Genomic DNA, 57,671 nt, shown 5'->3' with positions numbered 1-57,671 from the left:
TTCAAAAAAGCCCTGGCAAGAGCAATTCGCTGCTTTTCGCCCCCGGATAAACCGCGCCCGCCTTCGCCGACCATTGTGTCATATCCTTCCGGCAGTGAATGGATCAGTTCTGAAATTCCGGCCTTTTCCGCCGCTGCAGCAATCTCTTCCTGGTTTGCTTCTCTATTGGTGCCAATGGCGATGTTTTCTTTGATTGTACCGGCAAACAGATAAGGAGATTGGGAAATATAGCTGAGCTGCGAGAACCAGGAGTCTTCACTAAGGTCGCTCCGACTTCTTCCGTCAACCAGAATTTCACCCTCCATTACCGGCAATAACCCGGCAATAATATGCATCATTGTCGTTTTACCCGAACCACTCTTTCCGATGATGGCAACTTGACTGTAAGGCTCCAGTTCCAGGTCAATATTGTTCAATCCGAATTCGCTGTTATAAGAAAAACTGATCCTTTGGAGCCTGATATGCGGAACCTGTCCTTCTTTCAAATCAAGATCTCCCCACACTACGGGCTTCCGGTCTTTCGAAAGCTCATCATTCAGGAGCTGCGAGGCTGATACGCTGCCGCGCGCCGTGTGGAAGGCACTGCCGAAATCTTTCAGCATCGTAAAGAAATCCGGTACCAGGATCATGATAAAGAAGGCACTGAAGAAACTGATATTATCAAAAACAACAAGCCGCAATCCGACTTCCAGAGCGATGATCCCGATGCTCAACATCGAAATATACTCAAGTGTCAATGAAGACAGAAAGGCCGACTTCAAGACGTCAACAGTGGAATCCCGAAAATTTTTGCTGCTCTTTTCAATTTTTTCTTTCTGCTCATTGCCTCGTCCATATAAACGTAATGTCGTCAGCCCTTGCAGAATATCCAGGAAAGTTCCGGAAAACCTGTTGAGCTGCTCCATTTTTTCGTCAGCTTTTTGTTTTGTCCGCTTGCCGACGATGGCCATGAAAACAGGGATGAATGGTGCTGTTACCAGGATAATCAAACCCGTCGTCCAGTTTTGGGAAAAAACCACCACCAGCAGCATCAGCGGAATAATATAACTTTGAATCAATTGAGGGATGTATTTACTGAAAAAGCCGTCAGTCTCATCCACGGCATCCATCAGCAAACTGACTTTCCGGCCGGAATGGCTTTCGGCAGAAGACAGTAAAGGGTCTTCGGCAAAAGAACGGATCAGTTTCATTCGCAGCTGTTGTTTAACAGCAGCAGCCATTTCGACACCTGTTCGTCCGATAACGTAACTGGAGAGAGACCGAATGATGATGGAGAATAACAATGCATAGAGAAACGGCAGTATTTCTGCAAAACTTCGATCCTTCATAAAGACCCCATCCACTGTAAGAACGAAAAATACAGCCTGGCCGATTGTCGCCGCCCCTTTCAGGACAGACATCGCAATCAGCAGGCCAACTTCTTTTTTCTGTTCAAATGCAAGCCGTTTCAAGTCCTTCATACAGTTCTCCCTCTCCATTCATATAACCCTATTATAAAGGATATTGCTCCATATTCCGTTCCGAGGGTCTGAGCGCTGCAGAAAATCAGCGATATTGTTACAGCCTTGTTCACAAAAAGAAAGGGATTATTTCCCGGGAAATAATCCCTTTCTGCAATCGAGTAGGAGGAAGTGATTAACTCCCGACCTCTCACACCACCGTACGTACCGTTCGGTATACGGCGGTTCAATTAAGATGCATAACGCAAAGTTTCATAACGTGCTACCAGACTTTTGAGCCCTTGGGAACTCCAGTAGGAGTTGCCGAGGGCTCTATGCAATACCGGACTCTTTGAAATCCGCCAGTAGCTCTTCCGTGAATTGCCCCATTCGTACGCCTTTCCTTTCGGAATGCCTAGTCCAGTGAGCTTTCGCACTTTTGTGCTCGGCTTTTTCCAATCCTTCCACATGCACATGCGGAGTCTTCTTCGAATCCACGATTCAAGGTTCTTGAATATGCTGGGGGTATCTGCCAACGCAAAATAACCGCACCAGCCCGTCAAGTATTGGTTCAGCTTCTCGATTCGAACTTCCATGGAGTACGGTTTCTTTCGTGAGGTAATCTCTCGGACTCTGTCTTTCATCCGGTTGATACTCGCTTTGGCAATCCGCACCTTGGGTTCTTTATGGAACGTGAAACTGAAACCGAGGAACTTCCGTTTCCACGGTCGGTCTACTGCGGATTTATTCACATTCACTTTCAACTTCAGCTTTCCTTCAATAAAAGAGGTCACCGACTTCATGACCCGATTTCCTGCTTTGGGTGTTTTCACATAAATATTGCAGTCATCGGCGTAGCGGATAAACTTGTGACCACGTTTCTCGAGTTCCTTGTCCAATTCATCCAGAACAATATTCGAGAGAAGTGGGCTGAGGGGACCTCCTTGCGGAGTGCCTTCTTCACTGTTCATCACGACCCCATTTATCATGATGCCGGTTTTCAGATACTTATGAATGAGCTGAAGCAGACGCTTATCCTCGATTCGTTTCGTGAGTTGCCCCATGAGCTTGTCATGGTTCACCCGGTCGAAGAATTTCTCTAAGTCGATATCGACCACCCAACGATTGCCTTCCATCATAAACTCTTTCGCTTTCTTGACCGCCCCATGGGCACTCCGTTTTGGACGGAATCCATAACTGTGGTCGGAAAACGTCGGGTCATAGATAGACGACAACACTTGGGCAATCGCCTGTTGAATGAACCGATCAATCACGGTAGGGATGCCGAGCAGACGCATGCCGCCGTCAGGTTTCGGGATTTCGACCCTGCGGACCGGCTGCGGCTGGTAGGTTCCCGACAGAAGTTCCATTTTCATGGTGTCCCAGTGTTCGATGACGTGCGCTCGCAGGTTTTGTACGGGCATTTCATCGACACCATGGCTTCCTTTATTACGAACCACACGGTTCAGGGCGCGTATTAAATTTTCCCGTGATAGAATCTGTTCCATTAACATTCGTTATGCCTCTTTCCGTGAACAACGGTTCTTCTTTATCCAGTTCTGCTCCACCCTCTTGATGTCCCCAGTGGAATTCACCACGTCCTCCAAACAAGTAAGCCCTAACGGGTTGTCTGTGTTCAGCGCAGAAACTGCCTGCCAAGATGTTGTTCTCTCTTAATTGTTCAGCCCTTCCCACTCGTCTCGAGACGAGATGGTACTATGGCTTCTGCTGACTTCTGATTGTTCAGCTACCCATCACTGGGTAGGTTACCAAGGGTACTTGGCGTGCCAATCAGACCTCCCCGGGTAAGAACGCAATCTTTCCCTCCACCTATCTGCTTCATTTACTGCATGCGACCTTCGGCAGAAAGGGCTTTGCCTTGTGTTGCAGACTCACCCAATCGCACATAGCCTTCTATGAAGTTCGTGTTCCTCAGACCGGAGGTTTGCCGCCCGCTTCCTTCAGATTCCACGTCGCCGTGGACACCCTTGCGCTTGGCTGACTGTTACTTCTGCCTTCACAGTTCGGGACTTGCACCCTATAGATTACGCCCATGCCGGGCACACAACGAAAACCCGCATACTTTTTAAAGTTTGCGGGTTTCAGGTTCTATTGGGATAAGGGTCCATTCCATTTTCCAAAGTGGTGAGGGCTTTTTGCAGCAATGTGATATCTTCTTGAATCTGCACGCGCAAAGAGAGGTCCGGACATTTCCGATACTCATCGCGTAATTTGTACAGTTCGCAAACGAAAACGACTTTTTCCTCTTCTTCCACCATTTTAGCCACCTCACAGCATAATAGTTTAAAAGACTCGCATCGTAATACCTATTTCTATGAGTTGGATTATACTCCGAATAGTCAGAAAATGCTATTATTTTTTATTTCATATCAAAAGCCACAATACAGAGTAAGCCAACATCCCTATCGCGAAAGAGAGAAAACTGCTTTCCCGTTCTTCGGGAAGTTCTTCTTTCATGACATTCAGGATTACGCCTCCGGCTAATAACGCTACAAGGAAAGAGACGACTACTTCTCTTACTTCCGTCAAAATCCCAACCAGCCAGCCAATAATAATTGCCGTAGTCAAAAGCCATCGCCCGTATTTGTCATAATCCTTTTCATGAGTGCTGCGCAAAGATTTATCAATAGTAATAAAATGCAGCCCCATCGCAACAAAATAAAAGAACATTCCCCACCTGTTTTCAAACTGATCATGGACCAGTAAATATCCGATCAGGGAATTGTATAAAATAAATGTCCCAATATGCAACCAGAAAACGCCTGCCCCAGCCTGGGGTTTCCTGCCTCTCTTTTTCTTTGATTTTTTGACCATCACTTCCAAACCATAAAAGATGGCAAGTCCCATCATCGCCATCAAATAGATGTGGCTTTCAATAAACCCCCATGCACTCTCACCCAGTTCCCCTTCCAGGTCCTGTTGAAAATGGCCCAACTCAGGCAGAAGATGCAAAAATACATATGCTACCGATATGCCACCGACGCCAGATAAAAACCGACTGCGTGGTACCACATCAAGAAACTTCATATTTTTTGAAAAAAGATGAATAAGTACAAAACCTATAATATAAAGCAGCGTGTTCCAAAACATCTGAATCACTCCGTCCGTAATTTAAATAGCAAATCTTTTATATGGATTCACTGCAAATTTCCCTTAATATTTTTTGATTGCATCTTTAAACATACAGAAAAAGCAGATGAGAAGTCTATTGTCTCATCTGCTTTTATCTGTCATATTATTGCTGGCCCTTACCATCTTTAATCCACTGGGCCACTTCTACTGTATGTTTCGCCTGATAGATGACTGCATCCTGCACATCTTCCACCATATTACCATCCTGATCGACTGACACACTTGTGCCGTATGGATTCCCGCCGGCTTTAAAGAGAACTGGATCTGCGTAGCCAGGAGCCGCAATGATCGCTCCCCAATGGAACATGGAGGTATAGAGCCCAAGAATGGTCGCTTCCTGTCCGCCATGAGGATTTTGTGCGGAGGTCATTCCGCTCACAACTTTGTTTGCCAGTTTCCCTTGTGCCCACAAGCCGCCTGTTGTATCCAGGAATTGCTGGACTTGTGAAGAAACGTGGCCGAAACGAGTCGGTACACTGAATATGATTGCATCCGCCCACTCCAGCATATCAACCTCTGCTGTCGGCACATCAGTGGTTGCATTCAAATGCTCACGCCAGGCAGGATTCGAATCAATTGCTGCGTCCGGTGCGTTTTCCTGCACTTTTGCAAGTTTCACTTCCGCTCCCGTTTCCTTAGCCGCTTCTTCAGCCCATCTGGCCAACTGATAGTTGGTACCCGTCGAGCTGTAATAAATAATCGCTAATTTTACATTTGCCATTTTGCACATCTCTCCTTTTTTATAATGTTTCCAGGGCAGTTACAGTACAACCAAATATCCTGTATTCAAGATAATTGTTACTTTCCCCCTTTCCCCTGAAACCGGAGGGATTAAACAATTTCTGCTGTTCTGGATAGCGGGCGGCACCCTTAAAACTATTGACTAATCGAAAGAAAAAGCGCCGCAATAGGCGCAGCGCCATGACTCATTTATACTGGTTTCAGTTCCTTAAAAATAAATGCTGAATACCTTCAGTTTTTTTCTGTCAGCTCTATGGATTGCTCACGCAGTTTGAATTTTTGGATTTTACCTGAAGCTGTCATCGGGTACTCTTTGGTGAACTCGAAATACCTCGGAATTTTATGCCGTGAAATTTTGCCGGTGCAATAATTGCGGAGCTGTTCCGAATCCAGCTGTTCCCCTTCTTTCAGGATGATCCAGGCCATCAGTTCTTCTCCGTATTTCGGATCCGGCACGCCAACGACCTGCACATCCTGGATGGCCGCATGACTGTAAAGGAATTCTTCGATTTCCCGCGGATAAATATTTTCCCCGCCCCGTATGACCATGTCTTTGATGCGGCCGGTGATCGCGATATAACCGTCTTCATCTTCCATTGCAATATCGCCCGTATGCAGCCAGCCTTCCGAATCGATTGCATTGTTCGTTGCTTCCTCGTTTTGGTAATAGCCTTTCATAATATGATAGCCCCGTGTGCAGAGTTCTCCCGGAACTCCAATCGGCACCGTTTCACCAGTGGTCGGATCGATAATCTTCACTTCTACTTCCGCATGAGGTTTACCAACAGTCGAAACCCGTTTCTCAATATCGTCGTCCGCCCGTGTTTGGGTGATGACTGGCGAAGATTCCGTTTGGCCATAGGCAATGGTGATTTCTGAGGCCCCCATATCGCTGATCACTTTTTTCATCACTTCAATCGGGCAAGGTGACCCCGCCATGATGCCGGTCCGCAGCGTTGAGGTATTGAATGATGCAAAGTCGGGATGATTCAATTCCGCGATGAACATTGTCGGAACTCCATGAAGACCCGTGCATTTTTCATCCTGCACCATCTGCAGCACTTTTTTCGGCTCGAATTGTTCAGCAATGACCATCGTCGTTGAATGCGTAACTGCCGCCATCGTTCCCAGCACACAGCCAAAGCAATGGAAGAACGGAACCGGAATGCACAAACGATCACGTTCCGTCAGGTTCATCGTATCACCGACCAGTTTACCGTTATTGACGACATTCAGGTGTGTTAGCATAACGCCTTTCGGAAACCCTGTCGTACCGGATGTGTATTGGATGTTAATGACCTCTTCCGGATCCATCGACTCAAAACGCTCCTCCAGCTGCTCGTCAGATACTTCATCAGCGAACGTTTCAAATTCGCTCCATGTAAAGATGCCGGGATAATTGTTTTCGCTCATGACGATTACGCGTTTGAAATGTGGAAGTTTGTCGCTCCGGATATCTCCTTTATTCGAATTCTTGAGCTCGGGACAAACCGCATTAATAATATCGATATAATTATTTCCTTTGAATTCTTCACCGAGGACCAATGTGGTCGAATCTGATTGCTTCAATAAATATTCCAGTTCAGTCGATTGATAGCTCGTATTAACGGTGACCAGCACGCCCCCCATTTTGCCGGTGGCGAATTGGCTCAACAGCCATTCCCGTTTATTATCCGACCAGATGGCGATATGTTCGCCTTTTTCAATGCCGATGCCAATAAAAGCTTTGGCCAGTCTGTCCGTTTCTTCGTCAAATTCTTTATAGGTTTTGCGGATTCCGTGTTCCGGATAAACGTATGCTTCTGTTTCCGGATGGAGAGATGCTTGTTCCCGGACGGTTTGTCCGACAGTTTGATGTAAAATCGCCATTTCCCTACCTCCAATGTGTAAACGTTTTCACTAATTATGTGTTGAACTACTATTCTATAGTAGCCGATATTCCGCAAAACAGCTTGCTTGCCTGGGGGCTCGCGCTGAACTAACTCGGGCTCTTCGCCCGAGTGGATTTCAGCACTTCGCTTGGTCCCCTGGGCGTCTTCGCTGTTTTGCTCCATATCTCTAAAGAGTTTCCTTAGCGCCGGCGCGCCTCAGGACTGGGCGAAGCAATAAGACGAGTGGTCTTCTCGGCTTATTGCGGGAGCCAAGGTGTGCCATACGAAGATGGAACCTCCTTTGCGACGAGCTTGCGCAGGAGCATAATCTCTGCCCTTGTCCACAGCGCCGAAGCGGTTTATAATGTGAAATTCTTTAGTTCAACTTATTCCCTTACTATATTATCATAAAATTCTAAATAATTTAATATGTGCTGTGACATTTCCGGAAACAGTTACTGTCTCATTTGCCGGGTTCCGTGATAAACTTGTCTTATCTTGAATCAGGAAAGGAACTACCATGGAATTACACGAAATGCATATGAAACTAGCGGAACAGCTCGATGAGCAAAAGCTTGTTTCTGCAACTATCAGCCAGCCGCGGCAGAAGTCGGGCGATTTGAAACGCGTCAAACTGAAACCTGTCGAAATCAAAAACAATTATTATATCCAATTCGAGTACCAGCATGAACATGTGCTGAAACATAAAAATTTAACTTCAGAAGAAGCGGGTGCGGAACTTGAGAATTTATTCACGGAGTTTCGCCAGGGGCTTTTTCAATTCATGGAAGAAAAAGTTCAGATCCAGCTTTCCAAGAAATTCAAAGTGAGCTGGAAAACCGAAGAGACCGGTAAAAAGCAAGTTGAATTATCGCATAACCGGAAAAAACAATATTTGCTGGAAGACGGCATCCCTTATCCTTTTCTTGTGCGTCTCGGGGTGCAGAATCTGGATGGCAGCGTAAAAAAACAAAAATACGATAAATTCCGCCAGATCAACCGGTTTATCGAATTTATCGATGACGCGCTGGTCCACCTTCCAAAAGACCGGACTGTGCGCATACTCGATTTCGGTTCGGGGAAATCCTATCTGACGTTTGCACTGTATCATTATTTGCGCGTGGAAAAAGGGCTTGATCTTCGGGTGACAGGACTTGATCTGAAGAAAGAAGTCATTGAGGAATGCCAGATGATTGCGGATGATCTGGGCTATGCTCAACTGGAGTTTCTTGTTGGGGATATCAATGATTATAACGAGGAATCGGCAGTCGATATGGTGGTTACCCTGCATGCCTGCGATGTTGCGACCGATATGGCATTGTCCCGCGCAGTCAAATGGAACGCTAAAGTCATATTGAGCGTCCCTTGCTGCCAAAGTGAGCTGAATCACCAGATCGAATCACCTGCACTTGGCATTATGCTGCAGCACGGCCTGATCAAAGAACGTTTCAGTGCGCTGGCGACGGATTCCATCCGCGCTGAATTGCTGTCGCTTATCGGATACGAGACACAATTGATGGAATTTATCGATATGGAACATACACCGAAGAATATTTTGATCCGCGCCTATAAAACCGGACGGAAGCCGGAAGCCGGACAATTGGAACGCTATCGCCAGTTTACGGGTATGCTGTCCGCCAAGCCGTTTCTTGAAAACGAATTAAAGGAGTTACTATGAAAAAAATTCATATTGTAAATGGCATCATCCTGGCATTCTCTGTCATCCTGGTGCGTTATATTGATGTACACGTCTATGATATGCATATCGTTATCAATTTGCTCGTTTTAGTTGGATTGATTGTCGGCGGGATGAAATTTATCGAGCGTTTTCCGGCACTCGATGACAGCGTCAGCAAAAAAACCGGCAGGATCATCAACACAATTGTTGTGCTGACTATTTTTATCGCGTTTTTCGTACTCGAATTATAATCTAAAAGAAGCATAAAAACCGATATTGCGCAAAACAGCTTGCTTGCCTGGGGGCTTGCGCTGAGCTAACTCGGTCTCGTTTCACTTCGCCCGAGTGGATCTTGCACTTCGTCGGCATCCGCCTGCTCCCCTGGGCGTCTGCGCTGTTTTGCTCCATATCTCAGATCCAACTCCAGAAGGAGTAAAGGTTGAATTTCAGAAAGTAAAAGTTAGTCATTTTCTTTCTAAACTGGTTTGAATGAAGCGGCAGGCGGCGACTCCATCGGGAGCAGTGAAGGAGCATAGCGACTGAGCGAAGCTAGTCCTGAGACCCCGCAAGAGCGAAGCGATGAGGAGGCTCAGGCAGCTCCCCGAGGAAAGCGTCCGCCTAGAGCGAAATTATTGGAGAAGTTGCCGGTTTCTCGACAACCTGAGAAGCAGCCCCCATTTTTCTGGAGGCTGCTTCTTTTTCTCTTTATGGAGAGTTTTCGTTCGGTTTTTTATTTGCCTGTTCCTGAATTACTTCTCTTATATATTTTTCAACCGGTTCCAGTGTGAATTCAAGGCCGCTGCTTTCCAGATTGTTCTCCAAATAATCCAATTGATGATCTTCCACAGCTTCAGATTGCAGGTTCAAAGCGCTATTTACGTAAAGCATCCCCTTATTGGTAGCCATCGGGCTGTCTATGCCGTCTTCCTTAAGACGGGCTTCCGCTTTTTCGACGCCAAAAACCAGCCCCTCTTCTTCCAATTCCTTGACTGCCTTCCGGTAACGTTCTTCACCTATACCGTCGGAAAGCCGTTGCTCCAGCCCTTTGATATCCTCCAGAGTGGCTCCCTTGAAATATTGTGCATAATACGCGATGAGTATCTGCTCTTTATCCTGCAACTCTTTCATTTTTATTCCTCCCCGCTAAAAACTGTATACCTAATCCTTTCCCTCTTTTATACTGCGTTAGACATTGAACTGGAAATTTCTATTGCATTTAGTTTTGCACCAGTGTACCATTTAATTAATACAGTACTACGAGGAGATGGAATGATGAGTCAGTTTCGCGGATTACTAATGAAAGATTGGACGATTATTAAAGGCTATGTATTATTGGTATTGCTGCTGGATATTATTATTCCGCTCGGTTCAGCGATGCTGTTCCCATTTGAATCATTTCTCGGCCTTCTTGTTTATTCCGGGACAGTTATGCTCTTACATACACTGGTGCCGATCGTTTTGCTTTCCATCCTTTTTACGAAAGAGATGGACCATCCGGATATATTTTTCCATTCCAGTGCTTCGATACATAAAATCAACGCCAGCAAATTCGGCATAGTGTTTTTGGCGACTGCCCTTTCGCTGTTGTGGACAAGCCTACTTACATTTGTATCCATGCTTTTTGCGCCGGATTTGATTGAAATGGAAAACCTGCTTCCTTTCGGCGCCGCTTTCGTTGCGGTAATCCTGTTTTTCTCTGTGTTGGTCGCCATCGTTTACTATTTTTACTTGACCCTGTTTTACACAATGAAGCCGAAAATTGGCAGTTTCGCTTATATCGTCACATTCGGGTTATTTATTTTCGGGCTGGAAATGTGGGACCGGGTCATGGCGACAAAGCTGTATATTGCAGCTACTGATTTTTGGGTCATCCGATTGGATAAATCCGAATTCTTAACGAATATTGCCCACGGTTTGATGCTTTCGTTCGAAAATCGGGCGACACTTCAAGTCGGGCAGCTGCTGGTCACTGCGCTATTATTGGTTTTCTTGTATCTGCTGACAGCTTATTGGTTCGAGAAGAAAGTGAGGGCTTAATATGGGGCTCGATTTTGACAAGGACAAGCCGATTTATCAGCAGCTGGTTGATCTCCTGTCGGGAGACATTATTCGGGGCCGCAGAAAGCCGGGGGATAAATTGCCTTCTGTCCGGGAATACGCCATCGAAGTCGGAGTCAACGCCAATACGGTGCAACGCGTTTACAAGGAGATGGAAACGATGGAATTAACAGAAACCCGGCGCGGCCAGGGTTCATTCATAACTGAAAATGAAGAACGCCTGAATAGGCTCCGCGACAGCAAAAAAGCGGATTTGGTGAAATCGTTTATCGCCAATGTGGAAGCTTATGGATTTTCGAAGGACGAAATCGTCGAACTGGTCAGGAGGGAAATCCAATGATTGAATTGAACCATGTAAAAAAATCATACGGCTCCACAAAAGCGTTGCAAGGAGTTAGTTTAACTCTTGAAACGGGAAAAATAATAGGGATTGCCGGTGAAAACGGCAGCGGCAAATCGACTTTGCTGAAATCCATAGCCGGCGTCGGCAAAATCGACAGCGGCTCCATCCGGATTGACGGCACGGCCGTTTCCAGGAAACACGCTGAAGAAATCGCTTATCTTCCGGATGCTGATATGTTTTATTCTTATTTCACCGTCGAGCAATTATTCAGCTATTACCGCAGCCAGTTTGCCGATTTCAATGAATTGAAAGCAAAAGAAGTTTTGGACTTCCTCGAAGTTTCACCTTCTTCCAAGATGAAAAATCTTTCCAAAGGGATGCGGGGACGCGCAAAAATGGCCGCAACTTTAGGGCGTGAAAGCCGTTATTACTTAATGGACGAACCTTTCTCCGGACTGGATCCGATGGTACGAGCCGATTTGGTCAAAGGGCTGATCCGCTTCACGGACCTGGAACGCCAGACTTTAATCCTGTCGACACATGAAATCCGCGAAGTCGAAACTTTACTCGATGAACTGGTCCTATTGAAAAACGGCAAGGTATTGGCACACAGGCATTTGGATGAAATTCGCGATGAAACGGGAATGGATATGGTGGAATGGATGACAAAAGAGACGAAAGCGGGTGCAAGAGGATGAATGAGCGGGCATTGGTACAGATTAAAAATTTGTCAAAGACGATCGGCAACAAGAGAATCATCAAAAACTTGAACCTCGATTTGTATAAAGGACAGATTACCGGTTTTCTCGGACCAAATGGAGCCGGCAAGACCACGACAATCCGGATGATGGTCGGATTGATGAAGCCGACTGAAGGCGATGTGTTGATCGATGGACAATCGGTAACGCATCACTTTGAAGAAAGCATCGAGAAAGTCGGTGTGATTGTCGAGAACCCGGAAATGTACAAATACATGTCGGGCTATAAAAATTTATTGCACTTTTCAAGGATGCATAAAGGCATTTCGAAAAAACGGATTGATGAAGTGGTGCAGCAGGTCGGTATGAAAAATCGCATCAACGAAAAAGTAGGGTCCTATTCCCTGGGGATGCGTCAGCGGCTGGGCCTGGCACAAGCTCTTCTGCACAATCCGAAATTCCTGATTCTCGACGAACCGACCAATGGACTCGATCCGGCAGGTATCCGGGAATTCCGTCTCTACCTGCAAAAAATTGCCCGCGAAAACGACGTCGCTGTTTTTGTTTCCAGCCATCTGTTATCGGAAATTGAATTATTATGCGACCGGATTGCTGTTATTCAAAACGGTGAATTGATTGATATCAAAAATGTCAAAGAGCTTCAGCAATCCCGATTTTATTTCAAAGTCGAACCTGTAGCCGCAGCGGAAGAAATATTATCCGGCATCGGCTTTCCGGTTTCCAGGCACGACGGCGGCCTGTTGGTGGAAACAGAGTCACAACATGTCCCCGGCGCAGTAAAACTGCTGGTGAACGCGGACGTTTCTGTTTTCGCGGTACAGCCTTTCCAAGCGACTTTGGAAGATCAATTCCTTGAAATGACCGGAGGTGGAGAAATTGCTCAAGCTCACACAGAATGAATGGATGAAATTATGGAGCCGTAAATCTTCCTGGATTATGATCATTTTACTTGCAATTATCCTTTTGGCATCGGCTGCCATTACCAAATGGGTCAATGAATCGATGGAAGTAAATAATACGGAAACATGGGAGCAAGTTGAAACCAATGAACTGGCCTATAATCAGAGTATGCTGCAGGATCCTGATTTGAGCGAAGAGCAACGGAGGTATTTTGAAGGTGAAGTGGCCATTTCCGAGCACCGCCTCGAAAACGACTTGCCTCCTTATGAATACGACAGCATGCAACAAGGTGTCATTGACTCATATGTCATGATGTCCCTTGTCACGTTGTTCACTGTCATCGTTGCCGGCGGCATTGTGGCTGCCGAGTTTTCACAGGGCACCATCAAAATGCTGCTGACGCGTCCGGTCAAACGCTGGAAGATCCTGACTTCAAAATATATTGCCACGATGGTGTATGCCGTGTTGCTGGCAATCGTATTATTCATCGTTACTGCACTCGCAGGGTTGATTTTTTACGGCATCGGCGATGGCACCTTCCTTACATGGAACGGCTCTGAAGTAATTGAAGGATCATTCTGGCTGGAAGGTCTTAAGATGGTCGCGCTCAGCTTCGCCAGTGTCTGGATCATCGGCACTTTCGCGTTTATGCTCGGAACGGTTTTCCGCTCCAGCTCACTTGCGATCGGCTTGTCGATCTTCCTGATGTTCACGGGCATTCAGGCGGTCTTCCTGCTGGCAGATTATGAAATCGTTAAATACTACCTGTTTACGCATACAGATTTGACGCAGTACTATACCGGTTTTATGCCGGTTGAAGATATCACGATGACCATGTCCGTGATCGTGCTGCTTGTCTATTTCATCATCTTCATGGCGATCAGTTATCTCACGTTCAGCAAACGCGATATCACTGCGTAATAAAATCGATTATGAAAAACCCGCAAGAGCCTGTCCGGCTTTTGCGGGTTTTTGCGTTTTCGTGACGAGTTGGGCGTATTTGGATCGAAGTTGGGCGTATTCCGAAGAAAGTTGGGCGTATTCCTGCCGAAGTTGGGCATATTTCATTCAAAGTTGGGCATAAATAAAAACAGCCCGGAAATTCCGGGCTGTTTCGTTATTAATAGGACAATCCCACACGGCTTCGTATATATGCGCTGTCTTCCAGCTGGCGATAGGCAAATTCAGCAGTATCGCCCACGCTGATTTCCTTGCCGCCTTCAGGAAGAAAATTTTTTTCAACGCGGTAGCCGCCCCTTGCTTCGCCGTCCGGCAAATAAGTCGGGCAGACGACGGTCCATTCCAGACCCGATTCCTCCAGCATGCGATAAGTTTTTTCGTGCTGTTCCGCCGCAAATGTCATTTTCCGGTTCGAATCGCCGCCCTGGTAACGGAGCTTTCCCTCTTCGAGCCGGCTGTTAAGAATACCGGCAGTTCCGATGGTAATAACCCTTTTGATATCATGAGCTTCCATCGACTCGATAATGAACGGCATAGCGTCGGTCAGCGTCGTCGTCTTATCTGTTCCTAGTGCACTGATTACCGCGTCCGCTCCCGCAATGCTGCGTTCCACATCTTTTTTGTGCCGGACATTGCCGAACACTGTTTCCAGATTTGGGTGTTTATCCAGCTTGGGCGAACGCTGCAATGCCCTCACCTGATGGCCGTCTGCCAAGGCGCGCTTCAGGATTTCGCTGCCCACTCTGCCGGTTGCTCCAAAAATCGCCAATTTCATCGTTTCGTCCTCCCTGAAACAATTATTTGAATTTATATCCCCTGGCTGCCAATACATCTTTGAGATCCGGACGATGCGGCTTTTTCAGGAAATTCGTCATCTGCTGTGTCCAGGTAGCTGTTTTTTGGTTGGATCCACGGCTTCCGTAATACTCCTGAATCGTCTTGTCGTATGCCGGTAGAATACTCTTGTATTTTTCTTCATCATATTTATTTTCGTGAAGGATCGCTTCCACCGGGAGGCGCGGCTTCACCTCATTGCGTTCATTCGGAACACCGACCGTCAAACCGTAGACCGGAAACACACCTTCAGGCAAGCCAGCCAATTCAGCGATCTCTTCCATATTATTGCGGACTCCGCCGATATAGCAAATTCCATAGCCTTTCGACTCTGCGGCAAGAGCAAGATTCTGAGCCAGCAGCCCTACATCCGTGACCGCTACCAGCAAATTCTCTGCCTGGTCGAATACGATCGATTCGCCGTTCATTTCTACCGCGTGTTTTAACCGGTTATAATCCGCACACATCAGGAAGACCGCACCGGCACCTTCCATCTGCTTCGCGTTTTTCGACAATTCGCCAAGTTTCCGGCGTTTCTCAGGATCTGTTACCCAGACAATCGAATACGCTTGAACAAAATGCGATGTTGCCGCATATTGTGCTGCACCGACCAACTCTTCCACTTCTTCTCGCGTCAATTGCTGTTCTTTATAATCACGCACCGAGGCGTGGGATTTCATCAACTCAATTACCATATGTATTCCTCCTAAGACTTGTTTCTTCTATCGTACCAAATTCCGTCTGAGGATACTGTTGCGGCGATTTTTGATAAACTATATAAGTTGAAATTAATAATTGAAGTAGCCGATATTCCGCAAAACAGCTTCGCTTGCCTGGGGGCTCGCGCTGAGCTAACTCGGTCTCGTTTCACTTCGCCCGAGTGGATCTCAGCACTTCGCTTGGTCCCCTGGGCGTCTTCGCTGTTTTGCTCCATATCTCTAGAAAGTTCCCTCAGCTTAGGAGCGATTTAGTGGCTCCTTTGAGCTTGCGCAAGAGCATTGTTCTTTGCACTTCCAAAGCGTTAAGCGGCATACGTAAACTGATTCTTAATTTAACTTAAATAAAACCCATAGAGGTGATGAATAGTGAAACAGGCAAAAACCGCTTTTATAATAATTTTTCTGCTGGTACTCGGCGGTTTTTTGTTTTTTTGGGTACAGCGTGAAATTGAATTTCGTGAAGAGTTGGAAGACCGCCCATTGCCGGATTCATTACACCCGATTGTAGAAGAAATGAGCCAGCAACTGGTTGAGGAAGCTGCAGAAATCGACATAGACATTATCATTACAGACGGATTCCGCTCTGTTGAGGAACAGGACCGCTTGCATCATCAAGGCCGCAGTTCCGATGGCAATATCGTCACTTATGCCGAAGGCGGCGAATCCTATCATAATTATGGACTTGCCATCGATTTCGCGTTGCAGCTTGATGACGGCTCGATCGTCTGGGACATTGAACGCGATGATAATGGCAACGGCCGTTCCGACTGGTTTGAAGTTGCTGAAATTGGCAAAAGACTCGGTTTTGAATGGGGCGGTGACTGGAACCGTTTCAAGGATTATCCCCATCTCCAAATGACATTCGGATTATCGATTCGCGAGCTGAGAAAAGGCTGGCGACCGGAAGATAAACTGGACTAGAAACTGTAACCATTCACCCCTCTGAACCGTCTTCTTCTGTAAAGGGGTGTATGCGCGATGAAAAATATTACGCTATTGGCTTCATTCCTGCCTCTGCTCTTTCTTACCGCTTGCGGAACAGCTGATGACGCCGGAAATGGAGATTCTTCTTCTATTGAAAAATTTACAGTCCAAAACACTGAGGCCGAAGCAAGGGATGGTGATTTCATCTACCGACTCGTTTCGGAGCAGGAAGAATATGCAAGTGGCGGTCCGGTAGAAATTTACGCTGAACTTGAGTATGTTGGTGAACAGGACAGCATCGATATTTACCACGCCGGTTCCACATTCTTTTTTCCTATGGAAGAAAAAACACACGGCTATCAAGTGGATTACCCGATGATCGAGCCTTTGCTTACGACAACACTCACGAAAGGTGAGCCTCTCCGCGAATTCTATTCCGGCAGCGGCGGCTATAGTGACCAGGATGACTCGGATTATATCGGATTTACCAAAAGTATAATAAATAATGAATTCCCAGAGGGCTATTACGTCGTCAATGGCTATGCTGATTTTTACACAGAAACCGCTGATGGTGAACAAACAGATTATGAAATCCATGCCGAAGTCGATTTCAAAGTGGTCGACGAGTAGAGAAAAGCACGCTCCCATGGGGAACGTGCTTTTCTTCTGTTTCTATTACATTTCCTGGCGCAAAGCCTGGATAACATCGATTTGAGTCGCTTTGCGTGCCGGACGCCATCCTGACACCATCGCCACTCCGATACTGATTGCTGATGCAATGACTACCAACTGCCAGGGAATCGTTGAAATGACAATCGATATTTCGCCCATATCCTCTTCGCCCAATGAACTCAAAATGATGATTGGAATCAGCCAGTTCGCCAAAACGCTGATGCCGTAGGCAATAGCGACCGCCAGGACTGTCCCGATTATTCCAATTGCAGCACTTTCCATCAGGAACAATTTGCGGATCAGCTTGGGTTTCGCTCCGATTGCCTTCATGACACCAATCTCACGCGTCCGTTCGGTAACCGCCATCGTCATCGTATTGAAAATTCCGATGGAAGCAATCAGCACTGCAATGGTACCGACAAAAATCAGTCCTGCTTTCAAGGCGTTAAAGAAGACACTCATGGCACCCAACTCTTCCGTTACGGAATAGACGTAATAGCCATCTTCTTTCAAAGCGTTGGTAATACCTCCGACATCCTGTAAGTCATCCGCATATACCAGGATATTCTTGTGCCCTTGCTCCAGGCCCAACTCTTCATTGAATACGGGTGCCCAGGAAGAGTCGGCATAGACGCTGGTATCTGTCATCCAATCTTTCGCCGGTTCTTTTGCAATGCCGGTCACCACAAATTCCCACGAAGAAGCTTCTGCCGCATCTCCACCTTCGTTCGTATAAGGCGTCAGTTTCAATTCAATCGTTTGTCCGATCAGATTTCCCGCAAACCCCTGGACCTCTTCGCCATCGGCCTCTTTTTTCATCTCTTCTTCTGTCAGCAAACGTTCTGCCAAATGAAAACCGACTATTACTTCAGTGGGCTTTGTCGGCATCTGCCCATCCGATAAAGCAAAACCAGCCTTTTTCTCTTCCTGCATACTGGACAGAATCGCCCGTGAATAAGTATTCCGCTCTCCGATAATTATTTGCGTATCAGCATCCGGCTGATTGCGCTCTACTACTGCGGCTACGTGATCCATTTTCCTGATCGCCTCAAGTTCCTCTTCGGGGATATCTGCAGAAGATAACTCCGTTTCGCCATCTGTTTTCCCGGCAACTTCAATTTCTGTCACCAGATTATTATCCAGCACATCGTCCGTTATCGTTTGGTGCAGTCCAAAACCGATTGAAGCCAGGACGATGAGAAATGCGCAGCCCATCGTAGCTGCCAGAATGGTGGTGGCGACGCGCAGCTTATTGCGTTTCATATGCTGTTTGATAAAATCGATCTGGTCCTTAAACTGCATAGCGCTGTCCCCCTTTCACCAATTCACCGTCGTGCAAGCGATATTGCCGGTCTGCCACAGCAGCCACTTCTTCGTCATGCGTGATGATGACGAACGTTAAGCCCAACTTTTTGTTCAATGATTGAATCAGCAAGAGGATCTCTTTTTCCGTCTCTGAATCCAGGCTTCCTGTCGGTTCATCCGCCAGAATGATGGGCGCATCCGTTATGAGTGCTCTTGCAATACTGACCCGCTGCTGCTGGCCGCCGGAAAGTTCGTTCGGATAATGGCCCGAGACTTGATGAAGACCCACTTTCTCTAGCAGCTCTCCCACTTTTATTTTGCGTTCCTTTTCATCCATCCCTTTGATTTTCAACGGCAGTTCAACATTTTCAAAAGCGCTTAACCCTGGCATCAACTGGAAATTCTGAAAGATGAAGCCGAAGTTTTCCAGCCGGAAATCCGCCTGATCCGCTTCTTTTAATATTGATGTTTCCTTGCCATTGACCATTACGGATCCTGTTTCCGGCAACATGAATCCCGCCAGTATATGGAGCAATGTCGATTTCCCTGAACCACTTTTACCCAGAATCGCCACAATCTCACCCTTGCCAACTTCCAGAGTGACCCCCTTCAAAACCGGTACCTCCCGCTGATCTCCTTTTTTGCCTATTTTAAAATGATGGTGCAACCCTCTGATTTTTATCATACTGTCTTCCCCTTTCACTAATATCATAAGTGTATATGGAAAATCTTAATAAATATGGAGAAGGTTTCTGAAGATTTTCTTAAGATGTTGTGTGAAAGACCTTGTGCTTGGGTATTCTTACAATAGGATGCTATTTCAAGCGATTTTCACATCACAGCGTTCCGGCAATTTCTAATCGCATGGCATATGCGGATTCTGCAGGACCGGAAAGGAGGTCATCCGTGGAGCAAATTGCGATTATTATCCCAGCATATAAACCGGATAAAAAATGCCTTGATACTGTCGAAAAAATCATTGCCGCCGGCTTCCGGCAAATTATAGTCGTCGACGATGGCAACAGCGAGGAATTTGCATCTACTTTCACATCCCTTGAATCACATAAAGAAGTGACGCTACTAAACCATTCTGTCAATCGGGGAAAAGGGCGAGCGTTGAAAACCGCATTCGAATACATACTTAAGAATAGGCCTTCCTGTGAAGCAGTTATTACAGCTGATGCGGATGGCCAGCATTTGGTCACCGATATCCTGAAGGTGTCCGAGCAAATGTTCAAAACACCAGAAAAAGTGGTGCTTGGGACGAGGGATTTCAGCCAAAAGAATATCCCTTTCCGGAGCCGTTTCGGCAACCGCTTCACCCGATTGCTGTTTCTCCTTTCAACCGGAACTGTGCTGACAGACACCCAAACTGGATTAAGGGGCATACCCGTCAGGTACCTGCCACAATTGCTGAAAGTCATCGGTGAACGCTTTGAATTTGAGATGAATGTCCTCGCTGCCTTAAGAGAAAACAATATCGAAGTGACGGAAGTAAGCATCGAAACCGTCTATATCGATGACAATAAATCATCGCACTTCAATCCTCTCAGGGATTCATACCATATTTATAAAGTTTTCATTTTTTATGGTTTATCGGGGGTAGCATCCTTTGCGCTCGACATCGGATTGTATTGGCTGTTCATACAGCTGCTCCGGGATCCGGCGCCTGATCTCTTCATTATTTTCGCTACGGTTGCCGCCCGTATACTGTCTTCATTATTCAATTTTTATATCAACCGCAACAAAGTCTTTAAACAAGGGTCCAACAAATCACTGGTCCGATATTTTATACTGGCCGCTTTCATTATGCTGGCTTCTGCCGGCTCGGTCCATTTTCTTTATGCTGAATGGCTGGGACGCGGAGAAGTGATTTTAAAGGTCATAGTCGATACAATCCTCTTTATACTCGGTTTTGTCGTCCAACGAGCCTGGGTTTTTCGCAAAGAATGAACCGAAACTTCACCAACAGCCGGAACAGAAATGAATTTTCTGTTCCGGCTTTCTGTTTCCTTATCCATAATTCGCCATTTCCTTTTCTCGAATCAACCTATATTTTTCATAAATTTAGTCTATACTTGAAGTACGAACTCATGTAAAGGTGTGAAAGTAATGTTATCAGTCGATCAGTTCTCCTCTTATATCTCAGAAAATGCACATTCCATTTCGAAAGAAGTAGTCGAGTACGTAGTAAGCCGCAGCAAGACAGAAATATCAGAAGAGGAAAAGGAAGCGGCTTTGTCCATGTACGTTAAACTTCTGGGCTTCTTCAGCGAATCGCTGAAAAATGAAAACGAAGACTTTATGCCTGAGCATTTAATCGAGTGGAGTAAAAACAACGCTCAAATGCAAGTGAACAGTGAGGGCAAAATTTCTGACATCATTGTGCGCTACCCCTTAACCCGTGATATTTTTACGGATATCCTGATTCGCATCAGTCTGGAAATCGAGCTGTCCTCAGCGGATACCGGACATATTATAAAAGGAATCAACCGTATTTTGGACGTCAGCCTAAACGAAACCGTACGTGCTTTCGAACAACTTTCTGACCAGTCAAAAGCAGAATTGCAAAAGGAACTGGTTTCCCTTTCAGCACCCATCGTCCCCATACGCGATGAAGTCGTCGTGCTTCCTTTGATCGGTTATATTGATGAAGAAAGAACGAAATTCATCATGGAAACAGCAGTACCCAAGATCGCTGCCATGAATGTGGATTATGTGATTATGGATTTCTCCGGGGTGCTGACCATTAACACCCATGTCGCAGTATCACTTCACCAAATCGGTAATATGCTTCGGATCATGGGCATCCAGGTCGCCTCCAGCGGGATGCGCCCTGAACTGGTGCAAGTGGCAATCAACAGCAATATCACAATGTCTTCCGCCTTCACCTTCAGCACCGTGAAACAGGCATTGGAAACCATCGGAAAATAAGTTCGATCCAGGCTTCTCCATACCGGAGGAGCTTTTTTAATTTTCTTCTGTTATTTGAGAATTTTTAATTGAGCCTTATTCAGAAGGCGGATACGATATTAATTAAAATCCTCAACAAAAAAGAACCAGGCCCCCATCATGGGTGGCCTGGTTCTTTTCATATCATTAAATGTGGACTGTTACGTCTGCACCTTCGCGAAGTTCTGCAATTAATCCCTGTACAGCTTCACTTTCCTTTTGCTGTGCAAGCTGAGCTTCAAGTTCCGGTTTCACTTCTTCATAAGCGGGCATTTCCCCGCCGCCAGCTTCTTCCTGCTGTGCTTTCATTTGATCATAGAATTCCTGCATTTCTTCTTCTGAAACTTCAGTATTCCCTGCTTCTTCAGCAATCAACTTATCCACTTTCACCTGTGACTCTACTTGGCCCATCACTTCTTCTTCTGACAATCCCTGTTCTTCAAGAGCCGTCAAAAATTCCTCTGATGATGTGAGGCCATTTTGTTCTGCCAGAGCTGTCAGCGTTTCATTGATTTCTTCTTCAGATGCTTCAATGTTACGGTTCTCTGTTTCCTGTACCAATAACTCCTGGCTTACAAGACTTTCTGCAATCTGCCCTTTCAATTGAGTCTGGTCAACTTCCTGGCCGGACATTTGAGCTTGCATCGCCATTTGCTGGAATTGCGCCGTGTAAGCAGATTCGAATTCCTCTTTATCGATTTCTTCTCCGTTCACTTCAGCTACAAGATCCGGTACGCCTTCCAAATCGGGCTCCGGCATTTCCGGTTGTTCCGCTGTTTCACCGTTTTCTTCAGTTGCTTGTTCCTCTGTCGGTGTTCCTTCTTCGTTTGCATTTTCATCTGTATCACTGCATGCCGCGGTTACCATTACTGAGGCACCGATTAATAGGCTTAATAACATCTTCTTAGGCAAAATTTATTCCCCTTTCAATCATAATGGACGTAATTGTATCACATTCAGAGAGTAAGTAAAATGAAAATACTTATGTCCAATAGGATGAAAAAAGAAATCTAATTTATGCTTTCCCTTCAATCTCCATGTGCCCAGGCGATGCGTGGATCGATTTTTCGCGACATCCGGATCATGAAAGGTTCGAAGCCAAGACGGGGCCAAAAATAAGAAGCAATCTGATTGGGCGTATGCCAATCCGCATACACATAATCGAAGCCCTCTTTTTTCATTTCTGTGAAACAATGATGGGCAAGCACCCGCCCAATGCCTTTGCCGCGCATATCCGGATTGGTGGAAGCGGCGGTAAGTTCAGCACAGTTCAGCGGTGTCGACAGACTCAACTCATCTTCTTTTCTGAAATAAACATGAAATCCGGCGATGCGTTCACCAAGTTCCGCAATCCAGAGAAAAGCCTCTTTGTCCTGAGAAAGATTCATATAACTCCGTTTGATGTTTTCCATCGTTTCTTTCGTAATTGGGTGCCAGGAAGGAGAAGCCGCCTGGTGGATACTGTTCCATAAAGCCACTTTCCTCAGCAGCGGCGCATCTGTTTGGTCGCCTTTCCGAATCTTCAACTTACCCGGCTCAACGCTGTCGGCGGTCTCAAAATCTTTCAAATTCAGGACTGCGTATTTCTGCTCGTAGCTGAAGCCCTGCTCCAGCCATTGTTCCACGAGAGATTGCTCACTGCAAGGCACCATCAGGACATGACTGAAATATCCGTGCTTGACCCATTCCGCACCTGCATCTGCATAGAGCAGACGGAGCAGAGTCGGGTGCTCGTTGTCACTGATGGCGACGGACTCGTAATTCATCAGGATATAACGTCCCCGATCCGCATCTTCCTTGAATTCATAGAGGAGATAGCCGATGACATCGATTCCTCTGACTGCAGCGATTCCGCTGACAAAAGGCTTTTTTAGCTGTTGTCTGATTACCTGTTCAGCTTCATCAATTTCTTCGAATACCGCTGGCAAAAACGGAAATGCTTTTCTCTCTTTTTCATGCCTTTTTGCCAATAAAGCAGACATTTGGCGAATATGGATTTCCTCAACACCGACAAATTGAATCATCGCTATCACTCCTCTTATTGAAGTTTCACTTCGAGTATCCGGTATTGCCCAGCCTCAATGACTTCTCCAAAAACAACAGGAATCGGCTCAACAAAAATCGGGCCGTCAATAATTACCGTATGAAATTCCCCTTCTTCTCCGCAAGCATCCACACCAAGCTCCTCCAACTCTTCGATCAGTTCGAGAGTGAACTCCCTGCCAAGAAATTCCGGCGGCATGCGGGCGGTATCGACGACCGTGATAACAGCTTTGAATCCTTCCGCAATAAGTTCTTTCAACAGCTTGCGGCGGGGCTCTCCCCACAACGGATGGCTGACGCCCATGCCGGCTTCATCGCTGACTTTATGCACCCACGCACGATGATCTTCCAGGTCAATGTCTCCGTAGACGCCCATATCAATGCCACTCTCTTTGAATTCCTTCAATTGGCTGATGAACTCTTTTTCATAGCCGCTCCAATCCGCTTTGCCGATTTCCAGCGGAAGTCCCAGACGTTCAGCCTGCGCTTCCAAAATTTCCATAGGAAGCCCGTGCGACCTTGATTTCGAGCCGTCTTCTTCGAACATTGTAAATAAGGAAATGGGAACATTCCCTTCCAACACAGCCCGGTAATATGCCAGAGCAGAGTCCTTGCCGCCGCTCCATGACATCATAAATGTTTTTTGCATATTGCACCTCTTTCGCTAATTGTTTCCTGTTTAAAGACTTCGACAACTAACGGATAAAACCTTTCCATTATTTAGCACCCAATGAAAAAACGGCCGGAATAAATTCCGGCCGCTCGATTTTCATTTATTTTCCGACCATATTTTCAGGTTTTACCCATTCGTCGAATTGATCAGCAGTCAGATGTCCGCTTTTTACAGCAGATTCTTTCAAAGTTGACCCATCTGTATGCGCCTGCTTCGCGATTGCCGCCGCTTTTTCGTAACCGATATGCGGATTCAATGAAGTCACGAGCATCAGTGAGTTGTTCACATGGTTCTGGATGACATCCAGATTCGCTTCAATGCCGACTGCACAATGATCGTTGAAGCTGACCAGGCTATCTGCCAATAAGCGAACCGATTGCAGGAAGTTATAGGCAATAACAGGCTTGAACACATTCAGTTCAAAATTCCCCTGGCTGGCAGAGAAACCGATTGTTGCATCATTCCCCATAACCTGTGCCGCAACCATTGTCAGCGCTTCGCTTTGTGTCGGATTGACTTTCCCTGGCATGATCGAGCTTCCCGGTTCGTTTGCCGGAATAGTGATTTCCCCGATGCCGCTGCGCGGCCCGCTTGCAAGCCAGCGTACATCGTTGGCGATTTTCATCGCGTCCGCCGCTAAAGCTTTAATCGCACCGTGAGCATAAACCATTTCATCATGGCTCGTCAGTGCATGGAATTTATTTTCAGCTGAAGTGAATTCTGAACCGACAGCTTCAGCGATGAAATCCGCTACATAGCCGCCGAATTTCGGATCCGCGTTAATGCCGGTGCCGACTGCTGTTCCGCCGATGGCCAATTCGCGCATATAATTAACACTTTCACTGATCATGCGTTCACTTTTCTCGAGCATATGTTTCCATCCGCTGATTTCCTGGCCGAGTGTCAATGGAGTTGCATCCTGCAGGTGTGTACGGCCAATTTTAATAATGTCATCGAATTTCTCCGATTTCTCAGCTAAAGTGGCTTTCAATTTCTGAACAGCCGGAATCAATGTTTCCGTCACTGCCAAAACGCCTGCCACGTGCATAGCCGTCGGATACGTATCGTTCGAACTTTGAGACATATTGACGTCATCATTCGGGTGCAATTTTTCATCCGAATTCTGTTCAGCCAAAATTTCATTGCCGCGTCGAGCCAACACTTCGTTCATGTTCATATTCGACTGCGTTCCGCTTCCCGTCTGCCAGACAACCAAGGGGAAATGATCGTTCCATTTTCCTTCAATTACTTCGTTGGAAGCAGCTTCGATGGCTCTCATTTTCGCTTCCGATAATTTTCCAAGCTTATGGTTTGCTTTGGCTGTCGCTTTTTTCAATTGGGCAAACGCCATTACCACTTCATGCGGCATGCGCTCCGTACCGATTGCAAAGTTCTGGACACTGCGCTGTGTCTGAGCTCCCCACATTTTGTCAGCTTCAACCTGAATTTCACCAATGGTGTCTTTCTCCGTACGATATTGCATTCCATTCACTCCAATTCTTATGTCTATGAAACCTTCTCTTCTATTAAACACAAAAAAACGCAAAAAAGCGACTAATCCAAAGGATTAATCGCTTTAGGCTTGTTGACTTTTTCAACCATTACGCTCTAGGGGGACGCTTTCCTCGGGAGCGGCCTGAGCCTCCTCAGTCGCTCTGAAAAACCGATGCTCCTGCAGCGCTTTACGCTTCGTCGCAAAGGTTCGACCGAATGCTGTTCGGTCAAACCTTCCCTGCGGGGTCTCAGTCTCACTTCGCTCAGTCGCTTTGCTCCTTCACTGCTCCCGAAGGAGTCGCCCCCTGCCGCTTCATTCAGACTCTGCTAAATACCTAGATACTGGCTTTGAAAGTAAATTTTCCAAACTCATCATTTTTAGAAGACTCTTTAAAGATATGGAGCAAAACAGCGAAGAGTTGGCCGAAGCCTGCGAGGGCAACTCTTTGCGACGAAGCAGCGAAGCGATGCAGGAGCACGGGTTTTGGCAAGCGAAGCTGTATTGCGGAATATCGGTTAATACCAATATCATCTTTTAAAACAAGTTAAAAATTGCTATTTTTGTTGCAAAAAGAATTCCTCGATGATCGCTTCATCCGAATGGGGGATGTGCTCCCCTTTTACAATTTGGGCGCCGTTGATGCAGCCGCTGGACAACAGGATGATATCATCCGGCCCGCTCGCTTTTAACGCCTCAATCACAGCTTCCCTTCTTGAAGGAACTTTAACAACTTCCTGTTTATACGGAACCGTAAAGCCTTTGACTACCGCGTCCACCACATCACTGGGATCATTAAAACCGGGGTGGTCCACTGTCACAATAATCGTATCCGCTTTTCCTTCTGACGCTTTCGCCATCTTCGGCATCTTTGAAAAGTCACGGATCCCAATGCCCGCAATCAAGGCAATGAGGCGCCGATGCGGCAATTTCTTTACTTCCTTTAAAACCAGGTCGATTGCGACAGGGGTATGAGCATAATCAAGGATAATCTTACGGCCTTGTGGCCCTGAAAGCACTTGAAAACGGCCTTCCACTTGCGGCATGTCAGGCAGAGCAAGCAAAATTTCGTCGAGGGACTTCCCTGCCAATAAAGCCGCCGCAATCGCCGCCGTTAAATTCCCCGCGTTGTATTCACCAAATAAAGGAACTTCAACACGCCGGCTTTCTTCCTTATAAATAAGATTAAACGCCAATCCATTCGTCGTCGTCTCACAATTCCCCCAAATCAGGTCGGCACCGGAGTTCAAATCAGCACTATACGTCAGGTACGGATAATCTGCGATTTCAAGAATGTCTTTCGACATCCCGGCATCATCCAAATTGACAACAGCCGCTTTAGCCTGGCGAAACAATTCCAATTTCGACTGCAGATAATGTGTGAAGGTTTTATGGTATTCCATATGCTCCTCGGAAATATTTGTATGGATCGCAACATCAAATACAATGCCTTCCACTCTTTTCTGATCCAGGGCAATAGAAGAAACTTCCATTGCAGCAGCCCGGTCTCCCTGAACTGCCAGCTGCGAAAAGATATTATGTATATCTGAAGAAATAGGTGTAGTCGGTGTACTTTTTTTATAGGAAAGCTTGCCTTTCGAAGACCAGATGCCGGTTGTACCCAAGAAACCGCATGGGAAATCCAGCAGATTAAACAGATTGTAAACGTAAGTGGCAGTGGTCGTTTTGCCATTTGTGCCGGTGACCCCCACATTGATAAGCTGCTCCTGGGGATTTCCATAAAAATGGATCGACGCATATGCCATAGCAGCTTTCGAATTTTCCACCAACACAATTGTCAGCTCGGGAAACAATTCATGATAGTGCTCCAGGATAGTTTTGTTTGTTCCAATGATTGCACAGGCGCCATTTTCTATCGCTTCATCAATATATAAATGTCCATCAGTATTTTCTCCGGTCACACAAAAGAAAGCGGAGCCTTCCTGGGCCTCCACTGAGTTATAGACAATTGAGGTTATTTCCTGAGTTTCGGGTCCGCTTAAGGAAAGCAGTGCAAATTGGGGAATTTCTTTAAATTGAATTTTCATAGGATGCTCCTTACATAACCATTTTTCCATTGCAGTATAAATTTACCATTTCAGAGAAATTCTTATTACTATTCTATCATTCCTTAAGCCGCAATAAAATAATGTAAGAGTCTCAAAACGGTTATACAAATAATTTCATACTATTCTCCTATGCTTTTCCCTTTGTAAGTCGTTATGAAACCAAAAAAAAGGCTCAAAAAAGCAAAAGCTTATGAGACTGTTCTAGGAGTTGAACTAATAATCTATAGAATTTAATATTCTGCAAAACAGCTTGCTTGCCAAACCTTTGCTCTTGTCCCTGTCGTGCATCGCATACGCTAGCTTCGGGCCATGAAAAACCGTTGCCTCGCTTCGCTGCTTCGTCGCAAAAACTTGATTGCAGATAAGAAATCATCTGCCTAGAGCAAATTGATTAGAGAAGTTGCCGGTTTCTCGACACCCTGAAAAAACCCATTCTATTGAAGGATGGGTTTTACGAATTGGATTTCATGGAAGCCGTTTTTCATCTGAAAGTTTATGCCTACGTAGCCGGCATCGAATAATTGGTGCTGCCTGTTGAAGTCATCCAGTTTGGCGGCCGTAAAGTCGGCATAGCCGAGTGAAGGATTTTCCAGGTCTTTGACACACACATAGCGTTCCTTGCTGCCATATTTCTCAGTAAGGGTGGCGATGTACATATCCTGCGTGAATTTATCCTTCAGGCTCGGTATGTTCATGGGGGCAACTGTGCAGCAGACATAGCGGAAATTTCCGGACAGTTTTGGAAGTTCCTTCATGATGACATCGGCCAGCTTTTGCTGCAGCCTGTTCCCCCTATATGCAGGAAGCACGGCTGAAATCTCCTGATAAATCACTTTCGGCAATTCTACTTCGGGAAGGCCGATATCATAACCGAGATGCTCTTCATCAATTTCCGGAATCAGCAATGCACGGAAGCCGATCAATTCTTCCCCTGCATATGCCCCGACCATCAGGCCCCGCTCGTTGAGGATGAAAAGAAATTCTTCAGTCGACAAAGGCTGCAATGTCGTTTTTTCGCGCATGGCTGCGATCACCGTTTCCTGGACTTGTTCAATTGCCGGCAAATCTTCGAGATAAAGCCGTTTCATGCGCAGAGTCAGTTTTTTCCGAAGTAACTGATTGGTTATCGTGCCCTCATATAGAGCTTTCATCTCTACCTCCCCCAAGCTTTCGGATTTGTACTTTTATAGTACCATTTATTTTATGATAAAAGAGTAAGTTTTTTAAATTTTACCGCAAATTAGATAATTATTTGATCTGGTGAAAATCATTTAAAAAATTGTTAATCTGCTTTTTTGATTGCAGAATTATGGCCTTGCGGTCTGGACCGGAAGCTTCGAAATCAGCAGCGCGTTTACGCATCGCTTTTTTGCGCGAAGCATAGGTTGTCATAATGAATTTCAAAAACTCTTTATCCATTTTCTCCGAACAGCCTTCCGCCATATCAGGGCGTGTTTTACCCTGATTATCTATCCAACGCTTTAGAACCCGGTATATGCAGACCCTTAAAGGCAGCTCAAGGTAAATGAAAGTATCTGCTTGTGCCAACCGGATTTCCATTGAACTGGCGTAGTTTCCTTCTATGATCCACTGGTCGGCTTCGACAAGCTGGCGCTGAATCTTTTTAAATTCTTCCTTGTCCCTTTCAATCCAACCAGATTTCCAATAAAACGCATCAAGATGATGCACCGATAAATCGAGCTCGTTTCCGAGTTTCCTGGCAAATGTGGATTTCCCCACCCCTGCTGAGACGCCTGCCACAATAATCTTTTTCATCTTTTCACCCCTACGTTCACTATCGTTCTATCAGTATAATTAAAGAAAGTATTTTACGCCAGAGGGTCAATTTTCATTAAAAGCTTGCATTATGAATATGAGCGTGTTATTCTAAGGAAGAATTATTTTTGTTCGGATAACTTTTTACAAAGTGTCAGATGTTCATCTGCAAGATTTGAGCAAGGATAGTAATACAATGTATGCGAAAGCATACGAGGAGGAAACACACATGGAACAAGGTAAAGTAAAATGGTTTAACTCAGAAAAAGGATTTGGCTTCATCGAACGCGAAGGCGGCGACGATGTATTCGTACATTTCTCTGCAATCCAAAGCGAAGGCTTTAAATCACTTGACGAAGGTCAAGAAGTAACGTTTGACATCGAGCAAGGCCAACGCGGTCTTCAAGCTACTAACGTACAAAAAGCTTAATTCAAATAAAACTTATTAACGAATTCTTCTTCGGAAGAATTCGTTTTTTTTTGTTTTCTTTTTTAAAAAGGATTCTATATTTTATTTTCCGATGATTTTAATGCCTGAAATATTACACTTCCAGAAAACTTTATCTTCCGAAACTGAAGAAAGAGGGAATCTGCAATTATGCGGATTCCCTCTTCCCTTTTTTATTTGAAAGATCTTCGTACTTAATTCAGCATGAAATAAAGCTGGAAAACCAGGAAGATCAATGCCGCTACGGCAATTGTTCCAAAGATGATGAATAAAGCCAGTTTTTTTCCGCTCATAAGCTTCTGCTCCTTTGCGATTTTCAGTTAAGTTTTTCCTGTTCAATCAATTTGATGACATCAAGCGCCCCTGCGCTTTCATTTGATAACACTGTCAGCGTGCTGCCATTCGACGGATAATAGCCGGAATGGAAGCTGACTCCCGGATCGTAGCCCATTACATGGTATTTCCGGATCTCGGCTCCTGATTTTTCAATCCACACGCCATAACCGTAATAATTTTCCCCGTCAGCGGTATGAGTCGCCAGCAAATTGCGGGTCGATTCTTCGGACAACAAGCTATGGTTCATCAGATGTGTCCAGAAAGCCGACATATCCGCTGCAGTTACATAAGCGCCTCCATCCGCGCCGCCTTTTACCGGAATCGCATATTGGTTCGTGCGCCACGTCAAGTCCTCTTCAATATAGCCGTTGGCCGTTTCTGCCGGCAGGCGATCTAATTGGAAATAGCCCGATCTTTCCATACCCGATCGACGGAAAATCCGCTCTTCGACTACATCAGTAAATGACTGGCCGGTCAATTTTTCAACAACCAGGCCGAGCGCAATAAATCCTGCATTATTGTACTGGAATTTTTCACCCGGTTCAAACATCATTGGTTTATCTTTAAAAAGAGGAAGAAAATCTCTCGTGCTCTTCATTTGGTACATCGGGTGTTTCTGCCAAAGTTCCTCGAAATCGTCCATGACCGATTCATCGAAATAATCCGGAATGCCGGAAGTATGCGTTAATAATTGATGGATCGTGACAGGGAATTCCGGGAAATCGTCGGGCAACAGTTCGGAAAGAAGGTCTTCAAATGCCAATTTCCCTTCTTCAACCAATTGCGCAATCGCTACAGCCGTAAAGATTTTGCAGCCTGAAGCAATGCCAAAACGAGTGTCCACGGCATTCGGACGAGCATTGGCACGGTCCGCCATTCCTTTGGCTATCGCCCAGACTTCATCTGTTTTCAGCATGGCAGCTCCGGAGAATTCCATTTCTTCCAAACGGTCCGAAAGGGGGTTTTCAGGAACCTCGGTGCCAAAGTTCCCTTCTTCATCGATATCGATTTGCCGTCCATCTGTCAGTTCGATTGACAATGGATGAACTTCGCTCTTCTTTTTAGAGAAATACCAGGTTCTCTTTGGTGCCACAAGAATGATGAATGCCGCCCCTTGTCCGAGGAAGTTCAAAGAATCAGGTTCTATTCCTTTATTGCCGCGAACCGGAATCTCCATATCTTCAATCCCTTTGCCGACTTCCGCTACATGCGGAGTGGTGATGCTGACTTCGCTGATGTTCAGCAATGAATCGACAGTGAAATCCCCCATTTTATCTACATTCCTGCGTCCCAGGAATTCCACGATATTACCGGCAGGATCCTGGAAATAAAATGCATCGGCATCGAAGTTCGCATAGTAGATTTCATCCATGCCTTCCTGGCGGTTCAACTCGACGCGTGATTTTGCCCATCCTTTCGCAAGAGTGAACTGGTTGCCGGGAATATTGAAGGCGAAATGGTAAAAAGCCGGCCGCTCGGACTTTCGGAAAATGAGTTGAGACTCTCCGATTGCCAGCATAAAACTCGAATCATCTTCTTCAACAATGCGAAAACCCAATTGGTATTCGTAAAAGCCTTTCACTTCGTTCAGCTTGTTTGTATATAAAGTCACTTTCTTGAACATGTCATCACTCCCTGCTTCAAGCATACCGAAATTCGGATGATTTTTCCTCATTCTGACATGAATAATACCGAAATTTCAGTTTATCGGCGATTTTTTTCAGTTTATCAGCGATTTCGCGGGGTTTATCAGCGATTTTTCCCGGTTTATCAGCGATTGTCCCTTTTTCTTTCATTTACATAAAAAACTCTTCCCCAAAAGGAAGAGTTCTTTCTATCATTGTTTCGGTTCTTTAAATCCCTGGTCCATCAGGTAATCTTCGGCATCGCTGAAGGTTCCGAAGCTTTCCTCGAGATTTTTTCCGGCATAGACATTCCAGAACGGCTCGTCATACACCAAGTCCACTTTCTCGTTCTCCCGGTTCGTCCATGTTTTATCGTATGGCGGTTCCGGTTCCAGCGACAGGTAATCCAAAGAGTCGGCAAGGATGCTGCGCAATTCCTTTTCGGAAAAGTCACGAATATTGACGAAACCTTTTTTGTCCGCTTCGTAATGCGGCAAGTTGCCGACATAGACAAAGCCATTGCCCGTCGGATGCAAATGATAGACCACTATTTTTTTGTCATAAAGGCTTTCTTCGTAATGAAAATTAACACGTTTCATTGACACGTCTTTGCGTGTCAGTTCCGGAAATGATTCAATGATTTCCAGTTTTTGCTCAAAAGTAAGCATAATGCATAAACCCCGTTTCGTTTTTTCATTCTCCAGTTATTATAACATGCCATTCGTATTTTCATTAAAATCTGAAAAGGAGACAAAAAAGCCGCAGGCACACCATGCCAATACAGCGGTGCCCTGCAGCTTTTGAGGTCATATTATTTTTTTCTGCTGTTGCGGTTGCCAAATGGCCACCAGACGCCGCGGTCGAATGAAACCGAAATTGCCGGAATCAGCAGAGGCAGTACAACTAAGCCGTAAAGCAACAGACCTGTCACAACAATGGTCGCTATTTGCACTAGGCTTAATACCCCGGATGGCATCATGGCGCCGAATGTACCAGCCAGGATAATCGCTGCCGTAATGATGACCGTCCCCATTTTCGCCATCGAGGTATACATCGCATCCCGCACCGTAATGCCGTTGAATGATTCTTCACGGAAACGGTCGAGCAGGAAAATCGAATAATCGACGCCAAGGGCAACGAGCATCACAAAGCCGAAGAATGGCACCGCCCAGCTGATGCCGTCAAAGCCAAGTCCATTGACGAATATTAACTCTGCAATAGCGATCGAAGTGTAATACGTCAACAGGAGCGAACCGATCATATATAACGGCATGATCAACGAACGGAACAGGATCGCCAGAACGATAAACAGGCTGACAAGCATGATTACGACGGTGTTCGTAAAGTCGCTTGAAGATACATCCTGCAAATCGCTGTTGATGCTGGCGATTCCACCAAAAGCAATTTCCGCATCTTCAAGTGGAGTTGCGGTTGTGGTTCGTTCGACTGTTTCCTTGATTTCCGCCACCGTATCGATGGCTTCAGGTGAATATGGATCTTCGGCGAGGATGACTTCCATCATCACACCTGTTTCATCAGCAAAAGTATAGCGGTCAAAGACCTGTTGAAATTCTTCATCGTCCAGCGTCCCTTCGGGAATGAACAACCCGGTTGCACGCACGGATTCGCTGTCGCTCATCTCCTGCATCATACCCGCCGCTTCTGCCAGACCGGTTTCAATTTCAGCCAGTCCATCATTTGCGGAGGCGATTCCTTCAGCGAGTTGACCGATACCGGCACCAAGCTCTCCAGTCTGGCCGGCCGCCCCTTGGAGGCCCTGCTCAATTTCTGTAAGACCGCCGCTGATTTGCGTCAATGCCCCGACCGTCTGCTGGATATTGCCGGTTTGCTGCAGACCTTGAGTGACCTGCGCAAGCTGATCGTTCAGCTGGCCAAGACCAGCAGCTGCATCACCAAGTCCGCCCGCTCCTCCGGACTGTTCGCCAATATCGGACAGATTCGCTTCAATTTCCGTAAGACCGGCCTGAACTTCACCAAGACCATTGCGGGCTTCAGTTATTCCATCTGCCAATAAACCCAATTGCTCATCAACATACAATTCCTCAATGACTTCTCCTGTCGGCCGTGTAATGGCACGAACAGAATCGACACCGTCAATTTTTTCAAGTTCACGGCTGACCAATTCGTAATATGGTATCGTTTCTTCATTTGTCAAAGATTCTTCTGACTTGAAAATAACCTGGACCGGCAAAGATTCGCCTTGGCCAAAACCATCTTCAATCGCGCGAAGGCCTTTTACCGATTCATATTCGCCGCCGATTTCATCGACTGTGTTGAAAGATAAATCATTATCATACGTAAACAGCAGCGGCACGGTAATGAGCGCTACAACGATCATCGACAACAATGGACGGTTGATCGATAACTTACTCATCCAGATCCAGATTTTGCTGTCGGAATGCGAAGCGGATTTCTTTGATGGCCAGAATAATTTCTCTTTCAATACAGCCATAAAGAACGGCACAACGGTAAACAGGACGACCAGCAGGACGAAAATCCCTACTGCTACAGCAACCGCCGATTTAAAAATCGGGAATTCCGCGAAACCGATGGCTGAAAAACCGATAAATACAGCCAGGCCACTGATCAGCAGTGTGCGGCCCGCCGTTTTATACGTGTTGACGATCGCTTCCTCCACACCGTGCCCGGAAGAGAGCTCTTCCTTGTAACGGCTGAGAAGCAGAATACAATAATCGGTTCCAATACCGAAAAGAATCGCCACCAGGAATATTTGTGTATAGTTTGAAACAGGGAATCCAAACCAATCGATGAAGAATGCCACGATTGATTGGCTGAGCAAATAGGAAATGCCCACAGCCACAAGCGGTATGAATGGTGTCACAATTGAACGGAACACAGCCAGCAGCAAGCCGAAAATCAGCACGACTGTGATGATTTCTGTACGCTTCAGGCCTTCCTGGGCACTGATATTCACGTCATTACTGATAATCGCTTCGCCTGTAATATAGGCTGTTAAATCGGAAGGAATGACGGTTTCACGGATTTCATCCGCCACCTGGTTCACTTCTTCAATCGAACCGTCCAGCGTAATTGGAATCAGAACCGTTTCACCGTCTTCTGAAACCAACTGCTCTTCCAGTTCTTCACTTTCCACCGGATTGAGTACAGATGTCACCGGATCCCCGATGGCTTCCACATCTGTCGCGATTTGATCAAGTGTGCTGCGCGTTGCATCATCCAATTCCGACTCCAGCGGAATGACTATGGAAATGGTTTGTGCAGAGGTTCCTGCATCCGCCAGAATATCCGCTGCCATTTGCGACGAAGCATCTTCAGCAAGCTGGAATGATCCCGCCTCTTCTGCCTGTTCGGTCAAGTTAGGTGCAAGCAGGAAAAGAACTGCTGTCAGTATGATTAAGCCGATTACAATCGGCCATTTGAGTTTTAATACTGTCTTCACAATTTACACTCCATCCATTTTTAGAATCTCTTTCAATTTGCGGAAAATGATGAGGAACTGCTCGATTTCCTGGTCTTCGATCTGTTCGGACAGCAGTTTTTCGAAGTAGTCCGTCAGCGCCTTGTCGGATTGCTGCAGCACTTCCCTGCCGGCATCTGTAATCTCCAGCACTTTAGTCCGCTTGTCTTCTGTTTCGGCTATGCGAATCAGTTCTTTTTGCAGCAATTTTTTTATACGGCTCGAAATTGCTGATTTATGTACGGACTGTAAAACCGCCAGGCGACTGGAAGTGATACGCTCTTCTTTGCTGATCAGCTTCAGCATCTGCATCTGTTCCGGTGAATATTCCTTCCATAACGGATGGTCGACAGATTTAATGACTTTTTCTGTCCCGTAGACCATCACGTCTGTGAAAAGGTCCACCGCCTCTTTTATTCGTTGATCCAAAATAGTCTACCCCCTAAACTACTAATTAGTTTAGGGGGTAGACTATTATTCGTCAAGGATTTAGGGGCACAAAAATAACCCCCATGAACATTTCATTCATGGAGGTTATATCAAACGTCTCGCGTAGCTGTTTTCCCTATTTCCTGACGCCTTGCATAAATATTTTTCGCAACCGACTTCAACACCGCATAAACCGGAATCGCAAGAATGATTCCCCATAAGCCGGCGATATTACCCGCTGCCAGTATTAATGTGATGACTGTCAGTGGGTGAACATCCAGTGCACTGCCCATGACGTTCGGCGTAATCAGGTTTCCTTCGATCTGCTGGGCTACCAGCATGATGACCAGTACCCAGATCGCATTGACCGGATCAGTCACCAACGCGATGATGAATGCCGGAATAACTGCGATATACGGCCCCAAGAACGGGATGACATTCGTCACCATGCCGATCAGCGCCAATAATAGGGCATATTCCAGTCCGATGATCAGATATCCGACCAGCAGCATGAGTCCTACCAGGAAGCTGACAAATAATTGTCCCTGGATATAAGCTCTCAATGTTCTATCAATGTCCTGCAACGTTTTGATAATCCATGATTTACGCTCTCCTGAAAAGAATCCGGAGACGAACGGCACAAATTTTCTGTGGTCAATCAATAGGTAAATTAAGAAGAACGGCACAAGAATCAGCGACACGATTCCTGAAATCAATCCGGTAATGAACGACATCAATACTGAGCCGATGTTGCTCGCCCAATCCCCGATGCTGCTTGTCATGCCATTAATCTGTTCCTGGACGCTATCAGGCAACCTGCTCCGCTGATCCAATACGTATTGGGCGTATTCTTCTACATCTTCAACGATGCCCGGTGCATTATCCACCAGTGAATTGACCTCATCCGTAATAACGGGTCCGATCATTGCATAAAGAATCCAAAATACCAGAACAATCATCAAGATGATGCTTATGATTGATGCCCATTTGGGAAGTCCCCGCTTTTCAAGCAAATAAAGAATTGGGCGTGTCAGATAAAACAGCACTCCTCCAAGGAGCAATGGTACGAAGATTGTTCCCGCAATGATGAACAACGGATCGAATATCCCTTGTACTTCAATAAATAAACGAATAATGACTAAAGCCAGGATAATTCCGACTCCTGCCTGGAACCACAGTTTGTTTGTCAAAGATTTCACTCCTTTTATTTTATGGGTATACCCAGTTTACCATTAAATTATGTTATTATTATTCTTTGTGAAAGCGAACTTTATTAATTCTGTTGCGTCTGTAAACATGGCCGTACATAAACACGAAGAAGGAGTTATTTCAATGGAACAATTATGGCTTACCATAAAATTTTTGCTGCTCGGTTTATTTCAAGGGCTGACGGAACCGATCCCAATTTCTTCAAGCGGACATTTACTGATTGCCCAATATTTTCTCGATGTTGAAATCGAAGGCAGCGTCTCCACCTTTGCGCTGCTTGTCAATACAGCTTCACTGATTGCGGTTCTTATCATTTACCGACATGATATTCAGCGTTTAATCGTTAACGGACTGCGATTCTTCAAAGTCAAAGACGAAGAAACCACCCGCGACTTCATGTTCATCGTCTATTTGGTGGTAGCGACCATTCCTGCAGCCATTATTGGCTTGCTTTTCCAGGACACCATTGACGATTACCTGTCGACTGTGGTGACGGTCGGCATCACACTCGTCATTACCGGTGTGGCACTGTGGCTGATCCGTGATATCCACGGCAAACGGAAAGATGGCGGGATGACGATGAAAGACGCCATCATTATTGGTGTATCCCAATCTGTCGCGTTGATACCCGGAATCAGCCGAAGCGGCGCGACCATCGTCGCTGCCATGGCAAGGGGCATCAATCAGGAAACGGCTTTGCGCTTTTCTTTCCTGCTGTTCATCCCAATCAGCCTCGGCGGTGCTGTCCTGAGCATTTCCGACATTTTAAACGATGACAATCTTTCTACTTTGGCTGTGCCGTATATCATGGCATTTGCCGGTTCGCTGGTCGCTTCTTATTTCTCCCTTAAATGGTTCATGAATATCATGGCTAAAGGGCAACTGAAATATTTCGCGATTTACTGCTTCGTTGTCGGACCGCTTGTTGTTCTTGCATGGTTTTTGCTTAATTAATGAAAAATACGGTAAGCTTGCTGATCCCTTGAAAGGGGTCAGTTTTTTTATGTTTTCAGCACTCTTATCTTACGGACGCAAATCCGAATGGTTTCAATTCCGCAAAAATTTTACCGCAAATAAAAAAGCCCGGAAAATTCCGGGCGCTGTCGCTTTTCTCTGTCCAGACTCCAGCGGCCCAGCTCTTCGGGTCATAAGTCAAACCACAGTGCTCCTGCATCGCTTCGCTGCTTCGTCGCAAAAGATTGGCCCAAAAAAGGTCGGGCCAATCTCTCGCTGTCGCTTTTCTATTGTCCAGACTCCAGCGGCCCAGCTCTTCGGGTCATAAGCCAAACCACAGTGCTCCTGCATCGCTTCGCTGCTTCGTCGCAAAAGATTGGCCCAAAAAAGGTCGGGCCAATCTCTCGCTGTCGCTTTTCTCTGTCCAGACTCCAGCGGCCCAGCTCTTCGGGTCATAAGCCAGCTCAGCTGCCGTGGCAAAAGACGCCACTCTGCTGATCCGTCTTATGCCTTTCAGAGCTTAACGGGCGCTGTCGCTTTTCGGTGTCACCTATTAAAGAAATTGGCTGTATAAAATGGCTGGTTTTCGTTATTGTATGCTGCACCGACTCCCAGATAGCCGAAATCAGGCTTGACGATATTTTCTCTGTGGCCCATTGAATTCATCAGTCCTTCATGGGCAAAAATGCTGCTGTACTGGCCATAAGCCAGATTTTCACCGGCAACGAAAAAGTCGATTCCATCATTTGACATACGGTCAAACGGAGACTCCCCGTCTATATTGGTATGGTTGAAATATTCATTTTCCGCCATGTCTTCACTGTGTTTTCGGGCTGTCAGCATTGCCTCCTGATCCCATTTCAACAACGGCAATTCCCGCTGGATACGCGCAGAATTGGTCAACTCGAACAACAGGTATTCATATCCTTCACGGATTTCATCGTTCGGAGCAGCGTAAATTTCCTGGCGTTCCTTCTCAAGATCTTCATGGATGACCTGAAGAGCGGTCACTGTGCTTTCTTCGTGTATATCATAAAAGACCGTCACATACAAATGGTCCACTTTGAACAGATCATATTCTTCCCTCGTATCAAGAATGTATTGCACATTCCCTTTTTGCAGACTTTTCAGTGGAACACCCAGCAGATTTCGCACCTCTTCTTTATTTGACTGCATCGTGATGCCTTCCGTAGAAGAGATTATATCCTGATTGGTAAACATACCATCGACATTTCCATCCTTATTATAGGAAAGTAAAACGTAATTCTGGTAATTCGTGTGATAACTGTGCCAGTCGCTTCCGTATTCATTTCTCATCAGCCGAAGCGGCAATCCCACTTTTGCCTGCGCCTCTTCTTTGGACATGCCAAGTGTTACGTTATGGATCGCAAACAGGGAGTCCGTCTCTGACAGCTCGGGTTTTTCAACAGCTTCCGGCATTTGACTGGTACTCGTCAACACTAACGCCTGCAGTTGGCTCGCGAGGCGGGATGTAAATTCCTTCGCATCATCCAGGGCAATCGTCACGTTTGCATCCGCAGCCAGATTTTCAATGGCGTCGTCCACACTATCCAGAAAACTCAAATCCACATATTCACCGACCGGCTCTTCCCAAATCGGCCGCGCGAAAAATAACAGCATTAAAATTATCAGCAACATGAATATTTTCCGCACGAGCCATCACCTCTTCTGTTCAGTTTAATCTTTGGATTCCCTTCTATAAAGTAAAATGAACCTCGAATAGAGACAATTTTTAAAGTCGTTGTTAAAACGATAGATTTTCCCTCTTTTATTTCCAAATAACAGGGTACTATTATCGTGTGCTTTCATTGACTAAAAAACCCTCTGCCCGTAAAAGGCAAAGGGTTTATTCTATTCTATTGCTTCGATTTCCAATTCCTTTACGGGCAAAAATAGCTCGCCACTGTCCGCGTATCGAACATTTACCGCATCTCCCACTTCCAAATAGATGGACAGCGGACTGCTGTCAGAGGACACAATGTAATTTGTCCCATCTTCGAGCAGGAAAGACACAATTGTATAGTCCCCGGTTTTTTCTTTGAAAACGCGCTCAACGACTCCTGAAGTTTCAGCTTCCGGTGCTTCCGAGCTGCCATCGACGATACTGCCGCCTCTTTGCAGCGCGGTCTGATAAAGGCGCAGTGCATCATTCGGCGTTTCCGCAAAAACCGAAATTTCCGGATTGGCCGCTGACACGATAAAGTAATTCTGCAGGAATCCGTTGGAATCCAGCACAGGCGTCAGCCAGCTTGCTTCGCCGTAAAAATTGTACAGGACCGGCATTTCACCGGACCATTGTTTTTCAATAAATTGCTTTTCGATAATCTGCAAGTTGCCTTGTGAATCCATATACGAATCTTCGAGACTTCCTGTAAAGAAGGTGGAAGAGCCCGTCCGTGCATTAGTCAGCGAGTAGCCGAGCATGGAGTCGACACCTTCTTTTGGACTCGTGAAATCTGTAAAATAATACATGTCCCCCTGCGCATCAAAAATCGGGCTGACATTTGCTTCCGTTCCTTCATCCGAAGGAAGTTTCACATCTTTCTTACTGAATTTGCTATTCAGGAACCCATTCGCATAATTTCCGAAATAACTGTTCTCAAGACTGACAGATTCCGGAGAAACCGCGCCGTCGATGAAAGCCGGTACTTCGTCGAGCGAGTAATTAACACTTTCTCCCGTTACCGGATCAACCACGGCGATGCCTGTAACATCAAAACCATTTCTCGCCGAAATGAAATCTCCGAATGAGCGGATGTAATACGGTTTTCCTTCTTCATCAACTTCAAGCTGCGGTGCCCCGTAAAAGACAGCCTGTGGATTTTCATTCCGCATTTGGCGTTCGATGTTCTTGCCGAAATAAGAAGAAGGTGTGTAGACCATTTCTGCTTTAATAAACTTCGGATTGGCTGACGCATCTGTGGCACTCATTGTAAAATAGCCCGGTGTGGAATCGGCATTCCACCATTTGAAGAATCCGGAGAATTCCACCGGTGCAATATAGACATAATCGTCGTTCACTTTTTGGATCTGTAGGTTACCCAGTTCATAATAGCTCGTGTCCGGCACTTGCCCAAACGCTTTTTTCATTTTATTGCGGGCAAATTGCGGAGGCACACTTGCCGGCGTTTTTGCTTCATCGAATGCTTCGAGCTCGACTTCCTGTTTCATTTCCACTGATTCGAATTTTTCCGTGGCATTGAACAAAGGTGCAGCCAGGATATAGGCTGACGCAACAAGCGCCCCTAGGAGCAACACGGTTTTCGCTTTCTGCTCCATCCCTTTGGAGAACATAGTTCCGAGAACAGTCGCCACTAATACAAATGGCCAAAGCGACGAAATATTGCGATCCATATTAAAAACATAATAATATATTCCAATAGCAACAAACGCCAGTACGAAGACAATGGCAAATACAGCTGCCAAAGCGGAAAACGTTCCCCCGCCCTCTTCATTTCCGTTGGACTTTCCTGCGGTAAGAGGAGTAATGATCAAAGCCATCACCAAGGCGCCAATTGCGCCAAACAATAAAATACTGCTCATAGTAAAACCTCATGTCTTCTTCAAAATTTTTCTTATATAGAGTTATACGATTTCAACCTTCAAAAGTTTCAAAAAAAATAGACAGCCTCTCTCTGAGGGCTGTCGGGCTGTCGATTGGATTGCTTAGTCGGTTATAGCCGTTTTCTTTGGCGAGCTGAACAGCAGAGTGAACACCAGTCCAACTGTGAATGTAATAAGGCTTGTCACTAAAGTGAATGTGTCAGAAGCAAAACCTGGGAATACGACAAACAGTGAACCAAGAATCAATCCGATGATTGCCGCATACGTCACATAAGTGAAGTTTTCAAGCAGATAGCGGATTGCTTTGCTGCTGATGATAAATCCGACCATAACGCCGGCGCCGATCGTCAGGATAATGGGAATATTCAAAGTCGACAAAGCATTGATTGCCGTAGTATATACACCCAGCAGCAAAAGAATGAATGACCCACTGATTCCCGGAAGCAGCATTGCCATAGAGGCGAGCCAGCCGGAGAAAAAGAGGACAAAGAATACGGATAAACTCAATTCCTCAGTCGGTATAATATCTTCAGTCGTTCCGATAAAAGCGGTTGAAGCCAAGGCAATTCCGATGAGAACCAAGATTGCGAAATGGCGTTTCGTGAAATTCTGTTTCACTTCAGCCTGTTTCATAATATACGGAATGACACCCAAAATCAGCCCCATGAAAAAGAATTGTGTCGCTTCGTAATGGTTGTCGAGCAAAAATTCAATTACGCGGCTGAATAAAAGCAGAGTAACGCCAACCCCCATCACCAGAGGAATCAAAAAGCCCAGATGTTTTTTCCATTCCCGGCTGAAAAATCCGCTGATGGCTTCCAGCAAGCGATCATAAATCCCCAGGATAAACGCGATAGTCCCTCCGCTGACGCCAGGTATCAGATCACTGATTCCCATCAGAATGCCGCGGTATATATTTTTCCATTCCATTTTGCCAATCTCCTCTTTTTAAAAAATCACAGTTATAAGTATAGCATGCCACAGGCAAATTTCCCGTAGAAATCTATTGATTCCAAAGCGCTAATCTCTTAAAATCCCATTAGCTTCCCCGATGATTTCCCGAATCATTCGGGCTGCCGGCATCTTCTTGTTCACGAGCCGCAGCGACTGCCCTGCCCACAGCGACATGAGTTCACTATTGCCCTGTTTGGCGGCTGCATTTCTTATATCCCTTGTCACTGTATTATGAGACGGAAAAGGCAAAGCTTTGGTTCCCGCCTCTTCAAATTCTTTTATAAAGCGATTTTTGATGGCACGAGCAGGACGTCCGGAAAAACTTTTGGTGACAATTGTGTGTTCTTCCGTCGAATCCAAGATCTTTTGCTGATAAGCGGGATGCGTTCCCGCTTCTTCCGCAAGCAAAAACCGCGTACCTATCTGAACAGCGGCTGCGCCAAGTGTGAGAGCCGCCGCAAGTCCGCGTCCATCTGTAATGCCACCCGCTGCAATGACCGGAATCCTGACAGCATCCACGATTTGCGGAACCAGTGACATTGTTCCGATCTGGGCACCATCCGGATGATCCTTCAGGGAAAAGGTACCTCGATGACCGCCCGCTTCACTTCCTTGCGCAACAACAGCGTCCACACCTGATTGCTCAGCCATTGCCGCTTCCTCAACCGTCGTCGCCATCGCGATCGTTTTTATTCCTGCTGACTTTGCGGCTTTCATCTGTTCTTCATCCAATAAACCAAAAGCTGTGCTGATGACAGGAACGCCCATTTCCAGACAAATTTCAAATTGCTGCCGGCTCCAATCCGCTGAATTTGAAATAACAGGTTTCTCGATATCCAGTTCTTTTCGGAAAGCGGCCAGTCCCTGTTGCACTTCTTCAATCCGTGAAAAATCATCTTTATCTTTGGAAGTGAAAATATTGACTGCAAATGGTTTTCGGGTAGTCGCTTTTATATCATCAATTGCCTTGCGCATTGCTTCCGGCTCCAGATAAGCCGCTCCTAACGTACCCAATCCACCTGCGTTACTGACCGCTGCAGCCAATTCCGAAGTTGCCGGTCCACCAGCCATTCCCGCCTGGATTATAGGAAATTCGATTCCGAATATATGACAAACCTCTGTCTGTAATGAAAGCACTCTGAATCCCTCCCTATGCATATTTCCTTTGACTTCAGTATCACTCAGACGGCAGCGCACTTCAACAAGGAACCTTTCTGCTTGTTCTACGTTTCATATAGTAAGCAAATTGTAGAAAGCGGGGTTTCACATGAAGGGATTCCTTTCATTTTTGGGCATCACTTTAATAACTGCTGCATGTGGGGCAATCCTGTTATCCTTCTATGGAAATCCACTTGAAGATTTAAAAAGCCAGGAACGCCAACTGGCTTATCAGGAAATGCGCGCAAATCACTCTGTCCAGGCAGAGGGGCACATGGCTTCCAACTTATCCGAAGAAAACGGTGACATTGTATATCAGATGGAAAATGGGCACAGCTGTCCCCGGCTTTCCATTGATGAATAGAAAAACCCGGCTCATTTCAAATGAGCCGGGTTTTATCCGTCTTTATTAAACCGCCAACCGGATTGTAATACCTGATGGATCAGTCGTTTCCCAGTAGCTCTCGTCCTCTGTCACTTGGGCACCAAGGGTACGAAGGCGCTCAGTAACCTGGCTGCGTTTCGCTTCATCCTCGAAAATCAATGTATAGAAATCAAGGCCAGCCTCATTTTTCGGTAGCGCCGGAATGCCGATGCCGTTCCAGATATTCAGTCCGATGTGATGATGGTATTTCTGGTCAGCAAGAAATAATGCCTGGCCGCCCATTGAAGTCATAACTTCAAACCCGAGTCCTTCGGTATAGAAATTTTGCGCTTCCGGCAAATTCGATACATGAAGATGGACATGGCCCATTACAGTCCCTGCGGGCATTCCGCTCCAGGCCTCATTTGCCAGACCTGTTTCTCTCAGTATGCCTTCTGCATCAAGCGGATCAACGGCCATCGCCACTTCTCCGTTGCTCCAGCTCCATTCTTCCGGATCGCGGTCACGGTAAATTTCGATACCGTTGCCTTCCGGATCGGATAAATAGAGCGCTTCACTTACCAAGTGATCCGATGAACCGACACGGATACCCTGCTGGTGGAGATGCAGTAAAATTTTCCCCAGTTCTTTGCGGTCCGGCAATAAAATCGCAAAATGATATAAGCCCGTATAACGGGCGCGTTTCGGCTGCAATCCTTCAGTGGCAGTGAGTCTTACCAGACTTTTGCCATCCGTTCCTAATCGAACTTCAGTATCTGCTTCAGAAATCACCTGGAATCCGAGCGTTTCCTGATAGAATTTTTTCATTTCTTTCAAGTTCAACACTTTCAATCCGACTTCGTCTGTATAGGTTACAGGCTTTTGATGGAAGTTCATAAAACAGTCCTCATTCCATTGAGTTAGTTACTTTATGTAACAAATTGTAATTTAGTTACTATAAGGTGTCAAGTAACTTAATTCTTTTATTACAGAGGGGAGCTGTGCTATTATATTTGTAAAGGAGTGAGCATATATGGACACATCCGTCATCTGCCCGCGTTTTGAAATTGCTATTTCTATCCTCAGCCAACGCTGGACGGGATTAATCATTTATCAGCTCTTGTCAGGTCCGCAGCGCTTCAGCAATTTGACCGAAGTGATCGGCATCAGTGGACGTCTCCTGTCTGAGCGTCTGAAAAACCTCGAATCTCAAGGTTTGGTATCACGCACCGTCTACCCGGAAACTCCTGTCCGCATTGAATACGAACTGACCCAAAAAGGCCGGTCACTGAAACCTGTTATGGATGAAATCCAAAGCTGGTCCCAGGTTTGGATCGAAGCGCCTGTTGAATCAAAATAAAGCGGTCCATCTGATATTCAGGTGGCCGCTTTTGCTTTGTTTTATTTTCCTCAGTTCCGTATAAAAAAACCATTTACGCTAAAAAGCGCAAATGGCAGAATCAATATTCGTTCTGTTTTTCCATAATGTATTGCAAGCCGGAATAGGCTGAGCTGAAGGTCGGAGTACCGCTTTCAAGCTGAACAATCGACATCGCCAATTTGGGACTGATTCCAACCAGAATACAGGAGGTGCCAATAAGGTTCAGGCTATCTGTCATCATCTGAATCTGATAACGAATCTGATTCTCGAATTCTGTAATACCACTTAAATCGACCAATACATATTCAATGCTTTTATTTGCGCATTCAGTCAGGACAGTGGCGACCAGCTGATCGGATCGCGTCTTATCAAACTGCCCGATCAGGGGAAGCGCAATCGTCCTGTCCCAAACGTGCAGCATCGGTATCGATAATTCCTTAATCATCTTTTTGGCGCGTTCCTGCTCTTCAGCCTGAGTGGTGACATCCATCAGCATGATAATATAACCGTCAATACGGCTTTCTTCATTCAGGATGGGCGTGACCACTATATCCGTAACAAATTCACCGCGGATATTGATGCGCGCACGATGAACATCTTTCAACTCATTCATCATCTTTCTTTGATGCTCAGGCACTTTATGAAAAATGTCCATATTTTTTCCGATGAATTCTTCACAATCATCAATTCCATATAAAGGCGCAACTTCCGTCAGCAAACGGCATGCTTCGGAGTTCATCCAGGTAATGTTATAGGACGTATCAGCAATCATGATAGTTTCTCCTATATGATCAAGCGCGTTGAGTAATGAGATCGTAGTTGGTATAGAACCAATAGCAGCCATGTTTCTTTTTGCTCCTTCAATTTCAAATTATTAAACTTGCTTCATTATGACACATTAAAGAGCTCAGCGATAATTATTCCGTCACCAGTGAATTCCCTCCGCCAGCAATAAAAAAAGCAAGCCCGCAAAGACTTGCTTCCTCTTAGCTGTTAATTTTGGTCTCTGTATTTTTCGTTGGAGTTTTCTTCATACTCCAAATCGCGATTCGGCATAGGGTCCATTTCTTTATCGTTTGGCGCATTGCGTCGGGGCTCGACTTCAGGAATCAATTCTTCACCTTCGTGATTTTCTTTATCCTTTTTCATGCCTTCCCCTCCTCTAAGGGTTTATTACTCCATAAAATACCCGCTCCGCCAAATTCTAATCCTTCACTCGACGGAAACAAAACCGGTTTCCTCTATTAATTTCTGGCCTTCTTCAGACAAAATCCAGTCAATGAAAGGCTGGACATTCGGATTTTCAGACCCTGCGGTTACGGCATAAAATTCCGCAGCCAGAGGGTATTCGCCGAAACGGATCGTTTCAATCGCCGGTTCGACTCCGTCAATTGCCAATAGTTTGATCTCATCATTCCGGATCATTTCCACTGAGAAAAAACGGAATGTATAGCCGATGGCATTTTTATAATTTCTGTAGCTTGCCACTTCACTGATGATGCCGCCCATCCCGGAAGCCATTTCTTCGATTTCAGGCTCTTCAATCGGCGTATCTTCCATAAACTTGATGAATTGTGTCTGGCTGCCGCTGTCCACTGGCCGCTGGAATGCGCGAATTGAATTATTGCTGCCACCGACATCTTTCCAGTTTGTAACTTCCCCCGAATAGATGCTTCTTATTTCGTCACTGCTCAAGCCGTCCACCGGATTTCGGGAGTTGACGAAAAAGACGAAAGCTTCCCGGCCGATCGGCGTCATTTGGAGTTCAATCCCTTTGGCTTCAGCCATTTTCTGATGGCCGATTGACGGGCCGGCCACAAAGATGATGTCGGTCTCCCCTTCCAGGAGCCGGTCATAAGCTTCCCGTGTTGTCGTCGACACGACTTTGCTGAAGCCGGGATCGTATACAGGGTAACTTCCTTTCGGGTAAACCGCTTCGGTGAAAGCAGCATACAGCGGATAGAGCGCTGTAGCGCCGTCCAGCTTAGGCAAATCCCTTTCTATTTTAAAACTCGCCGGTGCATCCAGTCGCGCGAGCTTGTCACTGCCCGTAAATGCTTCATATTCATAAAGTTCCACTTCCCCGTCGACCTGCGCGAAGCTTTGCTTGTAATAGTGCGGGATGGAAAATGAAGCACCGATCATTAAACAAAGCACAATAACACCAGCGGCAATCCTTTTTCCCTTAGGCTTCTTGTATAAATCGATGGCCGAAAATAAATACAGCAGCCACACTGCAAAAATCACAGAAGCAATCGGGCCGATTAAATGAAAATCTCCATTCAGCAGAACAATAAACAGAAACGGTGCTCCAAATACAAAAAATAACACTAAATAAAAAATATTCAGCATCACTCTGCCAGCCCTATCCATATTTCCCATCCCCCATGTTCCGTCTCTAATTTTCGAGCAGTGACCTGATCAGTTCCGCTTCTTCGGGATCAGCCAAATCCAATGTTTCGAGATTCCCAATCGGCTGCCAGACAATTTCCCGGATCCAGGGATCTTCCTCCCACGCTGTGAGCTGTCCTCCGACAATTTCCACCAGGAAATAGTGTAATTCCACTGATACATCCGCATTGTCGAAGCTGTCTTCCTTCACTCCCAAGCTCCTGAGAATTCGCACTTCCAAACCTGTCACCTCAGAAAATTCTCGAATGCAGCTTTGTTCAAGTGTTTCATCCTCTTCCGGCGGCCCTGATGGTACCCCCCATTTCTTCTCTTCACCAGGCGGTCCCTGCAAAACCAACAGGACTTCGTTCGCGTCGTTGATGCAGATGCCTGCTGCGCCTTTCCAATTTTCCATTTCCATCAAATCACTCCCAACTTATTTTTTCTATGGAAATTATTCATTGCCGTTACAGATTTACGGTTTTTCTAATTAAATTACATGTTCATCTTTTTTCAAGATACCATATATTACCGCATTTCGGGGATTGCCCCCAAAATATTTCTACAGAAAAAAACCGCCGACAATTTCTCGGCGGCCGGGTATTATTTTGCTTCTTTGGAATACTCATTGTTAAGTGTAATATGATGAGTTGCTTCCGGCATACCAAGGTCACCGGTAAAACCGTTCGCCCGGTAAAAGGCGTCTGCTGAAGATGAATCGGTCCGAACGACCAGTTCACTGAAATGGCCTTTGCCGTAATTCACAATCTCTTTCAATAATTTTGTGCCGATCCCTTGCCTGCGGACATGCTCAGAAATGTAAAATCTGCGGAGACGGCCGACACCGCTTTTGTCGGAGTAAGGATCTCTGTTCAATCCTCCGATTGCCACCAATTCCCCAGTATGATCCCATACACCATACAACACTTCCCCAGCTTTATTGAATGTATTTGTACCATCTTCATACTGGTTCACCAGCCGTCTCAAAAAACGGTATCCCTCCGCTTCGCTTTCATCCACTAATTTCGAAACATCAACTTTGTTCAAGTCTTCAATCACTTGTATGTTCATCGGCATGCTGTGTCCTCCTCCGGTCCATATTTTTTCTCGTTTTTAGCATCCATTGCTTTGTATCACGGTTCTATTTCAGTGTATAGAAGTCAGCAGCCGATTTCCACAGATTTTCGGAATTTTCTCATAAATATAAACTATACTTTGTTCACCTTTCGAAATTTCCACATAAAAAAAGGCCGAGGGGATGGTCACCTCGGCTTTGTAGCTAGTTTATTCTATTCAAGAATTTTGATTGTTACGTTTTTGCGGCCCCATTGCAAAGCTGCATCTCTTGATGGGATGAACACATCAATTTTGTTGCCTTTGATAGCTCCGCCAGTGTCTCCAGCGATTGCTGTTCCGTAGCCTTCAACCCATACTTTAGAGCCAAGTGGAATTACTGTAGGGTCTACAGCGATAACTTTTTGGTTCGGGTTAGAACGCAAGTCGATGCCTGTTCTAGTGACACCTGAACAGCCGGTGCAATAAGCTGTATAAGCCGTTGCTGATACCGTCATTTCTTTACCGGATTGTGATGATGGAGCCGGTGCAGAAGATTGTGCCGGTGCCGTTGACTGAGCCGGTGCTGGTGCTGAAGCTGGTGTTGTAGATTGTGCCGGTGCTTTTGGAACTGAAATTGCTGTTCCTCCGCTGACTACCAATTTGTCACCAGGATAGATCAAGTGGCCTGTGATTCCGTTCCAGCTCATAAGCTGGTCAAGAGAGATTCCGCTGTTTGATGCGATGCGGTATAAAGTGTCACCGCTTTTAACTGTATATGTTGACTTCTCGGCTGCTGCTTCTTCTTTTTTCGCTTCTCCTACGCTAAGTTCCTGTTTCGGGAAGATAAGATCTGATGAAAGGTCATTCCAACCTTTCAAATCACTTACTGACACATTTTTTGCTTGTGAGATTCCCCACAAAGTATCACCTGATTTGACTGTATACGATGAATCGGCGCTTGCAGTTGCCGCCGCGCCTACACTAAGAGCTGCGATTGCCGTTAGTGTAACGATTTGCTTTTTCATAAAATGAAATTCCTCCTTTTCACTAACACAAGTCAAACTATAACACCGCAACATTTCAGGACAATGACAAAACGACAGATTAAATTTAACAATTACGTTACGTAAAAGTGCATTATATTACAGATTGTAATATAACTATTTATTATGAATTCAAAGGAATTTCAATCATGCTAAACCCTGATATATCAACATCTGTGTTTATCAAAACTGAAAATAGGCTAAAACAAGATATAGCACAAAGTGAAAATACATATTTTCTTCGCCCGATCATTCTGTAATAATAAAAACTATCAATTGAAGGAAGAAGTTTTATACGACCGGCAAGACTCACTTCTGCTTCATTATTCAAGCTTTCAAAAAGGATGAGTCATTTTGAAGAATGTTACATCCGTGTTCTGGATTTCACTTGGAGCCTGTTTGGGGCTGGTCATGTGGGGAGTTCTGGCGCCGGTGGATTTCCAGGAGCTGACTGGCGGGCTCACTGCCTGGATTTCAAAAGTTTTCGGCTGGTATTACCTGACTACCGTTTTTATTATTCTGGCATTTTCCATTTATCTTATCTTTTCTCGCTTTTCTACCATTAACTTGGGGAAAGCCCAGGATAAACCGGAATTTTCCCTGCTTTCCTGGTTCGCCATGCTGTTCAGCGCCGGGATGGGAATGGGCTTGGTTTTCTGGACGACAGCCGAACCGATTTCCCACGCTTTCATCAGCGCTCCACGGGCGGAAACAGGAACAAACCAGGCCATCACAGAAGCTATGCAGTTTTCGTTTTTCCACTGGGGGCTGCATGCCTGGGCAGTTTATGGAATCGTGGCTCTCGCATTGGCTTATTCCAAATTTCACAACGATGCACCGGGTTTAATCAGTGCAACATTGGTGCCGTTGTTTTGGAAAGAAAGAATGGCCGGGCCAATCGGCAAACTGATTGATGTCCTGGCCGTCTTCGCAACAATTGTAGGGGTGGCTTCAACTTTAGGTTTTGGATCCGCCCAGATTAATGAAGGAATGCACTTTCTCCTCGGCACTCCGAATACGTTTCCATTCCAGTTGCTGATTCTTGCAGTGGCAACTGTCCTATTCATCGTTTCCGCCTGGTCCGGAATCGGCAAAGGAATCAAATATCTGAGCAATATCAATATGGTACTTCCGTTTGCACTGGTAATCCTGTTATTGATCGTCGGACCGACAATTTATATCCTGAATACATTCACAAACAGTCTCGGAGGTTACTTATCCAATTTCTTCATGATGAGCTTCCATCTGGAACCATTGAATACGGATCGACGCAGCTGGGTTAATGGCTGGACCATTTTCTACTGGGCCTGGTGGATTTCCTGGGCGCCGTTCGTCGGAATTTTCATCGCCCGCATCTCGCGGGGCCGTACAGTCAAAGAATTTATTTTAGGCGTCCTCTTTGTCCCGTCGATCGTCTGCTTTATCTTCTTTGCCGTCTTCGGTGCTTCAGCACTCAACCTGGAACAGAACGGCATCGCTCAAATTTCTGACTACAGCCTGGAAACCGCCACGTTCGGCGTCCTGCAGAATTATCCACTCGGCATTTTAATGTCGATAATGACATTGTTTGTTGTGGCAATATTCTTTATCACTTCTGCGGACTCGGCAACATTTGTGCTCGGGATGCAGACAACCGGCGGAATGATCAATCCACCAAACCTTGTGAAGATCACGTGGGGACTGATCCAGTCGGCAGTTGCTGCCATTGTCGTTTATACTGGGGGCACACAAGGGCTGCAGAACATCCTGATCATCGCCGCTCTGCCCTTCTCAGTTATCGTCCTGATGATGGGCGTCTCATTTTTCAAAGCCGCATCGCTGGATCCGAATGTCAAGAAGCCGAAAAGAAGCAGATAAAAAAAGCATTTCCGCGTGGCTAGCGGAAATGCTTTTTTCTATTTGAATACGCTTGTGCTGTGAAGCGGTTGGATTTTTGATTTCGGATCGAGATAGGCTTTTGCGTTATTGATGGCAGTCGGCGCTTCACCGAAGCCGACAGCGATCAATTTCACTTTTCCTTCGTACGTCGCAACATCGCCTGCGGCATAGATGCCCTCGATGCTTGTTTCCATTTTGGAGTTGACGACAACGGAATTCTTTTCCATCTCAAGACCCCATTCTTTCAAGGGTCCGAGCGATGTAATATTTCCGTAATTGACGACAACGTGGTCAGCTTCAAGTCTTTCTTCGTTGCCTTCCTTATCGATCAGCACCAATTCACGGATTTGACCGTTTTCTCCAACCAATTCCTGGACGCCGAATGGCTTCTTGACAGCAACAGTTGAAGCCATCATCGTATCAACATTGGCTTCGTGTGCCGTCATTTTTTCGCGGCGGTGGCTCAATGTTACATGATCGGCTACATTTTCCAGCATCATTGCCCAGTCTACTGCAGAATCGCCTCCGCCAAGAACAACAACTTTCTTGCCGCTGAACATTGTAAGATCTTTTACGCCGTAATGAAGTGATTTCCCTTCAAACTCTTCTGTGCCTTGAACCGCCAGTTTCCGTGGCTGAAAAGCTCCGACTCCCGCAGTCAATAGAATCGTTTTTGAATAATGTTCCCCTTTATCAGTGCGGATGACAAAATGATCGCCATGACGCTCCGCCGCTGAAACTGTCTCTTCCAGGCAAATTGTCGGATCACCGTAATTGGCTTGTACCGTCAAATTGTCTACGAGATCTTTTGCCAGCACTTTCGGGAAACCGCCGACATCGTAAATATATTTATCAGGATAAAGCTCTGTCAACTGTCCGCCAAGCTGAGGCAGGCTGTCCAAAATTTTAACTTTCATTTTCCGCATTCCGCCGTAAAAGGAAGCAAACAAGCCTGTTGGCCCGCCGCCGATAATTGTAATATCAAAGATTTCGCGTTCTTCCATTTAAAACACTCCCATTAGTATCAATATTTATATCCTATCATATTTTATCCTATTTCACGCTATTGGACTATTGACTGAAATTGATCATTTATTGAATTAACAATCACTAAATAGAAGAATATTCAGAATTCCGAAACCCATAAACTGCAAAATGCACTGCCTTTCGGTAAACTGAATGTTGTAGATACAATGGAAAGGGTGAATTTGGATGGAATTAGGCTTAAGAGGAAAAGTGGTAGCCGTCATGGCTTCAAGTAAAGGTCTTGGAAAAGCGACAGCTATGGAATTTGCAAGAGAAGGAGCGATTGTCTTCATTTCCAGCCGCAGCGAAGAAAAACTGAGACAGACGGCGGAAGAAATCAAAAAGGAATCAAAGAATGACCAGGTATATTACAAATCATGTGATATGACGAGCGAACAGGATATTACGGATTTCTTTGCCTTTGTAAAGGATGAGGCAGGCCGTGTTGATGTGTTGATCAATAACACAGGTGGACCGAAAGCCGGTGGTTTTGACGGGGTCACGGATGAAGACTGGTATAAAGCTTTTGACCAGAATCTGCTTAGTTACATCCGTTCTTCGCGCGCAGTTCTTCCTTATATGAAGGAACAGCAATTCGGACGTATCATCAATATTTCTTCTTCATCTGTTAAAGAAGTGCTCGACGGGCTCATCCTTTCCAACACGTTCCGTGCGGGTATGGTCGGATTTGCGAAGACTCTTGCACGCGAAGTCGCTGGCGATAATATCATGGTCAACACAATTGGTCCCGGTAAAATTGCGACGGACCGTGTTGCCGAACTCAACCAGATTGCCGCTGATAAGCAGAATGTGACAGTTAAACAAGTGCTTGAAAATACGGAAAAACAGATCCCAAGAGGGCACATGGGGCACCCGGAAGAATTTGCGAAAATTGTTGTTTTCCTTGCATCTTCTGCCAACTCTTATATGACCGGCCAATCACTCGTCATCGACGGCGGATTGCTGAAAGCGTTGTAAACCGGCAAATCATTATACACAGCCACTTATAATCGCTATACTTGAAAATGAACAAACCGAAAAGGAGATGTTTTAATATGGCAAAAAAAGGCCACATCCACATGGAAAACGGCGACATTATCGAGTTCGAACTTTTCCCGAATGAAGCACCGAACACAGCAGCAAACTTTGAGGAACTGGCAAACTCCGGTTTCTATAACGATGTAACTTTCCACCGTGTCATTCCAGGTTTCGTCAGCCAAGGCGGCGATCCAACAGGCACTGGTGCTGGCGGCAGCGGCAAAACGATCAAGTGTGAAACTGAAGGCAACCCGCATAAACACCAGGCTGGAAGTCTTTCAATGGCACATGCAGGAAAAGATACTGGCTCAAGCCAATTCTTTATCGTCCATGCACCGCAACCGCATCTTGACGGCGTGCATACAGTTTTCGGCCAGGTAACTTCAGGTCTTGAAACAGCGAAAGCAATGAAAAACGGCGACAAAATGACTAAAGTCCACGTTTTTGACGAAGAATAAAAATTTAAAAGCAAAAGCCATCTTGGATTTACCAAGATGGCTTTTTGGCTGTCGAGAAACCGATAACTTCTCCAATCATTTCGCTCTAGGCGGACGCTTTCCTCGGGGAGCTGCCTGAGCCTCCTCGCTCGCTTCGAAAAACCGATGCTCCTGCAGCGTTCCACGCTTCGTCGCAAAGGTTCGACCGAATGGTGTTCGGTCAAACCTTCCCTGCGGGGTCTCAGGACTAGCTCTGGTTCCCGATGGAGTCGCCGCCTGACGCTTCATTCTGTTCTGTGTTGATAATGCAAGTGTTCACCTTCTCACATACAACACACTTAAACGTCTATTCCTTCATAGAAAAAGAGGTGAGATATGGAGCAAAACAGCGCAGACGCCCAGGGGACCAAGTGAAGTGCTGAGATCCACTCGAGCGAAGCCTCGAGTTAGCTCAGCGCGAGCCCCCCAGGCAAGCGAAGCTGTTTTGCGGAATATCGGCTTTCATTTTTACTTTCTCAACAAGCTCAAGGCCATCTTGGATTTACCAAGATGGCCTTTTTTGTGTAGTTAAAGAACTTTACTCAAGAAAGCTTTTGTCCGCTCGTGCTGTGGGTTGCCGAACAGTTCTTTTGGAACGTTCTCTTCAACAATATAACCACCGTCGATGAATAGGACGCGGTCACCCATTTCAGCGGCAAAGCCCATTTCATGTGTGACAACGACCATCGTCATGCCTTCACGGGCCAGTTGTTTCATAACATCCAGCACATCCCCTACCATTTCCGGGTCCAGAGCTGAAGTCGGTTCGTCGAACAGCATGATTTTCGGGTCCATGGCAAGCGCACGCGCAATCGCTACACGCTGTTTCTGCCCCCCGGAAAGTTCGCCCGGATACGCCTGCGCCTTCTCGCGCAATCCTACCTTGTCGAGTAATTCATACGCTTTTTTCTCAGCAGCAGCCTTGTCTAAATTTTTCAGCTTCATCGGCGCCAGCGTCACATTCTGCATGACGGTCTTATGCGGAAATAAGTTGAATTGCTGGAATACCATGCCGACTTCCTGACGGATTTTATTGATATCATTCTTTGGATCAGTAATGTCAGTTCCTTCGATATAAACATGGCCGCCTGTAATTTCTTCCAGACGGTTAAGGCAGCGCAGAAATGTACTTTTGCCTGAGCCGGAAGGTCCGATTACACAAATCACTTCTTTTTCTTCGACTACAGTACTCATATCTTTTAAAACTTCCAGGTCACCGAAAGATTTCTTTAAGTTTTCAACTCTGATCATAGTCATCGAAGTACAAACTTCCTTTCTATAAAGCTAGCCAGCATCGACAGCAAGTAGATGACGATGAAATAAATAACGCCAAGAATCAAATAAATATTGAAGGCGTCAAATGTTTGGCTTGCCTGGATCTTCCCTTCCTGTGTCAAATCCGCAACTCCAATGACCGATAGGAGCGATGTATCCTTCAGGGAGATAATCGCCTGGTTGGTGATGGTCGGGAGCATTCTGCGGAAAGCCTGCGGCAAAATGATATAGCGCATGTTTTGGCTGGATTTCAGACCGAGCGAACGCGCAGCTTCCGTCTGCCCTTTATCGATCGATTGAATTCCCGCACGGATAATCTCAGAGAAATAAGCCCCTGCATTAATCGCTACTGTAACAATCCCGGCCGTTGTATTGCTCATCGAAAAATATTCCAATGAATTCAACCCGAAATAAATAAAGAACAATTGCACGATGAACGGGGTTCCCCTGATAGCATCGACAAAAATTTTGGCAATCCAATTTAATACTTTAAAAGGTGAAAGCCGGAACAATGCAACAACTAAACCAATAAGAAAGCCCAGTATAATTGCAATGACAAATATGTAAAGCGTGACTTGCAAGCCCTCCATTAAATACGGCAAGGCGTTTCTAATGTTCTCCATCCTCACGTCTCCTTTAATGAAAAATACAGCGCGCATACGCGCGCTGCATCAAAATTTTTATTCTGCGATGTACTTGTTCAAAATTTCGTCGTATTCCCCGCTGTCGCGCAATTCCTGAAGTCCAGCGTTGATTTGGTCAAGCAAATCAGCATTCTCGCCTTTCAATACAGCAATTCCATACTCATCACCGGTTAAACGATCGCCGACTACTTTTAAATCCAGGTCACTTTCTGCAATTGCATAAGCGATAACCGGATAATCTTCAAACAGCACGTCTGCATTGCCATTTGATACTTCCTGGAACATTGCCGGACTGTCGTCAAGCTGCGTGATTTCAAATCCATACTCTTCCTGATTTTCACGGGCAAAATCGGCTCCCGTCGTCCCGCTTTTTACTACCACAGTCTTGCCTTCCAGGTCTTCCAATGATGTGATGTCATTATTATCCTCATTGACTACAAGTGAAATACCTGCTTCAAAATATGGATCTGAGAAATCAACAATTTCTTTACGATCTTCTGTAATACTCATGCCTGCAATGGCGACATCCAATTGGCCCGCTTGCATAGCCGGGATGATTCCACCAAAGTCCATTGCGCTGAATTCAATATCAAAACCTTGATTGTCAGCAATTGCATTGATCAGGTCAATATCGATTCCTGTATATTCGCCGTCTTCTTCAAATTCGAAGGGAGGATATGTCGTGTCGATTCCTACTGTATAAGTTTCCCCTTCACTGCTTTCTCCACTGTCTCCGCCTGTAGAACCCTCATCATCGGATCCACATGCTGCGATGAAAAGCATCAATGCTAAAAGCATTAGAATAAAACTGAACTTTTTCATTGTTATTCCCCCTTGAGATAAATTGATTACTTGTCTAATATATCACAATATTCTAAAGCTTAATAAGATAATCTTATTTCTTCCAATTTCATTCGGTATTTTCTGCAGTTTCCCGCTTCTTCCGCAACCTGATGAAAAGCCTGAAATTATGGATCAATGTTTTTAAAACGGCATACAGTGGAATTGCGATCAGCAATCCAATAAAGCCATAGAGCGCAGCCGCAATCATCAATAACAGGATAATGGTCAAAGGATGAATATTGAGCCGATTTCCCATAATATTCGGCGTTACCAGATTGCCCTCCAATTGCTGGACAACCACCAAAACGATAATCACCTTTATCGCCATAAAGGGTTCTCCGCTCACCAGAGCCACGAATATCGCAGGGATAACCCCGATGATCGGTCCCAAAAACGGAATAATGATCAGAAACATCGCGAAAATTGCGAGGGTGAACGCGTAATCCAATCCGATGATTAGATAGCCGAGGTACATCAGTATCCCCACTGTCATTGCCACCAATGCCTGGCCGATGATATAAGACGCCAATGTCGTATCCAAATCCTTCAGTAATTTCCGGCCTTCCGGTTTATGCTCTTCCGGAAGGTATTTGGTAATATGCGGGATTAACTTTTCGTCATCTTTCAATAAGAAGAAAAGGATGAATGGCACAACGATGATGACGACTGCGATATTCATCAATGCAGAAAGTATGCTGGCAATATTATCGATCAGGCCGTCCGAAGCGGATTGGAAATAAGATACAACACGGGAACGGATTTCCCAGCCCTCAATTC

The 57,671-nt window shown here is 45.7% G+C and carries 57 protein-coding genes (2 of these 57 only partly in view); 18 read left to right on the top strand and 39 right to left on the bottom strand.

What is annotated here, in order from left to right; all coding sequences use genetic code 11:
- From cydD to ACFQ1X_RS12495, 6 genes are all read right to left on the bottom strand, one after another.
- Positions 1-1,460 carry the 5' portion of a thiol reductant ABC exporter subunit CydD gene (gene cydD / locus ACFQ1X_RS12520; RefSeq protein ID WP_144839188.1) on the bottom strand. Its footprint begins 268 nt before the window's first position, so 1,460 of the gene's 1,728 nt are visible here — the first part of the coding sequence; its start codon is at positions 1,458-1,460; its stop codon lies beyond the left edge, outside the window.
- A 230-nt stretch (positions 1,461-1,690) separates the two neighbouring features.
- Positions 1,691-2,953 (bottom strand): group II intron reverse transcriptase/maturase, encoded by a 1,263-nt coding sequence (gene ltrA, locus ACFQ1X_RS12515; protein WP_144839190.1) that lies wholly within the window; start codon positions 2,951-2,953, stop codon positions 1,691-1,693.
- Positions 2,954-3,541: 588 nt separating this feature from the next.
- Positions 3,542-3,718 carry a hypothetical protein gene (locus tag ACFQ1X_RS12510; RefSeq protein WP_379082791.1) on the bottom strand — a complete coding sequence of 59 codons (177 nt, stop codon included), beginning with the start codon at positions 3,716-3,718 and terminating at the stop codon, positions 3,542-3,544.
- 106 nt (positions 3,719-3,824) lie between these two features.
- Complete coding sequence (locus ACFQ1X_RS12505; RefSeq protein ID WP_144839192.1) at positions 3,825-4,550, bottom strand: hypothetical protein; 726 nt, start codon at positions 4,548-4,550, stop codon at positions 3,825-3,827.
- A gap of 145 nt (positions 4,551-4,695) precedes the next feature.
- Positions 4,696-5,313 (bottom strand): NAD(P)H:quinone oxidoreductase, encoded by a 618-nt coding sequence (gene wrbA, locus ACFQ1X_RS12500; RefSeq protein ID WP_144839194.1) that lies wholly within the window; start codon positions 5,311-5,313, stop codon positions 4,696-4,698.
- 251 nt (positions 5,314-5,564) lie between these two features.
- Positions 5,565-7,202, bottom strand: coding sequence for an AMP-binding protein (locus tag ACFQ1X_RS12495; protein WP_144839196.1), 1,638 nt, complete (start codon positions 7,200-7,202; stop codon positions 5,565-5,567).
- A 522-nt stretch (positions 7,203-7,724) separates the two neighbouring features.
- Here ACFQ1X_RS12495 and ACFQ1X_RS12490 point away from each other — a divergent pair.
- Together ACFQ1X_RS12490 and ACFQ1X_RS12485 are read left to right on the top strand one after the other, a co-directional pair.
- Positions 7,725-8,882, top strand: a complete 1,158-nt coding sequence (locus ACFQ1X_RS12490) for a class I SAM-dependent methyltransferase (RefSeq protein ID WP_144839199.1) — start codon at positions 7,725-7,727, stop codon at positions 8,880-8,882.
- Positions 8,879-9,133, top strand: a complete 255-nt coding sequence (locus ACFQ1X_RS12485; RefSeq protein ID WP_144839201.1) for a hypothetical protein — start codon at positions 8,879-8,881, stop codon at positions 9,131-9,133. Before ACFQ1X_RS12490 ends, ACFQ1X_RS12485 begins: the two co-directional genes overlap by 4 nt.
- A 454-nt stretch (positions 9,134-9,587) precedes the next feature.
- Here ACFQ1X_RS12485 and ACFQ1X_RS12480 read toward each other — a convergent pair whose 3' ends face one another.
- Positions 9,588-10,010, bottom strand: coding sequence for a hypothetical protein (locus tag ACFQ1X_RS12480; RefSeq protein ID WP_144839203.1), 423 nt, complete (start codon positions 10,008-10,010; stop codon positions 9,588-9,590).
- Between the two features lie 144 nt (positions 10,011-10,154).
- Here ACFQ1X_RS12480 and ACFQ1X_RS12475 point away from each other — a divergent pair, with 144 nt between their 5' ends.
- From ACFQ1X_RS12475 to ACFQ1X_RS12455, 5 genes are read left to right on the top strand one after another with little or no spacing between them, the layout of a single operon-like run.
- Positions 10,155-10,919: a hypothetical protein gene (locus tag ACFQ1X_RS12475; RefSeq protein ID WP_144839205.1), complete on the top strand. Its 765-nt coding sequence runs from the start codon at positions 10,155-10,157 to the stop codon at positions 10,917-10,919.
- 1 nt (position 10,920) lies between these two features.
- Entirely contained in the window at positions 10,921-11,280 is a 360-nt protein-coding gene (locus ACFQ1X_RS12470; protein ID WP_144839207.1) for a GntR family transcriptional regulator, read from the top strand.
- Complete coding sequence (locus ACFQ1X_RS12465; protein WP_144839209.1) at positions 11,277-11,981, top strand: ABC transporter ATP-binding protein; 705 nt, start codon at positions 11,277-11,279, stop codon at positions 11,979-11,981. Before ACFQ1X_RS12470 ends, ACFQ1X_RS12465 begins: the two co-directional genes overlap by 4 nt.
- Entirely contained in the window at positions 11,978-12,901 is a 924-nt protein-coding gene (locus tag ACFQ1X_RS12460) for an ABC transporter ATP-binding protein (RefSeq protein ID WP_144839619.1), read from the top strand. Before ACFQ1X_RS12465 ends, ACFQ1X_RS12460 begins: the two co-directional genes overlap by 4 nt.
- Positions 12,879-13,823 carry an ABC transporter permease gene (locus ACFQ1X_RS12455; RefSeq protein WP_144839211.1) on the top strand — a complete coding sequence of 315 codons (945 nt, stop codon included), beginning with the start codon at positions 12,879-12,881 and terminating at the stop codon, positions 13,821-13,823. The genes ACFQ1X_RS12460 and ACFQ1X_RS12455 overlap by 23 nt, the downstream gene beginning before the upstream one ends.
- Positions 13,824-14,022: 199 nt before the next feature.
- Here ACFQ1X_RS12455 and ACFQ1X_RS12450 read toward each other — a convergent pair whose 3' ends face one another.
- Positions 14,023-14,637: an NAD(P)-dependent oxidoreductase gene (locus ACFQ1X_RS12450; RefSeq protein ID WP_144839213.1), complete on the bottom strand. Its 615-nt coding sequence runs from the start codon at positions 14,635-14,637 to the stop codon at positions 14,023-14,025.
- 22 nt (positions 14,638-14,659) lie between these two features.
- Entirely contained in the window at positions 14,660-15,391 is a 732-nt protein-coding gene (gene nfsA / locus ACFQ1X_RS12445) for an oxygen-insensitive NADPH nitroreductase (RefSeq protein WP_144839215.1), read from the bottom strand.
- Between the two features lie 390 nt (positions 15,392-15,781).
- Between nfsA and ACFQ1X_RS12440 the strand changes: the two genes are divergently transcribed.
- Positions 15,782-16,336 (top strand): M15 family metallopeptidase, encoded by a 555-nt coding sequence (locus ACFQ1X_RS12440; protein WP_144839217.1) that lies wholly within the window; start codon positions 15,782-15,784, stop codon positions 16,334-16,336.
- A gap of 57 nt (positions 16,337-16,393) precedes the next feature.
- The gene (locus ACFQ1X_RS12435; protein WP_379082781.1) at positions 16,394-16,969 is read left to right on the top strand and encodes a hypothetical protein; all 576 of its coding nucleotides are present in this window, start codon (positions 16,394-16,396) and stop codon (positions 16,967-16,969) included.
- Positions 16,970-17,014: 45 nt separating this feature from the next.
- On the opposite strand, the gene ACFQ1X_RS12430 is transcribed toward ACFQ1X_RS12435, so the two are convergent.
- Positions 17,015-18,313, bottom strand: a complete 1,299-nt coding sequence (locus tag ACFQ1X_RS12430; RefSeq protein WP_144839219.1) for an ABC transporter permease — start codon at positions 18,311-18,313, stop codon at positions 17,015-17,017.
- Positions 18,303-19,001 (bottom strand): ABC transporter ATP-binding protein, encoded by a 699-nt coding sequence (locus ACFQ1X_RS12425; protein ID WP_144839221.1) that lies wholly within the window; start codon positions 18,999-19,001, stop codon positions 18,303-18,305. The genes ACFQ1X_RS12430 and ACFQ1X_RS12425 overlap by 11 nt, the downstream gene beginning before the upstream one ends.
- A 221-nt stretch (positions 19,002-19,222) precedes the next feature.
- On the opposite strand from ACFQ1X_RS12425, the gene ACFQ1X_RS12420 reads away from it, so the two are divergent.
- Both ACFQ1X_RS12420 and ACFQ1X_RS12415 read left to right on the top strand, forming a co-directional pair.
- Positions 19,223-20,269, top strand: coding sequence for a glycosyltransferase (locus tag ACFQ1X_RS12420; protein WP_144839223.1), 1,047 nt, complete (start codon positions 19,223-19,225; stop codon positions 20,267-20,269).
- A 159-nt stretch (positions 20,270-20,428) separates the two neighbouring features.
- Positions 20,429-21,250: an STAS domain-containing protein gene (locus ACFQ1X_RS12415; protein ID WP_144839225.1), complete on the top strand. Its 822-nt coding sequence runs from the start codon at positions 20,429-20,431 to the stop codon at positions 21,248-21,250.
- Positions 21,251-21,415: 165 nt separating this feature from the next.
- Here ACFQ1X_RS12415 and ACFQ1X_RS12410 read toward each other — a convergent pair whose 3' ends face one another.
- The 7 genes from ACFQ1X_RS12410 to ACFQ1X_RS12380 form a co-directional block, all read right to left on the bottom strand.
- Positions 21,416-22,180 (bottom strand): SurA N-terminal domain-containing protein, encoded by a 765-nt coding sequence (locus tag ACFQ1X_RS12410; RefSeq protein WP_379082776.1) that lies wholly within the window; start codon positions 22,178-22,180, stop codon positions 21,416-21,418.
- A gap of 116 nt (positions 22,181-22,296) precedes the next feature.
- Complete coding sequence (locus tag ACFQ1X_RS12405; RefSeq protein WP_144839227.1) at positions 22,297-23,292, bottom strand: GNAT family N-acetyltransferase; 996 nt, start codon at positions 23,290-23,292, stop codon at positions 22,297-22,299.
- 14 nt (positions 23,293-23,306) lie between these two features.
- Positions 23,307-23,960 carry a Dph6-related ATP pyrophosphatase gene (locus ACFQ1X_RS12400; protein WP_144839229.1) on the bottom strand — a complete coding sequence of 218 codons (654 nt, stop codon included), beginning with the start codon at positions 23,958-23,960 and terminating at the stop codon, positions 23,307-23,309.
- 124 nt (positions 23,961-24,084) lie between these two features.
- Positions 24,085-25,467: a class II fumarate hydratase gene (gene fumC, locus ACFQ1X_RS12395; protein ID WP_144839231.1), complete on the bottom strand. Its 1,383-nt coding sequence runs from the start codon at positions 25,465-25,467 to the stop codon at positions 24,085-24,087.
- Between the two features lie 566 nt (positions 25,468-26,033).
- Positions 26,034-27,524, bottom strand: a complete 1,491-nt coding sequence (locus ACFQ1X_RS12390; RefSeq protein WP_144839233.1) for a UDP-N-acetylmuramoyl-L-alanyl-D-glutamate--2,6-diaminopimelate ligase — start codon at positions 27,522-27,524, stop codon at positions 26,034-26,036.
- 455 nt (positions 27,525-27,979) lie between these two features.
- Positions 27,980-28,696: a hypothetical protein gene (locus ACFQ1X_RS12385; RefSeq protein ID WP_144839236.1), complete on the bottom strand. Its 717-nt coding sequence runs from the start codon at positions 28,694-28,696 to the stop codon at positions 27,980-27,982.
- 97 nt (positions 28,697-28,793) lie between these two features.
- Positions 28,794-29,321, bottom strand: coding sequence for a P-loop NTPase family protein (locus ACFQ1X_RS12380; RefSeq protein WP_144839238.1), 528 nt, complete (start codon positions 29,319-29,321; stop codon positions 28,794-28,796).
- Positions 29,322-29,550: 229 nt separating this feature from the next.
- Here ACFQ1X_RS12380 and ACFQ1X_RS12375 point away from each other — a divergent pair, with 229 nt between their 5' ends.
- Entirely contained in the window at positions 29,551-29,751 is a 201-nt protein-coding gene (locus ACFQ1X_RS12375) for a cold-shock protein (RefSeq protein ID WP_006830093.1), read from the top strand.
- A gap of 334 nt (positions 29,752-30,085) precedes the next feature.
- Here the strand turns inward: ACFQ1X_RS12375 and ACFQ1X_RS12370 are convergent, their stop codons facing one another.
- The 5 genes from ACFQ1X_RS12370 to ACFQ1X_RS12350 form a co-directional block, all read right to left on the bottom strand.
- Positions 30,086-31,729, bottom strand: a complete 1,644-nt coding sequence (locus ACFQ1X_RS12370; protein WP_144839240.1) for a serine hydrolase — start codon at positions 31,727-31,729, stop codon at positions 30,086-30,088.
- A gap of 213 nt (positions 31,730-31,942) precedes the next feature.
- The gene (locus tag ACFQ1X_RS12365; RefSeq protein ID WP_144839242.1) at positions 31,943-32,398 is read right to left on the bottom strand and encodes a hypothetical protein; all 456 of its coding nucleotides are present in this window, start codon (positions 32,396-32,398) and stop codon (positions 31,943-31,945) included.
- Between the two features lie 143 nt (positions 32,399-32,541).
- Positions 32,542-35,172: an MMPL family transporter gene (locus ACFQ1X_RS12360; RefSeq protein WP_144839244.1), complete on the bottom strand. Its 2,631-nt coding sequence runs from the start codon at positions 35,170-35,172 to the stop codon at positions 32,542-32,544.
- A 3-nt stretch (positions 35,173-35,175) separates the two neighbouring features.
- Positions 35,176-35,619 carry a MarR family winged helix-turn-helix transcriptional regulator gene (locus tag ACFQ1X_RS12355; RefSeq protein WP_144839246.1) on the bottom strand — a complete coding sequence of 148 codons (444 nt, stop codon included), beginning with the start codon at positions 35,617-35,619 and terminating at the stop codon, positions 35,176-35,178.
- A 110-nt stretch (positions 35,620-35,729) separates the two neighbouring features.
- Entirely contained in the window at positions 35,730-36,809 is a 1,080-nt protein-coding gene (locus tag ACFQ1X_RS12350; RefSeq protein ID WP_144839248.1) for an AI-2E family transporter, read from the bottom strand.
- Positions 36,810-36,951: 142 nt separating this feature from the next.
- Here ACFQ1X_RS12350 and ACFQ1X_RS12345 point away from each other — a divergent pair, with 142 nt between their 5' ends.
- Entirely contained in the window at positions 36,952-37,782 is an 831-nt protein-coding gene (locus ACFQ1X_RS12345; RefSeq protein ID WP_144839250.1) for an undecaprenyl-diphosphate phosphatase, read from the top strand.
- A gap of 546 nt (positions 37,783-38,328) precedes the next feature.
- Here the strand turns inward: ACFQ1X_RS12345 and ACFQ1X_RS12340 are convergent.
- From ACFQ1X_RS12340 to ACFQ1X_RS12325, 4 genes are all read right to left on the bottom strand, one after another.
- A complete protein-coding gene (locus ACFQ1X_RS12340) occupies positions 38,329-39,441 on the bottom strand; it encodes a CAP domain-containing protein (RefSeq protein ID WP_379082765.1) in 1,113 nt (370 codons plus the stop codon).
- Positions 39,442-39,654: 213 nt separating this feature from the next.
- Positions 39,655-41,346 (bottom strand): hypothetical protein, encoded by a 1,692-nt coding sequence (locus ACFQ1X_RS12335; RefSeq protein ID WP_144839254.1) that lies wholly within the window; start codon positions 41,344-41,346, stop codon positions 39,655-39,657.
- A gap of 123 nt (positions 41,347-41,469) precedes the next feature.
- Positions 41,470-42,297: a DUF368 domain-containing protein gene (locus ACFQ1X_RS12330; protein WP_144839256.1), complete on the bottom strand. Its 828-nt coding sequence runs from the start codon at positions 42,295-42,297 to the stop codon at positions 41,470-41,472.
- Positions 42,298-42,387: 90 nt separating this feature from the next.
- Positions 42,388-43,458, bottom strand: coding sequence for an NAD(P)H-dependent flavin oxidoreductase (locus tag ACFQ1X_RS12325; RefSeq protein WP_379082762.1), 1,071 nt, complete (start codon positions 43,456-43,458; stop codon positions 42,388-42,390).
- 130 nt (positions 43,459-43,588) lie between these two features.
- Between ACFQ1X_RS12325 and ACFQ1X_RS12320 the strand changes: the two genes are divergently transcribed.
- Positions 43,589-43,843, top strand: coding sequence for a hypothetical protein (locus ACFQ1X_RS12320; RefSeq protein ID WP_144839260.1), 255 nt, complete (start codon positions 43,589-43,591; stop codon positions 43,841-43,843).
- A 45-nt stretch (positions 43,844-43,888) separates the two neighbouring features.
- Here ACFQ1X_RS12320 and ACFQ1X_RS12315 read toward each other — a convergent pair whose 3' ends face one another.
- Positions 43,889-44,740: a VOC family protein gene (locus ACFQ1X_RS12315; protein WP_144839262.1), complete on the bottom strand. Its 852-nt coding sequence runs from the start codon at positions 44,738-44,740 to the stop codon at positions 43,889-43,891.
- A gap of 136 nt (positions 44,741-44,876) precedes the next feature.
- On the opposite strand from ACFQ1X_RS12315, the gene ACFQ1X_RS12310 reads away from it, so the two are divergent.
- On the top strand, positions 44,877-45,203 hold the full coding sequence (locus ACFQ1X_RS12310; protein WP_144839264.1) for a winged helix-turn-helix transcriptional regulator: 327 nt from the start codon (positions 44,877-44,879) through the stop codon (positions 45,201-45,203).
- Between the two features lie 100 nt (positions 45,204-45,303).
- Here the strand turns inward: ACFQ1X_RS12310 and ACFQ1X_RS12305 are convergent, their stop codons facing one another.
- From ACFQ1X_RS12305 to ACFQ1X_RS12280, 6 genes are all read right to left on the bottom strand, one after another.
- On the bottom strand, positions 45,304-45,996 hold the full coding sequence (locus tag ACFQ1X_RS12305) for an STAS domain-containing protein (RefSeq protein WP_379082757.1): 693 nt from the start codon (positions 45,994-45,996) through the stop codon (positions 45,304-45,306).
- A gap of 221 nt (positions 45,997-46,217) precedes the next feature.
- On the bottom strand, positions 46,218-46,373 hold the full coding sequence (locus ACFQ1X_RS12300) for a hypothetical protein (protein WP_379082754.1): 156 nt from the start codon (positions 46,371-46,373) through the stop codon (positions 46,218-46,220).
- Positions 46,374-46,436: 63 nt separating this feature from the next.
- Positions 46,437-47,597 (bottom strand): PstS family phosphate ABC transporter substrate-binding protein, encoded by a 1,161-nt coding sequence (locus ACFQ1X_RS12295; protein WP_144839268.1) that lies wholly within the window; start codon positions 47,595-47,597, stop codon positions 46,437-46,439.
- Positions 47,598-47,622: 25 nt separating this feature from the next.
- On the bottom strand, positions 47,623-48,036 hold the full coding sequence (locus ACFQ1X_RS12290; protein ID WP_379082751.1) for an NUDIX hydrolase: 414 nt from the start codon (positions 48,034-48,036) through the stop codon (positions 47,623-47,625).
- A 182-nt stretch (positions 48,037-48,218) separates the two neighbouring features.
- The gene (locus tag ACFQ1X_RS12285) at positions 48,219-48,692 is read right to left on the bottom strand and encodes a GNAT family N-acetyltransferase (RefSeq protein ID WP_144839270.1); all 474 of its coding nucleotides are present in this window, start codon (positions 48,690-48,692) and stop codon (positions 48,219-48,221) included.
- 212 nt (positions 48,693-48,904) lie between these two features.
- On the bottom strand, positions 48,905-49,696 hold the full coding sequence (locus ACFQ1X_RS12280) for a LysM peptidoglycan-binding and 3D domain-containing protein (RefSeq protein ID WP_144839272.1): 792 nt from the start codon (positions 49,694-49,696) through the stop codon (positions 48,905-48,907).
- Between the two features lie 372 nt (positions 49,697-50,068).
- On the opposite strand from ACFQ1X_RS12280, the gene ACFQ1X_RS12275 reads away from it, so the two are divergent.
- A complete protein-coding gene (locus ACFQ1X_RS12275; protein WP_144839274.1) occupies positions 50,069-51,571 on the top strand; it encodes a BCCT family transporter in 1,503 nt (500 codons plus the stop codon).
- A gap of 38 nt (positions 51,572-51,609) precedes the next feature.
- On the opposite strand, the gene ACFQ1X_RS12270 is transcribed toward ACFQ1X_RS12275, so the two are convergent.
- On the bottom strand, positions 51,610-52,596 hold the full coding sequence (locus ACFQ1X_RS12270; protein WP_144839276.1) for an NAD(P)/FAD-dependent oxidoreductase: 987 nt from the start codon (positions 52,594-52,596) through the stop codon (positions 51,610-51,612).
- Positions 52,597-52,804: 208 nt separating this feature from the next.
- On the opposite strand from ACFQ1X_RS12270, the gene ACFQ1X_RS12265 reads away from it, so the two are divergent.
- Both ACFQ1X_RS12265 and ACFQ1X_RS12260 read left to right on the top strand, forming a co-directional pair.
- Positions 52,805-53,596: an SDR family oxidoreductase gene (locus tag ACFQ1X_RS12265; protein ID WP_144839278.1), complete on the top strand. Its 792-nt coding sequence runs from the start codon at positions 52,805-52,807 to the stop codon at positions 53,594-53,596.
- A 77-nt stretch (positions 53,597-53,673) separates the two neighbouring features.
- Complete coding sequence (locus ACFQ1X_RS12260) at positions 53,674-54,114, top strand: peptidylprolyl isomerase (RefSeq protein ID WP_144839280.1); 441 nt, start codon at positions 53,674-53,676, stop codon at positions 54,112-54,114.
- A 546-nt stretch (positions 54,115-54,660) separates the two neighbouring features.
- Here ACFQ1X_RS12260 and ACFQ1X_RS12255 read toward each other — a convergent pair.
- From ACFQ1X_RS12255 to ACFQ1X_RS12240, 4 genes are all read right to left on the bottom strand, one after another.
- On the bottom strand, positions 54,661-55,389 hold the full coding sequence (locus ACFQ1X_RS12255) for an amino acid ABC transporter ATP-binding protein (RefSeq protein ID WP_144839282.1): 729 nt from the start codon (positions 55,387-55,389) through the stop codon (positions 54,661-54,663).
- Positions 55,386-56,030, bottom strand: a complete 645-nt coding sequence (locus ACFQ1X_RS12250) for an amino acid ABC transporter permease (RefSeq protein ID WP_144839284.1) — start codon at positions 56,028-56,030, stop codon at positions 55,386-55,388. Before ACFQ1X_RS12250 ends, ACFQ1X_RS12255 begins: the two co-directional genes overlap by 4 nt.
- Positions 56,031-56,087: 57 nt before the next feature.
- On the bottom strand, positions 56,088-56,873 hold the full coding sequence (locus tag ACFQ1X_RS12245; protein WP_144839286.1) for a transporter substrate-binding domain-containing protein: 786 nt from the start codon (positions 56,871-56,873) through the stop codon (positions 56,088-56,090).
- A gap of 88 nt (positions 56,874-56,961) precedes the next feature.
- On the bottom strand, positions 56,962-57,671 hold the 3' portion of the coding sequence (locus ACFQ1X_RS12240) for an AI-2E family transporter (protein ID WP_144839288.1). 379 nt of this gene lie beyond the right edge of the window; the window shows 710 of its 1,089 coding nt (coding positions 380-1,089); the start codon falls outside the window, past its right edge; the stop codon is at positions 56,962-56,964.

It is taken from the genome of Metaplanococcus flavidus (assembly GCF_042675885.1).
GTDB lineage: Bacteria > Bacillota > Bacilli > Bacillales_A > Planococcaceae > Planococcus > Planococcus flavidus.
Note: the sequence above shows the minus strand (reverse complement) of the source record. Positions and strands in the feature narration are given on the sequence as shown.

Bases quoted from the DNA above. Each gene is read 5' to 3' on its own strand.
- ACFQ1X_RS12435 (WP_379082781.1), top strand. From the start codon at position 16,394: ATGAAAAATATTACGCTATTGGCTTCATTCCTGCCTCTGCTCTTTCTT.
- ACFQ1X_RS12260 (WP_144839280.1), top strand. From the start codon at position 53,674: ATGGCAAAAAAAGGCCACATCCACATGGAAAACGGCGACATTATCGAG.
- ACFQ1X_RS12460 (WP_144839619.1), top strand. From the start codon at position 11,978: ATGAATGAGCGGGCATTGGTACAGATTAAAAATTTGTCAAAGACGATC.
- ltrA (WP_144839190.1), bottom strand. From the start codon at position 2,953: ATGTTAATGGAACAGATTCTATCACGGGAAAATTTAATACGCGCCCTG.
- ACFQ1X_RS12390 (WP_144839233.1), bottom strand. From the start codon at position 27,524: ATGAAAATTCAATTTAAAGAAATTCCCCAATTTGCACTGCTTTCCTTA.
- ACFQ1X_RS12285 (WP_144839270.1), bottom strand. From the start codon at position 48,692: ATGCCGATGAACATACAAGTGATTGAAGACTTGAACAAAGTTGATGTT.
- ACFQ1X_RS12345 (WP_144839250.1), top strand. From the start codon at position 36,952: ATGGAACAATTATGGCTTACCATAAAATTTTTGCTGCTCGGTTTATTT.
- fumC (WP_144839231.1), bottom strand. From the start codon at position 25,467: ATGCAATATCGTACGGAGAAAGACACCATTGGTGAAATTCAGGTTGAA.
- ACFQ1X_RS12245 (WP_144839286.1), bottom strand. From the start codon at position 56,873: ATGAAAAAGTTCAGTTTTATTCTAATGCTTTTAGCATTGATGCTTTTC.
- ACFQ1X_RS12370 (WP_144839240.1), bottom strand. From the start codon at position 31,729: ATGTTCAAGAAAGTGACTTTATATACAAACAAGCTGAACGAAGTGAAA.
- ACFQ1X_RS12305 (WP_379082757.1), bottom strand. From the start codon at position 45,996: ATGATTGCTGATACGTCCTATAACATTACCTGGATGAACTCCGAAGCA.
- ACFQ1X_RS12365 (WP_144839242.1), bottom strand. From the start codon at position 32,398: ATGCTTACTTTTGAGCAAAAACTGGAAATCATTGAATCATTTCCGGAA.
- ACFQ1X_RS12310 (WP_144839264.1), top strand. From the start codon at position 44,877: ATGGACACATCCGTCATCTGCCCGCGTTTTGAAATTGCTATTTCTATC.
- ACFQ1X_RS12380 (WP_144839238.1), bottom strand. From the start codon at position 29,321: ATGAAAAAGATTATTGTGGCAGGCGTCTCAGCAGGGGTGGGGAAATCC.
- ACFQ1X_RS12290 (WP_379082751.1), bottom strand. From the start codon at position 48,036: ATGGAAATGGAAAATTGGAAAGGCGCAGCAGGCATCTGCATCAACGAC.
- ACFQ1X_RS12490 (WP_144839199.1), top strand. From the start codon at position 7,725: ATGGAATTACACGAAATGCATATGAAACTAGCGGAACAGCTCGATGAG.
- ACFQ1X_RS12280 (WP_144839272.1), bottom strand. From the start codon at position 49,696: ATGAAAAAGCAAATCGTTACACTAACGGCAATCGCAGCTCTTAGTGTA.
- ACFQ1X_RS12255 (WP_144839282.1), bottom strand. From the start codon at position 55,389: ATGACTATGATCAGAGTTGAAAACTTAAAGAAATCTTTCGGTGACCTG.
- ACFQ1X_RS12270 (WP_144839276.1), bottom strand. From the start codon at position 52,596: ATGGAAGAACGCGAAATCTTTGATATTACAATTATCGGCGGCGGGCCA.
- ACFQ1X_RS12450 (WP_144839213.1), bottom strand. From the start codon at position 14,637: ATGAAATTGGCGATTTTTGGAGCAACCGGCAGAGTGGGCAGCGAAATC.
- ACFQ1X_RS12415 (WP_144839225.1), top strand. From the start codon at position 20,429: ATGTTATCAGTCGATCAGTTCTCCTCTTATATCTCAGAAAATGCACAT.
- ACFQ1X_RS12485 (WP_144839201.1), top strand. From the start codon at position 8,879: ATGAAAAAAATTCATATTGTAAATGGCATCATCCTGGCATTCTCTGTC.
- ACFQ1X_RS12330 (WP_144839256.1), bottom strand. From the start codon at position 42,297: ATGGAATGGAAAAATATATACCGCGGCATTCTGATGGGAATCAGTGAT.
- ACFQ1X_RS12375 (WP_006830093.1), top strand. From the start codon at position 29,551: ATGGAACAAGGTAAAGTAAAATGGTTTAACTCAGAAAAAGGATTTGGC.
- ACFQ1X_RS12320 (WP_144839260.1), top strand. From the start codon at position 43,589: ATGAAGGGATTCCTTTCATTTTTGGGCATCACTTTAATAACTGCTGCA.
- ACFQ1X_RS12315 (WP_144839262.1), bottom strand. From the start codon at position 44,740: ATGAACTTCCATCAAAAGCCTGTAACCTATACAGACGAAGTCGGATTG.
- ACFQ1X_RS12470 (WP_144839207.1), top strand. From the start codon at position 10,921: ATGGGGCTCGATTTTGACAAGGACAAGCCGATTTATCAGCAGCTGGTT.
- wrbA (WP_144839194.1), bottom strand. From the start codon at position 5,313: ATGGCAAATGTAAAATTAGCGATTATTTATTACAGCTCGACGGGTACC.
- ACFQ1X_RS12475 (WP_144839205.1), top strand. From the start codon at position 10,155: ATGAGTCAGTTTCGCGGATTACTAATGAAAGATTGGACGATTATTAAA.
- ACFQ1X_RS12385 (WP_144839236.1), bottom strand. From the start codon at position 28,696: ATGAAAGCTCTATATGAGGGCACGATAACCAATCAGTTACTTCGGAAA.
- ACFQ1X_RS12405 (WP_144839227.1), bottom strand. From the start codon at position 23,292: ATGATTCAATTTGTCGGTGTTGAGGAAATCCATATTCGCCAAATGTCT.
- ACFQ1X_RS12430 (WP_144839219.1), bottom strand. From the start codon at position 18,313: ATGCAGTTTAAGGACCAGATCGATTTTATCAAACAGCATATGAAACGC.
- ACFQ1X_RS12505 (WP_144839192.1), bottom strand. From the start codon at position 4,550: ATGTTTTGGAACACGCTGCTTTATATTATAGGTTTTGTACTTATTCAT.
- ACFQ1X_RS12300 (WP_379082754.1), bottom strand. From the start codon at position 46,373: ATGAAAAAGGATAAAGAAAATCACGAAGGTGAAGAATTGATTCCTGAA.
- ACFQ1X_RS12400 (WP_144839229.1), bottom strand. From the start codon at position 23,960: ATGCAAAAAACATTTATGATGTCATGGAGCGGCGGCAAGGACTCTGCT.
- ACFQ1X_RS12480 (WP_144839203.1), bottom strand. From the start codon at position 10,010: ATGAAAGAGTTGCAGGATAAAGAGCAGATACTCATCGCGTATTATGCA.
- ACFQ1X_RS12265 (WP_144839278.1), top strand. From the start codon at position 52,805: ATGGAATTAGGCTTAAGAGGAAAAGTGGTAGCCGTCATGGCTTCAAGT.
- ACFQ1X_RS12425 (WP_144839221.1), bottom strand. From the start codon at position 19,001: ATGATAAAAATCAGAGGGTTGCACCATCATTTTAAAATAGGCAAAAAA.
- ACFQ1X_RS12340 (WP_379082765.1), bottom strand. From the start codon at position 39,441: ATGTTGCTGATAATTTTAATGCTGTTATTTTTCGCGCGGCCGATTTGG.
- ACFQ1X_RS12510 (WP_379082791.1), bottom strand. From the start codon at position 3,718: ATGGTGGAAGAAGAGGAAAAAGTCGTTTTCGTTTGCGAACTGTACAAA.
- ACFQ1X_RS12250 (WP_144839284.1), bottom strand. From the start codon at position 56,030: ATGGAGAACATTAGAAACGCCTTGCCGTATTTAATGGAGGGCTTGCAA.
- ACFQ1X_RS12495 (WP_144839196.1), bottom strand. From the start codon at position 7,202: ATGGCGATTTTACATCAAACTGTCGGACAAACCGTCCGGGAACAAGCA.
- ACFQ1X_RS12335 (WP_144839254.1), bottom strand. From the start codon at position 41,346: ATGAGCAGTATTTTATTGTTTGGCGCAATTGGCGCCTTGGTGATGGCT.
- ACFQ1X_RS12465 (WP_144839209.1), top strand. From the start codon at position 11,277: ATGATTGAATTGAACCATGTAAAAAAATCATACGGCTCCACAAAAGCG.
- nfsA (WP_144839215.1), bottom strand. From the start codon at position 15,391: ATGGTAATTGAGTTGATGAAATCCCACGCCTCGGTGCGTGATTATAAA.
- ACFQ1X_RS12295 (WP_144839268.1), bottom strand. From the start codon at position 47,597: ATGGATAGGGCTGGCAGAGTGATGCTGAATATTTTTTATTTAGTGTTA.